Source organism: Rhizobium tumorigenes, from assembly GCF_003240565.2.
In the GTDB taxonomy this organism is placed as follows: Bacteria; Pseudomonadota; Alphaproteobacteria; order Rhizobiales; family Rhizobiaceae; genus Rhizobium; species Rhizobium tumorigenes.
In genome coordinates, this window is the sequence record NZ_CP117255.1 from 111,792 (window position 1) to 167,295 (window position 55,504).

At 58.1% G+C, this 55,504-nt stretch carries 58 protein-coding genes, 2 tRNA genes, 1 pseudogene and 1 riboswitch (1 of these 62 running past the window's edge); of the genes and pseudogenes, 31 read left to right on the forward strand and 30 right to left on the reverse strand.

Going from position 1 to position 55,504, the window contains the following annotated elements:
* The 3 genes from PR017_RS00575 to PR017_RS00585 form a co-directional block, all read right to left on the reverse strand.
* Positions 1–42: the 5' end (the start) of a hypothetical protein gene (locus tag PR017_RS00575; protein ID WP_111216590.1), read on the reverse strand. Its footprint begins 543 nt before the window's first position; the window shows 42 of its 585 coding nt (coding positions 1–42); it begins with the start codon at positions 40–42; its stop codon lies beyond the left edge, outside the window.
* Positions 43–165: 123 nt separating this feature from the next.
* Positions 166–241, reverse strand: a tRNA-Thr gene (locus PR017_RS00580).
* A 109-nt stretch (positions 242–350) separates the two neighbouring features.
* Complete coding sequence (locus PR017_RS00585; protein ID WP_111216592.1) at positions 351–1,307, reverse strand: NAD(P)H-dependent flavin oxidoreductase; 957 nt, start codon at positions 1,305–1,307, stop codon at positions 351–353.
* 290 nt (positions 1,308–1,597) lie between these two features.
* Between PR017_RS00585 and PR017_RS00590 the strand changes: the two genes are divergently transcribed.
* Complete coding sequence (locus tag PR017_RS00590) at positions 1,598–2,938, forward strand: hypothetical protein (protein WP_111216594.1); 1,341 nt, start codon at positions 1,598–1,600, stop codon at positions 2,936–2,938.
* 16 nt (positions 2,939–2,954) lie between these two features.
* On the opposite strand, the gene ppk2 is transcribed toward PR017_RS00590, so the two are convergent.
* On the reverse strand, positions 2,955–3,836 hold the full coding sequence (ppk2, locus tag PR017_RS00595; protein ID WP_111216596.1) for a polyphosphate kinase 2: 882 nt from the start codon (positions 3,834–3,836) through the stop codon (positions 2,955–2,957).
* A 232-nt stretch (positions 3,837–4,068) separates the two neighbouring features.
* Between ppk2 and phoR the strand changes: the two genes are divergently transcribed.
* The 3 genes from phoR to phoB all read left to right on the forward strand — a co-directional run bounded on the left by phoR (position 4,069) and on the right by phoB (position 6,957).
* Positions 4,069–5,325 carry a phosphate regulon sensor histidine kinase PhoR gene (gene phoR, locus PR017_RS00600; protein WP_240538828.1) on the forward strand — a complete coding sequence of 419 codons (1,257 nt, stop codon included), beginning with the start codon at positions 4,069–4,071 and terminating at the stop codon, positions 5,323–5,325.
* 202 nt (positions 5,326–5,527) lie between these two features.
* On the forward strand, positions 5,528–6,241 hold the full coding sequence (gene phoU, locus PR017_RS00605) for a phosphate signaling complex protein PhoU (protein WP_111216598.1): 714 nt from the start codon (positions 5,528–5,530) through the stop codon (positions 6,239–6,241).
* A gap of 32 nt (positions 6,242–6,273) precedes the next feature.
* Entirely contained in the window at positions 6,274–6,957 is a 684-nt protein-coding gene (phoB, locus tag PR017_RS00610) for a phosphate regulon transcriptional regulator PhoB (protein WP_111216600.1), read from the forward strand.
* A gap of 42 nt (positions 6,958–6,999) precedes the next feature.
* Here the strand turns inward: phoB and PR017_RS00615 are convergent, their stop codons facing one another.
* Positions 7,000–7,896 (reverse strand): AraC family transcriptional regulator, encoded by an 897-nt coding sequence (locus PR017_RS00615; RefSeq protein WP_240538829.1) that lies wholly within the window; start codon positions 7,894–7,896, stop codon positions 7,000–7,002.
* Between PR017_RS00615 and PR017_RS00620 the strand changes: the two genes are divergently transcribed.
* On the forward strand, positions 7,895–8,302 hold the full coding sequence (locus PR017_RS00620; RefSeq protein ID WP_111216968.1) for a DUF2000 family protein: 408 nt from the start codon (positions 7,895–7,897) through the stop codon (positions 8,300–8,302). The genes PR017_RS00615 and PR017_RS00620 overlap by 2 nt on opposite strands.
* Before the next feature lie 75 nt (positions 8,303–8,377).
* Here the strand turns inward: PR017_RS00620 and PR017_RS00625 are convergent, their stop codons facing one another.
* Positions 8,378–8,905 (reverse strand): GcrA family cell cycle regulator, encoded by a 528-nt coding sequence (locus PR017_RS00625; protein ID WP_111216604.1) that lies wholly within the window; start codon positions 8,903–8,905, stop codon positions 8,378–8,380.
* Between the two features lie 435 nt (positions 8,906–9,340).
* Here PR017_RS00625 and PR017_RS00630 point away from each other — a divergent pair, with 435 nt between their 5' ends.
* The 3 genes from PR017_RS00630 to PR017_RS00640 all read left to right on the forward strand — a co-directional run bounded on the left by PR017_RS00630 (position 9,341) and on the right by PR017_RS00640 (position 12,591).
* A complete protein-coding gene (locus PR017_RS00630; RefSeq protein ID WP_111216606.1) occupies positions 9,341–10,540 on the forward strand; it encodes an aspartate aminotransferase family protein in 1,200 nt (399 codons plus the stop codon).
* A gap of 69 nt (positions 10,541–10,609) precedes the next feature.
* Entirely contained in the window at positions 10,610–11,527 is a 918-nt protein-coding gene (argF, locus tag PR017_RS00635; RefSeq protein ID WP_111216608.1) for an ornithine carbamoyltransferase, read from the forward strand.
* A gap of 71 nt (positions 11,528–11,598) precedes the next feature.
* Complete coding sequence (locus PR017_RS00640) at positions 11,599–12,591, forward strand: Hsp33 family molecular chaperone (RefSeq protein WP_111216610.1); 993 nt, start codon at positions 11,599–11,601, stop codon at positions 12,589–12,591.
* Between the two features lie 28 nt (positions 12,592–12,619).
* Here PR017_RS00640 and apaG read toward each other — a convergent pair whose 3' ends face one another.
* Together apaG and PR017_RS00650 are read right to left on the reverse strand one after the other, a co-directional pair.
* Positions 12,620–13,012, reverse strand: coding sequence for a Co2+/Mg2+ efflux protein ApaG (gene apaG / locus PR017_RS00645; RefSeq protein WP_111216612.1), 393 nt, complete (start codon positions 13,010–13,012; stop codon positions 12,620–12,622).
* A gap of 189 nt (positions 13,013–13,201) precedes the next feature.
* Positions 13,202–14,386 (reverse strand): O-succinylhomoserine sulfhydrylase, encoded by a 1,185-nt coding sequence (locus PR017_RS00650; protein ID WP_111216970.1) that lies wholly within the window; start codon positions 14,384–14,386, stop codon positions 13,202–13,204.
* 46 nt (positions 14,387–14,432) lie between these two features.
* A riboswitch (SAM riboswitch) is annotated at positions 14,433–14,511 on the reverse strand.
* 108 nt (positions 14,512–14,619) lie between these two features.
* Here PR017_RS00650 and PR017_RS00655 point away from each other — a divergent pair.
* From PR017_RS00655 to PR017_RS00665, 3 genes are all read left to right on the forward strand, one after another.
* Positions 14,620–15,711 carry a 2'-deoxycytidine 5'-triphosphate deaminase gene (locus PR017_RS00655; RefSeq protein WP_111216614.1) on the forward strand — a complete coding sequence of 364 codons (1,092 nt, stop codon included), beginning with the start codon at positions 14,620–14,622 and terminating at the stop codon, positions 15,709–15,711.
* Positions 15,712–15,777: 66 nt separating this feature from the next.
* Positions 15,778–15,851: transfer RNA gene (locus PR017_RS00660), tRNA-Gly, on the forward strand.
* A 174-nt stretch (positions 15,852–16,025) separates the two neighbouring features.
* Positions 16,026–17,216: a tyrosine-type recombinase/integrase gene (locus PR017_RS00665; protein WP_111216616.1), complete on the forward strand. Its 1,191-nt coding sequence runs from the start codon at positions 16,026–16,028 to the stop codon at positions 17,214–17,216.
* 39 nt (positions 17,217–17,255) lie between these two features.
* Here PR017_RS00665 and PR017_RS00670 read toward each other — a convergent pair whose 3' ends face one another.
* A complete protein-coding gene (locus PR017_RS00670) occupies positions 17,256–18,257 on the reverse strand; it encodes a YihY/virulence factor BrkB family protein (RefSeq protein WP_425070009.1) in 1,002 nt (333 codons plus the stop codon).
* Between the two features lie 352 nt (positions 18,258–18,609).
* Here PR017_RS00670 and PR017_RS00675 point away from each other — a divergent pair, with 352 nt between their 5' ends.
* Genes PR017_RS00675 through PR017_RS00695 form a run of 5 tightly spaced genes read left to right on the forward strand, consistent with a single transcriptional unit; the run spans position 18,610 to position 23,463 of the window.
* Positions 18,610–19,743 carry a DNA-methyltransferase gene (locus tag PR017_RS00675; protein WP_111216618.1) on the forward strand — a complete coding sequence of 378 codons (1,134 nt, stop codon included), beginning with the start codon at positions 18,610–18,612 and terminating at the stop codon, positions 19,741–19,743.
* On the forward strand, positions 19,724–20,374 hold the full coding sequence (locus tag PR017_RS00680) for a hypothetical protein (protein ID WP_111216620.1): 651 nt from the start codon (positions 19,724–19,726) through the stop codon (positions 20,372–20,374). Before PR017_RS00675 ends, PR017_RS00680 begins: the two co-directional genes overlap by 20 nt.
* Positions 20,367–21,347: an McrB family protein gene (locus PR017_RS00685; protein WP_111216622.1), complete on the forward strand. Its 981-nt coding sequence runs from the start codon at positions 20,367–20,369 to the stop codon at positions 21,345–21,347. Before PR017_RS00680 ends, PR017_RS00685 begins: the two co-directional genes overlap by 8 nt.
* Positions 21,348–21,352: 5 nt before the next feature.
* Positions 21,353–22,723 (forward strand): 5-methylcytosine restriction system specificity protein McrC, encoded by a 1,371-nt coding sequence (locus tag PR017_RS00690; RefSeq protein WP_240538830.1) that lies wholly within the window; start codon positions 21,353–21,355, stop codon positions 22,721–22,723.
* Positions 22,724–22,776: 53 nt separating this feature from the next.
* Positions 22,777–23,463, forward strand: a complete 687-nt coding sequence (locus PR017_RS00695; protein ID WP_133255538.1) for a YkgJ family cysteine cluster protein — start codon at positions 22,777–22,779, stop codon at positions 23,461–23,463.
* A gap of 316 nt (positions 23,464–23,779) precedes the next feature.
* Here PR017_RS00695 and PR017_RS00700 read toward each other — a convergent pair whose 3' ends face one another.
* The 5 genes and pseudogenes from PR017_RS00700 to PR017_RS00720 form a co-directional block, all read right to left on the reverse strand.
* Positions 23,780–24,625 carry an HNH endonuclease gene (locus tag PR017_RS00700; RefSeq protein WP_111216628.1) on the reverse strand — a complete coding sequence of 282 codons (846 nt, stop codon included), beginning with the start codon at positions 24,623–24,625 and terminating at the stop codon, positions 23,780–23,782.
* Complete coding sequence (locus tag PR017_RS00705; RefSeq protein ID WP_111216630.1) at positions 24,619–26,328, reverse strand: ATP-binding protein; 1,710 nt, start codon at positions 26,326–26,328, stop codon at positions 24,619–24,621. Before PR017_RS00705 ends, PR017_RS00700 begins: the two co-directional genes overlap by 7 nt.
* Positions 26,329–26,524: 196 nt before the next feature.
* Positions 26,525–27,073 (reverse strand): recombinase family protein, encoded by a 549-nt coding sequence (locus PR017_RS00710; protein ID WP_111216632.1) that lies wholly within the window; start codon positions 27,071–27,073, stop codon positions 26,525–26,527.
* Between the two features lie 480 nt (positions 27,074–27,553).
* Positions 27,554–28,963, reverse strand: a complete 1,410-nt coding sequence (locus PR017_RS00715; RefSeq protein WP_161959280.1) for an HNH endonuclease — start codon at positions 28,961–28,963, stop codon at positions 27,554–27,556.
* A gap of 88 nt (positions 28,964–29,051) precedes the next feature.
* Positions 29,052–29,468, reverse strand: a pseudogene (locus PR017_RS00720) (IS1 family transposase); the annotation flags it as partial.
* Between the two features lie 137 nt (positions 29,469–29,605).
* On the opposite strand from PR017_RS00720, the gene PR017_RS00725 reads away from it, so the two are divergent.
* Complete coding sequence (locus PR017_RS00725; protein ID WP_111216636.1) at positions 29,606–30,625, forward strand: P63C domain-containing protein; 1,020 nt, start codon at positions 29,606–29,608, stop codon at positions 30,623–30,625.
* Positions 30,626–30,649: 24 nt separating this feature from the next.
* Here the strand turns inward: PR017_RS00725 and PR017_RS00730 are convergent, their stop codons facing one another.
* From PR017_RS00730 to PR017_RS00745, 4 genes are all read right to left on the reverse strand, one after another.
* Complete coding sequence (locus PR017_RS00730) at positions 30,650–30,823, reverse strand: RNA-binding protein (protein ID WP_240538831.1); 174 nt, start codon at positions 30,821–30,823, stop codon at positions 30,650–30,652.
* Positions 30,804–31,082 (reverse strand): hypothetical protein, encoded by a 279-nt coding sequence (locus PR017_RS00735; RefSeq protein ID WP_111216638.1) that lies wholly within the window; start codon positions 31,080–31,082, stop codon positions 30,804–30,806. The genes PR017_RS00730 and PR017_RS00735 overlap by 20 nt, the downstream gene beginning before the upstream one ends.
* Positions 31,083–31,510: 428 nt before the next feature.
* The gene (locus PR017_RS00740) at positions 31,511–32,272 is read right to left on the reverse strand and encodes a hypothetical protein (RefSeq protein ID WP_111216640.1); all 762 of its coding nucleotides are present in this window, start codon (positions 32,270–32,272) and stop codon (positions 31,511–31,513) included.
* A gap of 29 nt (positions 32,273–32,301) precedes the next feature.
* Positions 32,302–32,829 (reverse strand): DUF805 domain-containing protein, encoded by a 528-nt coding sequence (locus tag PR017_RS00745; protein ID WP_111216974.1) that lies wholly within the window; start codon positions 32,827–32,829, stop codon positions 32,302–32,304.
* Between the two features lie 133 nt (positions 32,830–32,962).
* Here PR017_RS00745 and PR017_RS00750 point away from each other — a divergent pair, with 133 nt between their 5' ends.
* Positions 32,963–33,238: a helix-turn-helix domain-containing protein gene (locus PR017_RS00750; RefSeq protein ID WP_111216642.1), complete on the forward strand. Its 276-nt coding sequence runs from the start codon at positions 32,963–32,965 to the stop codon at positions 33,236–33,238.
* Between the two features lie 70 nt (positions 33,239–33,308).
* On the opposite strand, the gene PR017_RS00755 is transcribed toward PR017_RS00750, so the two are convergent.
* A complete protein-coding gene (locus tag PR017_RS00755) occupies positions 33,309–33,902 on the reverse strand; it encodes a tudor domain-containing protein (protein ID WP_240538832.1) in 594 nt (197 codons plus the stop codon).
* 429 nt (positions 33,903–34,331) lie between these two features.
* Between PR017_RS00755 and PR017_RS00760 the strand changes: the two genes are divergently transcribed.
* The gene (locus PR017_RS00760) at positions 34,332–34,874 is read left to right on the forward strand and encodes a hypothetical protein (protein ID WP_111216644.1); all 543 of its coding nucleotides are present in this window, start codon (positions 34,332–34,334) and stop codon (positions 34,872–34,874) included.
* 40 nt (positions 34,875–34,914) lie between these two features.
* On the opposite strand, the gene PR017_RS00765 is transcribed toward PR017_RS00760, so the two are convergent.
* The 3 genes from PR017_RS00765 to PR017_RS00775 all read right to left on the reverse strand — a co-directional run bounded on the left by PR017_RS00765 (position 34,915) and on the right by PR017_RS00775 (position 37,004).
* On the reverse strand, positions 34,915–35,724 hold the full coding sequence (locus PR017_RS00765; protein ID WP_111216646.1) for a hypothetical protein: 810 nt from the start codon (positions 35,722–35,724) through the stop codon (positions 34,915–34,917).
* Positions 35,717–35,986 (reverse strand): hypothetical protein, encoded by a 270-nt coding sequence (locus PR017_RS00770; protein ID WP_111216649.1) that lies wholly within the window; start codon positions 35,984–35,986, stop codon positions 35,717–35,719. Before PR017_RS00770 ends, PR017_RS00765 begins: the two co-directional genes overlap by 8 nt.
* A gap of 319 nt (positions 35,987–36,305) precedes the next feature.
* Positions 36,306–37,004, reverse strand: a complete 699-nt coding sequence (locus tag PR017_RS00775) for a hypothetical protein (protein WP_133255539.1) — start codon at positions 37,002–37,004, stop codon at positions 36,306–36,308.
* Between the two features lie 484 nt (positions 37,005–37,488).
* Here PR017_RS00775 and PR017_RS00780 point away from each other — a divergent pair, with 484 nt between their 5' ends.
* Entirely contained in the window at positions 37,489–38,154 is a 666-nt protein-coding gene (locus tag PR017_RS00780; protein ID WP_111216658.1) for a S24 family peptidase, read from the forward strand.
* 72 nt (positions 38,155–38,226) lie between these two features.
* Here the strand turns inward: PR017_RS00780 and PR017_RS00785 are convergent, their stop codons facing one another.
* Positions 38,227–38,976 (reverse strand): hypothetical protein, encoded by a 750-nt coding sequence (locus PR017_RS00785; protein WP_111216662.1) that lies wholly within the window; start codon positions 38,974–38,976, stop codon positions 38,227–38,229.
* Here PR017_RS00785 and PR017_RS00790 point away from each other — a divergent pair.
* Both PR017_RS00790 and PR017_RS00795 read left to right on the forward strand, forming a co-directional pair.
* Positions 38,960–39,544 (forward strand): thermonuclease family protein, encoded by a 585-nt coding sequence (locus PR017_RS00790; protein WP_111216664.1) that lies wholly within the window; start codon positions 38,960–38,962, stop codon positions 39,542–39,544. The two genes, PR017_RS00785 and PR017_RS00790, sit on opposite strands and share 17 nt — an antisense overlap.
* A 98-nt stretch (positions 39,545–39,642) precedes the next feature.
* Entirely contained in the window at positions 39,643–40,056 is a 414-nt protein-coding gene (locus tag PR017_RS00795) for a tellurite resistance TerB family protein (protein ID WP_111216666.1), read from the forward strand.
* A 7-nt stretch (positions 40,057–40,063) separates the two neighbouring features.
* Here the strand turns inward: PR017_RS00795 and PR017_RS00800 are convergent, their stop codons facing one another.
* Complete coding sequence (locus PR017_RS00800) at positions 40,064–40,942, reverse strand: transporter substrate-binding domain-containing protein (protein ID WP_425070034.1); 879 nt, start codon at positions 40,940–40,942, stop codon at positions 40,064–40,066.
* A gap of 57 nt (positions 40,943–40,999) precedes the next feature.
* Here PR017_RS00800 and PR017_RS00805 point away from each other — a divergent pair, with 57 nt between their 5' ends.
* The 3 genes from PR017_RS00805 to PR017_RS00815 all read left to right on the forward strand — a co-directional run bounded on the left by PR017_RS00805 (position 41,000) and on the right by PR017_RS00815 (position 44,491).
* On the forward strand, positions 41,000–42,922 hold the full coding sequence (locus PR017_RS00805) for a glycosyltransferase family 2 protein (protein ID WP_111216671.1): 1,923 nt from the start codon (positions 41,000–41,002) through the stop codon (positions 42,920–42,922).
* A 76-nt stretch (positions 42,923–42,998) separates the two neighbouring features.
* Positions 42,999–43,406 carry a DUF952 domain-containing protein gene (locus PR017_RS00810; RefSeq protein WP_111216674.1) on the forward strand — a complete coding sequence of 136 codons (408 nt, stop codon included), beginning with the start codon at positions 42,999–43,001 and terminating at the stop codon, positions 43,404–43,406.
* Positions 43,403–44,491, forward strand: a complete 1,089-nt coding sequence (locus tag PR017_RS00815) for a quinone-dependent dihydroorotate dehydrogenase (protein WP_111216677.1) — start codon at positions 43,403–43,405, stop codon at positions 44,489–44,491. The genes PR017_RS00810 and PR017_RS00815 overlap by 4 nt, the downstream gene beginning before the upstream one ends.
* Here the strand turns inward: PR017_RS00815 and PR017_RS00820 are convergent.
* The 3 genes from PR017_RS00820 to PR017_RS00830 are packed head-to-tail and all read right to left on the reverse strand — an operon-like array spanning position 44,467 to position 46,617.
* Positions 44,467–45,816: an MATE family efflux transporter gene (locus PR017_RS00820; RefSeq protein ID WP_111216680.1), complete on the reverse strand. Its 1,350-nt coding sequence runs from the start codon at positions 45,814–45,816 to the stop codon at positions 44,467–44,469. The genes PR017_RS00815 and PR017_RS00820 overlap by 25 nt on opposite strands.
* A gap of 25 nt (positions 45,817–45,841) precedes the next feature.
* Positions 45,842–46,348 (reverse strand): CAP domain-containing protein, encoded by a 507-nt coding sequence (locus PR017_RS00825; RefSeq protein WP_111216682.1) that lies wholly within the window; start codon positions 46,346–46,348, stop codon positions 45,842–45,844.
* A gap of 2 nt (positions 46,349–46,350) precedes the next feature.
* Positions 46,351–46,617 carry a DUF6460 domain-containing protein gene (locus tag PR017_RS00830; protein WP_111216684.1) on the reverse strand — a complete coding sequence of 89 codons (267 nt, stop codon included), beginning with the start codon at positions 46,615–46,617 and terminating at the stop codon, positions 46,351–46,353.
* 144 nt (positions 46,618–46,761) lie between these two features.
* Between PR017_RS00830 and PR017_RS00835 the strand changes: the two genes are divergently transcribed.
* From PR017_RS00835 to PR017_RS00850, 4 genes are all read left to right on the forward strand, one after another.
* Positions 46,762–47,706 carry a class I SAM-dependent methyltransferase gene (locus tag PR017_RS00835; protein WP_111216686.1) on the forward strand — a complete coding sequence of 315 codons (945 nt, stop codon included), beginning with the start codon at positions 46,762–46,764 and terminating at the stop codon, positions 47,704–47,706.
* Positions 47,707–47,810: 104 nt separating this feature from the next.
* Positions 47,811–48,446: a YitT family protein gene (locus PR017_RS00840; protein ID WP_111216688.1), complete on the forward strand. Its 636-nt coding sequence runs from the start codon at positions 47,811–47,813 to the stop codon at positions 48,444–48,446.
* Between the two features lie 103 nt (positions 48,447–48,549).
* Entirely contained in the window at positions 48,550–48,933 is a 384-nt protein-coding gene (locus PR017_RS00845) for a hypothetical protein (protein WP_111216690.1), read from the forward strand.
* Positions 48,934–49,186: 253 nt separating this feature from the next.
* Positions 49,187–49,645, forward strand: coding sequence for a hypothetical protein (locus tag PR017_RS00850; protein ID WP_111216692.1), 459 nt, complete (start codon positions 49,187–49,189; stop codon positions 49,643–49,645).
* A gap of 28 nt (positions 49,646–49,673) precedes the next feature.
* Here PR017_RS00850 and PR017_RS00855 read toward each other — a convergent pair whose 3' ends face one another.
* Together PR017_RS00855 and PR017_RS00860 are read right to left on the reverse strand one after the other, a co-directional pair.
* Positions 49,674–50,135 (reverse strand): carboxymuconolactone decarboxylase family protein, encoded by a 462-nt coding sequence (locus PR017_RS00855; protein WP_111216694.1) that lies wholly within the window; start codon positions 50,133–50,135, stop codon positions 49,674–49,676.
* 23 nt (positions 50,136–50,158) lie between these two features.
* A complete protein-coding gene (locus PR017_RS00860; protein WP_111216696.1) occupies positions 50,159–50,659 on the reverse strand; it encodes an RrF2 family transcriptional regulator in 501 nt (166 codons plus the stop codon).
* Positions 50,660–50,798: 139 nt separating this feature from the next.
* On the opposite strand from PR017_RS00860, the gene PR017_RS00865 reads away from it, so the two are divergent.
* Positions 50,799–53,309 (forward strand): ligase-associated DNA damage response DEXH box helicase, encoded by a 2,511-nt coding sequence (locus tag PR017_RS00865; RefSeq protein WP_111216698.1) that lies wholly within the window; start codon positions 50,799–50,801, stop codon positions 53,307–53,309.
* An 83-nt stretch (positions 53,310–53,392) separates the two neighbouring features.
* Positions 53,393–54,121 carry a ligase-associated DNA damage response endonuclease PdeM gene (gene pdeM / locus PR017_RS00870; RefSeq protein ID WP_111216699.1) on the forward strand — a complete coding sequence of 243 codons (729 nt, stop codon included), beginning with the start codon at positions 53,393–53,395 and terminating at the stop codon, positions 54,119–54,121.
* 25 nt (positions 54,122–54,146) lie between these two features.
* Here the strand turns inward: pdeM and PR017_RS00875 are convergent, their stop codons facing one another.
* Entirely contained in the window at positions 54,147–55,436 is a 1,290-nt protein-coding gene (locus PR017_RS00875; RefSeq protein ID WP_111216701.1) for a histidine-type phosphatase, read from the reverse strand.
* Positions 55,437–55,504 lie beyond the last annotated feature (68 nt).

The following is a 55,504-nucleotide window of genomic DNA, read 5'->3' on the forward strand; positions in this document are numbered from 1 at the left end:
ATAGGACCATTGAAGATCGGGAACCCGGGAAAATCCGAGCATCACATTCCGATGGCCGCATGCAGGGCAGCATATGTCCGCAAGCCAGCTCCCGACCGGGGCTTGGACGCCTTCAACGAAATGCATGGATGAACGATCTTTGTATAGTTCTGAACACAGGAAAAATGGTGCCGCTTAGAGGACTCGAACCTCTGACCCCATCATTACGAATGATGTGCTCTACCACCTGAGCTAAAGCGGCAATCGCGGCGTCAGGGACGGCCTTCGATGTGCATGGGGCTGATACAGTCTCTCGAACGAGATTTCAAGCGCTCTGTTGGCTGATCGCCAAAAAACCGTCTTAGGCTTTGTCACCGGAGCAGTCGTACGCGCGCCTGCCGGTATTCCCGCTCCAGACGGTCGACGAGATCCCGCACGGGAACGATGGCATCGATTGCGCCGATGCCCTGTCCCGAACCCCAGATGTCCTTCCAGGCCTTGGCGCCCGAGCCTGCCTGTTCGAAGTCCATTGTCGCGGCATCCCCGGGCAGGTTGTCGGGATCAAGTCCTGCGGCGAGGATCGAGGCTTTTAGATAGTTGCCGCTGACCCCGGTAAAGTAGCTGGAGGTGACGATGTCGGCGGCCTTGCCATCGACGATTGCCTGCTTGTAGGCGCTGCTCGCTTGGGCCTCCTCGGTCGCGATGAAAGGCGAGCCGATATAGGCCATGTCGGCGCCCATCGCCTCGGCCGCCAGAATGCCGCCGCCTGTCGAGATGGCGCCGGCGAGAAGCAGCGGGCCGTTAAACCATTGCCGGATTTCCTGGACGAGCGCAAAGGGCGACAGCGACCCCGCGTGGCCGCCGGCACCCGCTGCCACCGCGATCAGGCCATCCGCACCCTTGGCGATCGCCGAGCGGGCGTGGCGCAGGGTCGTGACATCGTGCAGCACGATGCCGCCATAGGAGTGGACGGCCGCATTGACCTCCGGCACCGCCCCCAGCGATGAGATGACGATGGGTGTCTTGTATTTCACGCAGAGCGAGAGGTCGTGCTCCAGCCGCCGGTTGGACTTGTGGACGATCTGGTTGACGGCGTAGGGCGCGGCTGGCTGGTCGGGATGGGCAGCGTCGTGTGCAGCCAGCGTCTCGGTGATTTCTGCCAGCCATTCGTCCAGAAGACTTTCCGGGCGGGCATTGAGGGCCGGAAAGCTGCCGACGACGCCTGCCTTGCACTGCGCGAGTGTCATCGTCGGATGGGAAATGATGAAAAGCGGCGATGCCACGACCGGCAGGCGCAGGCCGCGCGTCAGGATCGGTGGAAGCGCCATTGGCAAGCTCCTGTGCTTTTCGGCGCCGATAGCTGCGCCACGTTTTGCTATCAGGTTCGGATCGGCGGGAAAAGTCGGTTTCCGATCATGCCGGCGATGGTGCTTGCACCCTTGATGGTGGCGGAAGCGCCGCTATCTTTGGACAAAAGCCGTGGTAACCTGTCTTATCCCCGGTCTAATGGCATCTGCATGGTACCGACCCTTGCGTATCGCCGGACAGAGCATTACCGATTCCTGCCAGTCAATTGTCAGGATTGCATGGCGTCGCCAGTCAGAGTGAAGGACCGGATGTGAGCGGATTAGAAACGGCCATCAGAAGCGCCTTGGAGCGATCCGAGCGCGACAACCCCGAGGTCCGGGCTCGCGTCTACCAGTCGGCCCGCCAGGCGCTGGAAGCCGGCCTGCGCAAGCAGGACATCACCGACGTCGAAACCGTTGCCGCCCAGCGCCAGCGTCTGGAACTAACGATCCGCGCGATCGAGGGCGAGGAGCGCGCGAGGCTTCGCGAGGCTGCCGTTGTCCAGCCGGCTGGCGAGCCCGCACCGTCGGCCCCACCCGCCGAGCCAGTGCCGCAGCCTGCAAGGCCGGTGGTGCAGCCGGCTTCACGGCCTGCCGCCGCCCAGGCCATTCCCACATCTACGGCCGCTCCCAGGCTCGCCCCGATTTCACCCGCAGCGCCACCGCTCGGCGCCGCAGTGCGGCCCGAGGCGACACAGCAGCCGGGACGCATGGAGCCCGGAATGGAGTTGCGCGGCGAGACGCGCGATGCCGATACGTCGTCTTCCGGCTATACCGACGAAGGTGACCTTGGCGGCATCCATGCAGGTCCCGGTGATCACCTTGCAGCCGAACCGGGCGCCTACGAGGAGCCGTCGATGGCGGCGCCGTCGCGCAGCATGGATTTCAAGCCGGAGCGGGCGGCCAGCCGTCGAAAGCCGCGCAAGTTCTTTTCCCGCCTGCTGGTGTTTTGCATCGTCGTCGCCTTTCTCGGCATTGGTGCCTGGTGGGTAAAAACCTCGGGCGTGCTGCTGACAGCAGCGCAGCGTGACACCAGCGTCCGCAACCAGCCGGCACAGATCACTCCCGAAGGCGAAGACGCCAACGACAACAACGCCGATCTCGACTCCGGCAGCAATGCCGGGTTGGCGACGATCGATCCGCAGGACCGGTTCTCGGCCGACTGGATACAGATCTTCGGGCCGACCGATGCCGCAAAGGCTGTCAGCGGCACACAGGCGAAGATCGAAAACGCCTCGGAAAATGAAGGTCCGACAGTCCGTCTGACCTCGCAATCGCCTGACACCACCGGCAATGTCGCGATCCCCGTTCCAGCGGCTACCCTGCAGAAGCTCTCAGGCAAGCCGGTAACGGTTGCCATGACGCTGCAGGCGATCTCGGATGCCCCGACGCAGATCACGGTCGAATGCAGTTTCGGTACCTATGGCGGTTGCGGCCGTCACCGGTTCGATGTGACGCGCCAGAAGTCCGATGCGCTGTTCCAGCTGCGTTTCAACAAACCCCTGCCGGCTGATGCTTCCGGCAACCTCGTGTTCAATACGGATGTCGACGGCAAGTCGACCGGCGTCAATATCTACGCCATTCGCGTGCTGCCCGGAAACGAGGCGCCCTGAGGCGCCCCGTTCCCAATCATTTGAGGAAGCCTGGTCCCGAGCCCAGGATCTTCCTGTCGATCTCGCCGATGGCGCCTTTATCCTTCCCGGGATAGTCCAGCGTCGAAAGTATGTGCCGGATCAGGTTGAGGCGGGCGCGCCGCTTGTCGTTGGCGTGGAGAACGGTCCATGGCGAATAGTCCGTGTGGGTTTCCTTCAGCATCCGGTCGCGCTTCTCGCTGTAGTCGTCCCACTTGCCGAGGGCGGCGATATCCATGGATGACAGCTTCCAGACCTTGCGCGGATCGTGGCGCCGGTCGTGAAAGCGTTTCAGCTGCATTTCCCGGCCGATGTCGAGGTAGAACTTGAAGAACATGATGCCCTCATGCTCGACGATTTTCTCCATCTGCGGCGCCTGGTGAAGGAACTGCTCGTATTGTTCCGGCGTGCAAAACCCCATCACCGGCTCGACGCCGGCGCGGTTGTACCAGGAGCGGTCGAAAAGGACGAATTCGCCTGATGTCGGGAATTGGTCGACGTAGCGCTGGAAATACCATTGTCCGGCTTCGCGGTCGTTCGGCTTGCTGAGCGCCACGACCCGCGCAAGGCGTGGGTTCATGTGGGCGGACGTCGCAAAGATCGCACCGCCCTTGCCGGCAGCATCCCGGCCTTCGAAAATGGCCATGATCCGCTTGCCCGTCGCCTGCAACCAGAACTGTACCTTCACGAGTTCGATCTGAAGCGCTTTCAGATCGTCCATGTATTCGCTGCTTTTCAGCTTTTTCTTATAAGGAAAGTGGCCGGACGACAGCGCCTTGTCTGCGACCCAGTCGGGCAGAACGGGGTCGTCGACGTCGAAGATACGCCGTTTGCCGTGCAGCTCCAGCTCGACCACGCGGCTTTCGACTTCGTCTCCCATAGATCCTCCTCGGGCCCTTGGCCTGTATTTGCCTTCTGGGCTCAGTTCGTAAAAATTATAAACCGGCTCAGAAGACACATATTTACCGTGTCATTTCAAGCCTTCCGCCGACTACGGTCGTCGCGGAAGCACAACGGTTGCGGGACTGTGGATAGTGCTGAAAACTTCTGTCATGAATTTGCTATATCAGTCCGAGTCTTAGACGTGTGGACGTAGAATCGGACCGGCGGCGTTGGAAGAGAATACATCAATTTTAAATCGGCTCGGGCAGCGCTTGAAGCAGGAAAGAGCGATCCTGATTCTGGCCGTGCTGGTTGCCTTGCTGGCCATGGCGGAGGGTACCGACGTGGTCGCCATCCTCGCCGTGCTGCTGGTCGTGGTTGCCGTTGCCCTGTTGCGCGCACCCCTGGTGGCGCGCAGAGCGCAGCCGGCGAAAGTCGAGCCGGCGCCGGTGGATCTGGCGGCAGTCCTGAGGCCGATGACGGCAGGCCTCGCTGGTCTCGACATGCCCGTGCTGGTGCTGGATCGCGAGGCGTCGGTGTTCTATCAGAATCCTGCCGCAGAGCGGGCGCTCGACCTGTTCCCGATTGGCGCCCACCTGTCGGCAAAGCTGCGCTCGCCCGGCATTCTCGACATGGTGCGGGAAACGATTGCCACCGGCGTGCCCAACCAGATCGAGCATTCCGAGCGCCTGCCGTCGGAGCGTGTCTTCATCGTGCGGATTGCGCCTATCGAGCTGGCGCTTGCCGATCTCGGCAACCAGACTTTCTTCCTGCTGTCGTTCCGCGATGTCTCGGAGTTGCGTCATATCGACCGCATGCGGTCGGATTTCGTCGCCAACGCCAGCCATGAGTTGCGCACCCCCCTGGCCTCGCTGCGCGGCTTCATCGAGACCATCCAGGGGCCAGCGCGCAACGATCCCAAGGCGCAGGAGCGCTTTCTCGCGATCATGTTCGATCAGGCGACCCGCATGAGCCGGCTGGTCGATGATCTGCTGTCGCTGTCGCGGCTCGAGTTGAAGTCGCATCTGGCACCGGACCAGAAGGTCGATCTCGTGCCGCTGCTTGGCCATGTGCGCGATGCGCTTGTTCCGCTGGCGATGGATCTCGATGTCACCATCAATCTGCATATGCCATCAGGCAAGGCCGAAGTGACTGGTGACCGCGACGAACTGGTGCAGGTTTTCGAAAACCTGATCGAGAATGCCTGCAAGTATGGGCAGGAGGGCAAGCGCGTCGACGTGACATTGCGCAACAAGCCCGGCGAGCCGGTGGAGGTCACCGTGTCCGATAGCGGCGGCGGCATTCCGGCCGAACACGTGCCGCGCCTGACCGAGCGGTTTTATCGCGTCAGCGTCGAAAACAGTCGGTCCAAGAAGGGCACTGGCCTCGGGCTCGCCATCGTCAAGCACATCCTGACCCGTCACCGAGCCCGGCTGATCGTCAAATCCGAAGTCGGCCGCGGCACGGATTTCACCGTGCGCTTCTGAATAACCTGGTGGCGCTTTATTGGGCGCCGCGAAAACTGAATTAATTCAATGATTTCGATTGTCATAATTGTTTCATTGGCCTGACATAAAAGGGCGAGCATTAGGCCGATATCAAAAAGGGCCTCGAAAAGGCGAAACGCGTTGCCGTCGCCGCGCCGAGCAGACCTACGTTCCGTGACGCCTTTCAATTTGAGGATAGAAAATGGTTTCGACACACATTCATTCCGCCTACGACGAAGATTTGAAATTCCTGACGCGGCGCATCTCCGAGATGGGTGGCCTTGCCGAGCAGATGGTCGGTGAATCCGTCCGCGCTCTGGTCAATGGCGATGTCGGACTGGCCCAGAAGGTCATCTCTGACGATACGATCCTCGATCATGCCGAGCGCGAAGTCGGCGACAAGGCGATCCTGACAATCGCACGCCGCCAGCCGATGGCTGCCGACCTGCGCGAGATCATGGGCTCGATCCGGATTGCCGCCGATCTGGAACGCGTCGGAGATCTTGGCAAGAACACTGCCAAGCGTGTTATCGCTGTGCAGGGCACCGGCGTACCGCGCAGCTTGGCGCGCGGCATCGAGCATTTGTCAGAACTGGCGCTCGTCCAGTTGAAGGAAGTCCTCGACGTCTATACGACCCGCTCGCCCGACAAGGCTGTCTCCATCCGCGAGCGCGACGAGGAAATCGACGCGATGTACACCTCGCTGTTCCGCGAGATGCTGACCTACATGATGGAAGATCCGCGCAACATCACCACCTGCACGCATCTGCTGTTCTGCGCCAAGAACATCGAGCGCATCGGCGACCACGCCACCAACATCGCCGAGACGATTTTCTACATGGCGACCGGTGCATTGCCCGAGGGCGACCGCCCGAAGGACGATACTGCCAACACCGTCGGCGCCATGACGGAATAGGCCCGAAGGGTTTTTGAAGGAGAGCGGGCCCCATGGTTCCGAGAGTTGCCGTCGTAGAAGATGAAGAAGCGCTGAGCGTGTTGCTGCGCTATAACCTTGAAGCAGAAGGTTTCGAAGTCGATACGATCCTCAGAGGCGATGAAGCCGAGATGCGCTTGCAGGAGCGCATTCCGGATCTCCTGATCCTCGACTGGATGCTGCCGGGTGTTTCCGGCATCGAACTGTGCCGCCGCCTGCGCATGAAGCCGGAGACCGAGCGTCTGCCGATCATCATGCTGACGGCGCGTGGCGAAGAGAGCGAACGCGTCCGGGGCCTTTCCACGGGCGCAGACGACTATGTCGTCAAGCCGTTCTCTACGCCAGAACTGATGGCCCGCGTCCGCGCCATGCTGCGCCGCGCCCGCCCTGAAGTGCTCTCCAGCGTCCTTCGTTGCGGCGATATCGAACTCGACCGCGAGACGCACCGGGTTCATCGCAAGAGCCGCGAGGTTCGTCTCGGCCCGACAGAATTCCGCCTGCTGGAATTCCTGATGGCATCGCCAAGCCGTGTGTTTTCCCGCTCGCAACTGCTCGACGGCGTCTGGGGCCATGACATCTACGTCGACGAACGCACCGTCGACGTGCATGTCGGCCGGCTGCGCAAGGCTCTGAACTTTTCCAACATGCAGGACGTCATCCGCACAGTACGCGGCGCAGGCTACTCCATGGAAGTCTGAAGCTGTGCAGGTGACTAAAGTCCGCCGTTTCGCGGGTTGAAGCTATAAGGGTTGGCAATCGTGCATTGCCAGCCATCTGCCCGGGGTCATGCCGAAGGCCGCCCGGAAATGGCGGGTAAAATGTGCCTGATCGGCAAACCCCGCTTCTGCAGCTGCTCCGGCAAGGCTATAGCCGGCACCTAGCAGCCGCTTGGCTCGGTCAAGGCGGCGCATCACGAGATAGCGGTGCGGACTGGTGCCGAACGCACGCCGGAACTGCCGCGCCAGCTCGTATCGGTCCAAGCCGCTGATCGCCTCCAACGTTTCGGAACTGACACCCTCTTCGCAATGCTCGGTCAAAAAATCACGCGCCAGCATGACAGCTGGGCGATCGATTCTCGTGGGTGCTTTCCTCGGGTCGTCGGCCTGTCGGAAGAGTCCTGCCGTCAGCCGCGCAACCGCGTCGTCCATTGCCAGATCGTTCGGCGCATGGTCGAGATCCGACAGGATGTCCGCCAGCGCTGACAATAGGCCAGCGTCAGTCACGACGGGATCGCGGACGAAGGGCAGCGCCCGATTGCCCGCCTCGAGGAGGTCGACCAGCGCGGGCGGCAAATAGAGCATCCGGTAGATCAGTCCGTCGTCGGTGCCGGCCGCGCCATCGTGGACTTCATCGGGATGCAGCACGATCACGTTGCCGGGACGGCTGAAGCGCTCCGCGCCGCGATAGCGGAACGTCTGGACACCTCGAAGAGTGAGGCCCAGCGCATATGTGTCGTGTCTGTGCGGTGAAAAGCCTCTGCCATGAAAGCGCGCTTCCATGCGCTCGACGCCATGGCTGGAAGCAGCGATGCTCAGTCCGTCGCGAAAACCGCTCTTGCACGAACGTTCAAGACCGAGGGCATCGGCAGGCGCTATTCGATCGTCTCTTTCGATGCCTTCCATGGAGTTCTTGGACATGTTCGATACCAAAATCGCGATTGTCATCCGCCATGACCTTGCCACCTGGCAGAAGCTCAACGTCACTGCCTTTCTGGTGAGCGGGATCATTGCCCAGTCGCCGGAAATCATCGGCGAAGCATACCGGGATGCTCTGGGCCATGTCTACAATCCTATGAGCGTTCAGCCGATGGTCGTGCTTGTGGCGGATCAGGACGTATTGAGGACCATCCACAAGCGCGCGCTGGAGCGCCAGGCGAAAGTGTCTGCCTACATCGAAGAGATGTTCGCGACAGGTCACGATAAAGCCAACCGTGCCGTATTCCTCGAGTTCAGTCCCGACACCGCCAAGCTGGTCGGCATCGCGGTGCGGGGCGAAAAGAAGATCGTGGACAAGATCGTCAAAGGTGCGAGTTTGCATCCCTGACACGTTTCTGGGCCATAAAAACCTGAAACGCAAAACGGGCCTCGCGGCCCGTTCTTTGTTGTCGTCTTACCCGGCTTAGCGGGCGGCGCGGCGGCGCTCGTGAACTGGCTGATACGCCAACTTCTGGTGGTATGTGCAGTAAGGCGACTGGTCCGGCGATTCATGGCCGCAGAAGTGGAAGTCGTCCTTCAGCGGGTCGCCTACCGGCCACTTGCAGGTGCGTTCCGTCAGGTCCGTCAGGCCAATGCGGCGGGCAACCGGCGCGATGGCATTCGAGGATGGGCGAAATTGCACGGGCGCCGTAGCGTCGAGCTCGGCATCTTCCTTGACCGTGGCTACGCCTTCGGCACGGACCGTCGTGCGCGGAGCGGCAGGGCGGGCGCCAAAGGTTGTTGGCCGGGCCGGAGCGACGCTACGCTTGGTAGAGCGCGCCGTGGACGATGTGCCACCGGCCTTGGCTCGGCCTGGCAGGCAAAGTCGATGGACCTTGCCGATGACAGCGTTGCGGCTGACGCCGCCGAGCTGCGCCGCGATCTGGCTAGCGCTCAATCCTTCGGCCCATAATTTCGTGAGCCTTTCGACGCGCTCGTCCGTCCAATTCATGCTTGTCTCCGACTGCGTTCATGATGGCGGAATCCTTCGCCATTGCCTCGAATGCTATCGAGGCACAAAACGCTCTTAAATTGTGGTGACTAGGTCCGCCGCATTGCAGTCTAGTAATCAAGATTTAACCTAGTGTGAGGCTGACTCCGTGACAAGAGTCGCGGGAATCGAGGGGAATCGATTTCCAAGTTTTCCCCAACTTGCTGCCTACTGTGGTATTTCTGCAATAGCTTTAGCGCCTTCTCCAGACCCTCACGATATGGCTTTTGCCGCAAGGTTAAAATCAACTATTCGTTGACTAATCCACTGTTTGTTGACATGGTTCCGCGGAACGACAATAGTGCCCAGGCCGCCGCAAGGCGGCATTTTTCATTGCCGACGGCGGCGTTGCAGGACAACGGCCGTCACGTCCTGATCGATCGAAGGAATTGCGCCATGGCCGAAGCCGCGCCACTCTACGACACCTATATGCGCGCGCCACTGCGGTTCGAGCGAGGCGAGGGCGTATGGCTGATCACGGAAACGGGCGAGCGCTATCTGGATTTCGGCGCGGGCGTCGCCGTATCGTCGCTCGGTCATGGACACCCGCACCTCGTCGAAGCGCTGAAGACGCAGGCTGAAAAAGTCTGGCACCTGTCGAACCTCTATGAGGTCCCGGGCCAGGAAATGCTTGCCAGGCGGCTGACCGATGCGACTTTCGCCGACAAGGTGTTCTTCACCAATTCCGGCGCCGAAGCGCTCGAATGCGCCATCAAGACGGCCCGCCGCTATCAGTACTCGAAGGGTCATCCGGAAAAATTCCACATCATCACCTTTGAGGGCGCCTTCCACGGACGAACCCTGGCGACGATCGCTGCCGGCGGCCAGGAAAAATACCTCGAAGGCTTCGGCCCGAAGGCCCCTGGCTTCGACCAGGTCCCGTTCGGCGACCTCGAGGCTGTCAAGGCCGCGATCTCTGATGCGACCGCAGCGATCCTCATCGAGCCGGTGCAGGGCGAGGGCGGCGTTCGCCCGGTTGCCAAGGAGTTCATGCGTTCGCTTCGCGAACTCTGCGACGAGCACGGCCTGCTGCTGATCCTCGACGAGGTCCAGTCCGGCGTCGGTCGCTCGGGAAAATTCTTTTCCCATGAATGGTCTGGCATCACGCCTGACATCATGGCCGTGGCCAAGGGCATCGGTGGCGGCTTTCCGCTCGGTGCTTGTCTCGCGACTGCAGAAGCTGCCTCCGGTATGAAGGCCGGCACCCACGGCTCGACCTACGGCGGCAATCCGCTTGCCATGGCCGTCGGCGGCGCAGTGCTGGACGTCATCCTGGCTGAAGGCTTTCTGCAGCATGTCAACGACGTATCCCTGGTTTTCCGCCAGGGACTGGCATCGCTGAAGGACCGTTATCCCGACATCATCGAAGAGGTGCGCGGCCAGGGACTGCTGCTCGGTATCAAGGCGGCGATCCCGGCTGGCGAACTGCTGCAGGCCATCCGTGCCGAGCATCTGCTGGGCGTTCCCGCCGGCGATAACGTTATCCGGTTGCTGCCGCCCCTTATCGCCACTGCCGAAGACGCCCGCGAAGGTCTCGCCCGCGTAGAGCGTGCCGCAGAAGCATTGCGCGCCCAGAAATCCCGCAAATCGGCTTGAATTCTACGTCCGTGGGTTCGGGGCTTCGTGCCCGCCACGGGCGTTTTCATTTTTGGAGCACAGGTAGACATGGCCTCCCCGAAACATTTCCTCGATCTCTCGACTGTCGCGTCAGGCGACCTGCGCAAGATCCTCGACGACGCAATCCTCCGCAAGAAGGCGACCAAGGCGGGCACTGCCGGCCGGCCGCTGGAAGGCAAGATGCTGGCGATGATCTTCGAAAAGCCCTCGACCCGCACCCGCGTCTCGTTCGATGTCGGCATGCGCCAGCTCGGCGGCGAAACGCTGTTCCTCTCCGGTACCGAGATGCAGCTTGGCCGCGCCGAGACGATCGGCGATACCGCCAAGGTCCTGTCGCGCTACGTCGATGCCATCATGATCCGTACCACCCAGCATTCGCGCATGTTGGAAATGGCGGAGCACGCAACGGTGCCGGTCATCAACGCGCTCACCGACGATACCCATCCCTGCCAGGTGATGGCCGACATCATGACCTTCGAGGAGCACCGCGGTCCGATCAAGGGCAAGACGGTTGCCTGGTCCGGCGATGGCAACAATGTGCTGCATTCGCTGATCGAGGGATCGGCGCGTTTCGGCTATCGCATGAATATGGCGGTCCCCCTTGGCTCCGAGCCGAAGGATCACTATTTGAACTGGGCCCGCAATCAGGGCGCCGAGATCATGCTCAGCCATGATGCCGACCGTGCGGTCGCCGGGGCCGATTGCGTGGTGACCGATACCTGGGTTTCCATGAATCAGGAGCATCGGGCCCGTGGTCACAATGTCTTTCAGCCCTACCAGGTCAATGCGGCTCTGATGGCAGAGGCAGGAAAAGACGCTCTGTTCATGCATTGCCTGCCCGCCCACCGCGGCGAAGAGGTGACGGACGAGGTGATCGACGGCCCGCAATCCGTTGTATTCGACGAGGCGGAAAACCGCCTCCATGCGCAGAAGTCTATTCTCGCGTGGTGCCTGGGCGCGATCTGAGATCAACCAAGCCGCCGTTGCAGACGAGTGGCTGCCGTGGCGTGACCCGTCCGGCATCAAGGAGTAGACCCATGGCAGACAGTGCAGCAGCGCTGGGAGAGTTCGGCTACGCCGGCGACGATCACGTCGTTCCATTCCAGGTGGAGAGCCTGGATGTGCGCGGCCGTGCCGTCCAGCTCGGTCCGATGCTCGACACCATCCTCGAGCGCCACCATTATCCGGCGCCGGTGGCGAGGCTGCTGGCCGAAACCATCGTGCTCACGGTTCTGCTCGGCACATCGCTGAAGTTCGAAGGCAAGTTCACGGTCCAGACCAAGGGCGACGGACCGGTCGACCTGCTGGTGGCCGATTTCTCGACGCCGGAAAATGTCCGCGCCTATGCCCGTTTCGATGAGGAAGCACTGGCAGCCGCTATCAAGGCCGGAGAAACCGAGCCGGAGCAATTGCTCGGCAAGGGCATCCTCGCCTTCACCATCGACCAGGGCCAGTATTCTCAGCCCTACCAGGGTATCGTGCCGCTCGACGGATCGTCGCTGGAAGATATCGCTGGCGTCTACTTCCGCCAGTCGGAGCAGATCCCGACCCGGGTTCGCCTCGGTGCGGCAGAGCTGTTCGATCGCGACGAAGCCGGCAAGCCGCGTCATCGCTGGCGGGCAGGCGGCGTCATAGCGCAGTTTCTGCCGGACGCGCCGGAGCGCATGCGCCTGCCGGATCTCCACGGCGGCGACGGCGATGAGAACGCGATCGACCACAAGGACGATGATGCCTGGGCCGAGGCCCGCTCGCTGTTGGAAACGGTTGATGCCGATGAATTGACCGATCCACTGGTCGGTACCGAGCGCCTGCTCTACCGGCTGTTCCACGAGCGTGGCGCCCGCGTTTACGCCCCGCAGCCGGTCTTCGACCGTTGCAGCTGTTCGCGCGACAAGATCAAGGGCGTGCTGCAGGGATTTTCGGCGGAGGAGATGGCTGAAAGCGAGGAAGACGGGCTGATTTCGGTCACGTGTGAATTCTGTTCGACAACTTATCGCTATGAAGCAGCCGAGATACTGGTCAAGAGCTGACGACAACAGTCGCCGTTTTCGGGCGACGTCAGTTCAGCGTCCGCATCAGGCCGGGAGAATCCAGGGAGAAAGCCGGGATTTCGACCTCGAACGTTTCGCCGATGTCGTTTTCCATGGAGTAATGGCCGAACATCATGCCTGACGGCGTGTCCAGCGGGCAGCCTGACGAATATTCATACGTGTCCCCGGGGTTCAACTGCGGCTGTTCGCCGACGACGCCGGGACCGGTGACTTCGTCGACCTGGCCGTTCTGGTCGGTGATGTTCCAGTAGCGCGTGACCAGCCGGACTGCCGATGTCGAGTGGTTGGAGATGACGATCCGGTAGCCCCAGACATAGCGGCTGTCTTCCGGATCGGATTGCTCCTCCAGATAGAACGGCTCGACGATGACTTCGATATCTCGTGTAAGGGCGCGGTACATCCCAGCCACCTTCAATGAATTTGGTTACGATATCCTCCAGCCTTCAACCTTCGTCAAGGAAGGGAGGGCTAATTAAGGCCAAATGCGATGGCTGACGCGGCCTTTTGAATATTAAGGATAATGTGCGGGGTTAACACGGACCCGGCGGGTAGCCGCCCGGCAAGGCCGGGCAGCCTGTTTGACGTCCGATCAGGCCGAGACCTTTTCCAGTGCCCGGGCGAAATCCTCGATGAGATCGTCCGTGTCTTCAATGCCGGCCGAAAACCGTACCGTGCCGGGAGAAATTCCGAGCTCAGCGCGGTCCTCGTCGGTCAGGTTTTTGTGTGTAGTGGTGGCCGGATGGGTGATCAGGCTCTTGGCGTCGCCGAGATTGTTGGAGATCTTGACGATCTCCAGTGCATTCTGCAGCGCGAATGCCGCTTCCTTGCCGCCCTTGAGTTCCATGCAGACCAGTGTCGAGCCGCCGGTCATCTGCTTGGCGATGATATCGGCCTGCGGATGATCCTTGCGGCCGGGATAGATCACCTTGGCGACCTTGCTGTTGTCGGCCAGGAAGTCGGCGATGCGACCGGCGTTCTCCGTCTGCTGCTTGACGCGCAGCGGCAGGGTCTCGATCCCCTTCAGCAGCGTCCAGGCTGTGAACGGCGACATTGAGGGGCCGGTGTGCCGGTAATAGTCCTGCAGGTGCTCGTCGACCCATTCCTTGTCCGATAGTACGACGCCGCCGAGCGAACGACCTTGTCCATCGATATGCTTGGTGGCCGAATAGACGACGATGTGGGCGCCGAGTTCGAGCGGCTTCTGGAACAGCGGTGTCGCAAACACATTGTCGACGACAAGCTTGGCACCGATCTGGTTGGCGAGTTTCGCGACGCCGGCAATGTCCACCACCTCGAGCGTCGGATTGGTGGGGCTCTCCAGGAACAGCACCTTGGTGTTCGGGCGGATGGCCTTTTCCCAGTTGGCGAGATCGCGGCCGTCGACCAGCGTGCATTCGATGCCGTAACGCGGCGCCAATGTCTCGACGACCCAGCGGCACGAGCCGAACAGGGCGCGGGCGGCGACGATATGGTCGCCTGCCTTCACCTGGCAGAGAATAGCCGCGCTGACCGCGGCCATGCCCGATGCTGTCGAGCGGGCTTCCTCGGCGCCTTCCAGCATGCACATGCGCTTTTCGAACATGTCGTTGGTCGGGCTGCCGTAGCGCGCGTAGATAAAGCCTTCCGTCTCACCCTTGAAGCGGGCCTCTGCCGCCTCCGAGCTGTCGTAGACAAAACCCTGTGTCAGATAGATTGCTTCGGATGTCTCGCCGAATTGCGAGCGCAACGTGCCGCCATGGACAAGTTGTGTTGCGGGGCGCCAAGTCTTGGTCATGCCATCACCACCTTCGTGATACAAAAAAACCGGTCGCAAAAGCAGACCGGTTTTCAACCCGGTCTTTTTAGCCATTTATTTAACGTGGCTGCAAGCCGACCGGCCAAATCACCACGGGATAAGACTGTAATACTGCCGTTGGCCGCTTGCGTCAATTCCCCGTATTTGGTTTTGTCTGCGGCAAAACAAGGCCCCCATATGGTTTTGTCCGCGACAAAACAAGGATTGAGCACATGGCTCGCGACACTGGAATTTTGGCGGATCGCGCCATTGCCGCTCTTTTCGACGCCGGTCGGCTGACAACGGAAAGGGAGCTCGATTTCGATCAGATCCAGCCGGCGAGCCTCGACCTCAGGTTGGGAGCGAAAGCCTTTCGCGTCCGGGCCAGCTTCATGCCGGGCCCGAACAATCTCGTCTCCGATAAACTCGACCGGCTCAGCCTGCATGTTATCGACCTCAACGAGAGCGCCGTGCTCGAGACCGGCTGCGTCTACATCGTGCCGCTGATGGAGCGTCTCGACCTGCCCTCCGACATGTCCGCCTCGGCCAACCCGAAAAGCTCGACCGGCCGCCTCGATATCTTCACCCGCGTCATCACCGATTATGCGCAGGAGTTCGACAAGATCCCGGCCGGCTATTCCGGCCCGCTCTACCTGGAAATCTCGCCACGTACCTTCCCGATCGTCGTGCGCCGTGGTTCGCGCCTGTCGCAGATCCGCTTTCGGATCGGCCATGCCATGCTGTCCGAGCCGGAATTGCTGACGCTGCACGAGACCGAAACTCTCGTCGCCAGCAAGAAGCCAAACGTGACCGGCGGCGGCATCGCGCTGTCGATCGACCTCGTCGGCGACGGCAATGGGCTGATCGGCTATCGCGGCAAGCATCACACGGCGGTGGTCGATGTCGACAAGAAGGCCCAGCATGACATTTTCGATTTCTGGGAGCCGCTCTACAGCCGCGGCCGGACCGAGCTTATTCTCGATCCCGACGAATTCTACATCCTGGTCTCGCGCGAGGCGGTGCACGTGCCGCCGGACTACGCCGCCGAAATGACCCCTTACGATCCGCTGGTCGGTGAATTCCGCGTCCACTATGCCGGCTTCTTCGATCCCGGCTTCGGCCATGCGCCGGCCGGAGGCCGTGGCAGCCGCGCGGTGCTCGAAGTGCGCAGCCACGAAGTCCCGTTCATCCTCGAGGATGGCCAGGTCGTCGGCCGCCTCGTCTACGAGCACATGCTGGAACTCCCGGCCAGCCTCTACGGCACCGGCGCCGGCTCCAACTATCAGGCGCAGGGCCTGAAACTCTCCAAGCATTTCCGCTTGTAGCCGGCCATCCCGGCCGGCCATTCCATCTTGACAGCCCGGCCGAACTGTTGGAAGGCTTCGCGCCGTGCGGGTGTAGCTCAATGGTAGAGCAGCAGCTTCCCAAGCTGAATACGAGGGTTCGATTCCCTTCACCCGCTCCAGCGACCTGTTTAGACTCATCCAATGACGCCCAATAAGAATGGGCAATAGCTTGACAATTAAAGGCTTTTGCCTCGCGTGCGCGTGAGGACGTCCAACGAGATACAGTGACAGCCAGCATTTTTTGCGGTAAAAACTACGGTACCGAGCGACAACGCCAGAGAGCGATACCGTAAATGCCGTTAACTGATATTCAGGTTCGTAATGCCAAGACCGATGGTAAGCCACGCAAGCTTGCTGATGGCAACGGGCTGTACGTCTACGTTTCCACCTCGGGAGGGAAGTCGTGGCGACTAGATTATAGTTATTTCGGCAAACGGAAAACGCTGACCTTGGGTGTCTATCCGACGTTGGGGTTAGCTGATGCACGCGTTCAAAGGGAAGAAGCGAAGCGTAAGCTGGCCGAGGGCTTGGACCCTTCGATTGCGAAAAAACGTCAACAGCTCGAAGCGAAAGCTGCCGCTGGCAATACATTTGGCCTGATTGCCGATGAATTCATTGACAAGTTGCGGCGCGATAAACGTGCTGAGCCGACCATCGCCAAAAATAAGTGGATGCTGGAAGTGGTCGCCGCAAAGCTCAGACCTTTTCCGATCACGCAGATCGCACCGAAGGATATTCTGCAGGTGCTAACGGCTATAGAGAAAAGCGGGAGGATTGAAACCGCACTCGCCACCCGGTCGACCATTGGGCGTGTCTTTAGATTTGCTATTGCAACCGCGAGAGCTGAAAACGATCCCACTTCAGCATTGAGAGGGGCTCTTCAACGTCATTTGCCGAAAAGCCATCCTGCATTGACGACGCTCAAGGAGTTGGGCGGAGTAATGAGAGCAATCCATGGCTATGAGGGCTGGCCATCCCTTGTCGCGGCGCTTAAGATACAGGCTTTATGTTTTGCTCGTCCTGGTGAAACGCGATCCATGGAATGGGCCGAGCTAGATCTTGATAAATGTGTCTGGACAATACCGGCCACGAAAGCGAAAATGAGGCGTGAGCATCACGTGCCGCTATCGCGACAAGCAATGGTTATCATTGCAGAAATGAAAGAATTGTTCAACAATACTCAGTTTGTATTTCCATCTATGATGTCGGGCAAGAAGGTGCTCTCGGAAAATTCGATGAACTCAGCACTGCGGCGAATGGGTATTAGCGGGACAGAGCACACGGCTCACGGGTTTCGGTCATCAGCTAGCAGTATTCTCAACGAATCCGGTTTGTTCGCATCAGATGCTATTGAAGCTCAACTCGCGCACGTCGATGGTTCTATCGTGCGAAGAATTTATAATCGCGCTACCTATTGGGATGAACGTGTGACCATAATGCAATGGTGGGGCGACATGCTTGACGAAGTGCGTATGCGTACGTGAAATGCCTATCGCGTCCGGAATAGGCGCGGACGACAGGTCTCAGTCAGCTGTCTTGCCCAACGTATCTGCGACATAGGCGCCACGCTCGCCCATCGGCCTCGGCGGGCCCGTGGTCGAATCCTCGCGCGTCTGGTGTTCCAGTTCTGCATTCAGTTCCGCGCCGACGATGACGATGATCACCGAAATCCAGATCCACACCATGAAGCCGATCAGCGCCCCAAGCGTGCCGTAGGTGGCGTTGTAGTTGGCAAAATGATCGAGATAATAGGAAAAGCCGAAGGACGACAGCAGCCAGAGCAACGTGCTGAAGACGGCGCCCCAGCTCAGCCAGACCAGCTTTGCCCGCTCACGGCTCGGACCGTAATGATAGAGAAGCACGATGCCGGTCATCACCAGCGCCAGGATGATCGGCCAGCGGGCTAGTCGCGTCAAAAGGTCGGTCCAAGGGCCGAGCCAGACGAAAGCCAGCACGGCCGGCATGACGCCGATGGCAAAGATCAGCACCACCGCGATGATTAGCAGGCCAAAGGTAAAGGTCAGCGAAAGTAGATTGAATTCGATGATGCCGCGCTTTTCTTCTTCGCCATAGGCAACGTTCATCGCATCGCAGAGCGCCTTGACGCCGTTGTTGGCGCTCCACAGCGCAATGACCAGACCCGTGACGAAGCCGAGGCTGAGGGCGCCCGGTTTTTGCTGGGTCAACGCCGTAAGTTGCGACAGGATGAGATCGAAGGAACCAGAGGGAAAGATTTCCGACAGGAAGCCGATATGGGCGGCGATCGTCGTCGGGTCGGCGACGAAGCCGTAGAGCGACACTAGCGCACCAAGCGCCGGAAACAGCGCCAGCAGCAGGTAATAGGTAACGCCGGCGGCAATCAGCGACACCCGATCTTCGATGACCTCTGACACCACCCGCCAGAGGACGTCTTTCAGTCCCTTGACAGGAATCTGGTTGGGGGTCGCTGCATCGCGTCCCCGGTCCGCTTCGTAAGCGGCGGGACCACCCGTCAAAGCCTTTGCGGCATCCGTATCGTTCACCACCGTCAATCTCCCTATTACCAAGGCGATCTAGGGTGTTTGCGGCATTCGTCTAGGGACGGCCATTGAAGCCTTCCGAAATCCCGGAAAGCGGATTTCTCGATTCTTGCAGGCAATAGGCCAAGGCGGCCAGCCGTCGCGGGTTCGTCAGGTTGCAATAACACAAAATAAATGTATGTTCCCTATTTGTTCTAAAGAAGAATTAGCGATATAATGCCGAATAGACTAGACGCCACAAAACACTGTCATTCCTCTCGACGAGCGTCGATGTATGAACTATGGTTGGGTCAGGCTCTAACCGAGCCATGGCTAGCAGCAGTCCCTTCCGTGAATGGGTCTGAATGGAGTGTAACGCATGAATTTACAGGTCAACGTTTCCGATGAACGGCAAGAGGAACCTGTTCCAACTGAAGTATCTCTCCATGGCACGCCCTGCAAATTAGAGAAACCGTTCATCAAACAACTTTTTGGTGATGCGCGGCAAATTCCTTTGGATCAGTGCGGCGCCGACATGGTCGTCACCTCGCCACCATACTGGCTAAAGCGCGATTACGGCGTCGAAGGCCAAATAGGTCAAGAACCCACGGCTGCGGGCTTCGTCAGTAGCCTTTTGAGTTGCATGGAAAACTGGAAAACGGTCCTCCCATCGTGGGGTTCGGTATTTATCAATATTGGAGATACGTACCATCGTGGCTCTCTGGCGAATACACCCGGTCGGTTGGAAATAGCGGCACAGGATGCTGGCTGGACAATAAGAAATCGCATTATTTGGGTAAAAGATGCAGGAATGCCTGACCCTGCGAAGGACAGACTCAAAAGCCGTCACGAGTATATTATCCATTTCACACAGAAGCGACGAGATTACTTTTACGATCAATTCGCCTACGCAGCGAAATATGGCAATGGGAGTGGGCCGAGTGATGTATGGCAAATTGCCCTTCGCAGGGATACTAGTAACCATCTGGCGCCTTATCCGACGGAGCTAGTCGATCGAATCTTGACGCTTGCGTGCCCCGAACAGGTCTGCACTAGTTGTGGAATGCCTCGCAGGCGTTTGATTAGCCGTACTGCAGAGCTAGATTCTACAAGGCCGCAGGCAAAACGGGCTATGGAGCTCGCTAAGGAGCACGGCCTAACTCCTGCCCATATCTCGGCTATTCAAGCCACAGGTATATCGGACGCTGGAAAGGCTATGAAAGTTCAAACCGGGACGGGACGCAATTCCGCTGCCGTTAAAATTTTGGCTGCTGAAGCCAAAGCCGTTTTAGGTGGTTATTTCCGTGAATTCACCTTTGCGAAGCGGGAGTCAATTGGTTGGACAGATTGCGGATGCGGGGTTTCATTTCGTCCCGGCATCGTGCTCGATCCTTTCATGGGCACTGGTACAACCTTACGTGCAGCGAGGGATATTGGAAGAAGCGCAATTGGTATAGATCTGGCTCAGAAGACTGAGTCGAAGGAGCCAATTCGTGGTGGTGGACGAAACTGAAGTTATTTACGTCTTTTCGAAAGAAGCTGTTTTAGGATCGATCGCTAGGTTGGTTAGTCAGCCCATCCATGAGCACTTTGCAGGGTATCTAGCAATCTTGCGGTCCCGTAGCAGCGATCCAGGGCTAGCGGTCGGCCCAACTGACATTAAAGAGTTCCATGAACGTTATCTCCATGTCATGGGTGCTCCCAATAAGTCTCCATTCGTACGACCATTCAAATCAAGGGGACATGGGCTTGAGCTCTTCAACAGCAATGTTGCCGGGTCTTACGGCGCCAGTTCGATAAGAGCAGGGGGCGCCCTAGCAGATATATTCGAAATATCTGGGTCTAACCGAAACGTAAATTACGAATTAAAGAAAGACCACATAAGTGTGGCGCTCAAAGTCCTTTTGAAGGGAAGAAGGGTACCTGCGGCGTCGTTAGCCGCCTTTCTGTATCGCGATTACGGCTTTTACATAGGTACCCCAGATGTTGCGCAGGTACTGCAGATTTTTCGTAAAGAATTTGGTTTAGCAGAGAGCATCAAAGCTCAGCGAGTGCTCTTCGACGCCCTGTTCGAGGATGATACCTCAGCGTTCCCGCCGGATTCCCTAGTCGCTCTTGCGCCGGAGACAACTGCTAATGCCTAGTATGACGAACACCCGGGTTCGCCCACTTTCTCTGGAAGATCTCAAGCTGACACTGCCGGTGGCAGGAACTGAAGGCAAAGTTATCGCTCCCGAATTTGAGTTACTTCCAGACGATAATCCTGTTCTCGTGGAAGTAAGGGCGGCCATCGATTTAGGATTTGCTGGCGTTATTCTCTCAGGTCCACCAGGAACTGGAAAAAGCTGGTATGCAAAGCGAATTGCGCAAACCGTCGCGAGTGGACCGGACGAGATCCGGATAGTCCAATTCCATACGTCATACCAATACGAAGACTTTATGGAAGGGTTTGTCCCACGGGACGGCGGAGGCTTCGAGCTTCAAAAAAAGGTCTTTCCACTGCTGTGCGTAGATGCGTCAGAGCAGCCGAATCAAAAATTTGTGCTCGTTATAGATGAAATTAGCAGATGCGATGTAGCCCGAGTGTTCGGAGAAGCTCTAACTTACATGGAGCTGGATAAGCGCGGACTTGAATTCACGATGTCGTCCGGAAGTGCGCTCACTGTACCCAGCAATCTCATTATAATTGCTACGATGAATCCTTGGGACAAAGGTGTTGATGAGATGGACGTTGCCTTGGAACGGCGCTTCGCCCAAATCGACATGCCGCCGAGCGTCGACGCGCTTCGAAAAATATTGTTAGCAAATGCCGCAGATCCCGCCTTTGTTGAGCGTGTCGCGGAGTTTTTTATAAGTATACAGAATTTGGAGGATGAGACGGTTCGTCTGGGGCATGCTTATTTCAATAACTGCATAGACGAAAACAGCTCTCGTAGAGTTTGGAGCTTCAGACTTCTTCCTTTCTTCAAAAAAGCCTGCCGTCTCGATCCAACTATGCTAGCGAGTATACAGAAAAGTTGGCTTAGAGTGGTCCCGTCCTCCAACGATGAGGTTGCTTCTCCAGCGACAGGACCATCAATCGATCCTATAGAAGAACCAAGCGCCGCGCAGGTTTGAGTGCCTTGAAAAAAATCGAAAATCTTGCCCCCCTCGCGCAAATGATGGCGGACCGCGGCTTCGTTTCATCGAAACACGCCACACGAACGGTTATTCGTGCTTCAGAGCAGGAGATGATTGCCTTGCCGTTGGGGTTAGTAAGGGCAAACGGCAGCCTTGATGTTTACGAAGATGTGTTGAAGTTATTCCGACCGACCTACCAAAATAATATGCCCACAATTCAATGTGGCGGGTGGGTGGGATACATTCCCCTAAACGATAAGCTGGCGTTAGACGTCTCGCCTCGGGTTCCCATTGGCAACCTTGAGCGTTTGATCGGCATGAGCATCGGCTACACGCCAAAGATTTTGAGCAGCTATGACCGACTTTTCGCCGATGGGGTAGAGCAACCGGGCTCTCTGGTAGATGTACTCGCGGATCAACTACTCAGCAGTTTCGACCTTATATTAGCAAATGGATTATTGAAGGAATACCATCGTGAACAGCGGGTAAGCTCATCGCCAGTCGGTCGGATCGTACCTTTCACTTCCGAATTGCGATCTGCCCAAGCAGGTCGTCCATTAGCGGTGTCCTCATCTTTCCAAAGGTCCATAAATACGGCGCCTAATAGGATTATAAGCTATGCGGTGGAAAAACTGTTGGCCAGATATGTGGGGAATAGCGAGCCAAATCAAAAGAAAAGGGTTCATCGCCTCCGTCGTAGTCTCCAGCGGCTTAGGGGCATCCCTCACGCTACCACAACGGATATCTCGCCTACATCGATTGCAAACTTAGTCCGGCGGTTGTCATTGCAACATGGACATTATGCAAACGCTCTTATGATCTCACAGCTGATCATCTTTGATGCTAGCCTTGAGATTAGAGGTAGTGGTGGGACTGCAGTCCTTCCATCGATTCTAATAAATATGGCTACGGTTTTCGAAGATTACATGCGGAATGTTCTCAACTCCGGGTTTAAAAGTGAAGTCCGTGTGGAGGTGAAAGACGGCAATCGTGGAGATAGGAGCGGGGCGAAGGTAGCGCTGTTCGACCCGATCAGGGCAGGACTGAAAAACCCGACGGTAACCCCTGATATCGTGGTCTTTGTGGATGGAAGACCAAAGCTTGTGATTGATGCAAAATACAAGGACGGGCCAATAATTCCCGACCGCAATGATATTAATCAAGCGATTTTGTATGGTGCGAGATATGATGCCGATCACGTCATGCTTTTACACGCTAGTCGACCTCTTGGGCGCGATTCGATTGAATTCTGTGGGAAAATAGGCCGTTTTAGTGTGTACAACGGAATGGTCGACTTAGGCTCCGATCCAATCGTAGAAGAAGAAGCGAGATTTGCTGAGGCGACCCGATCGTTGCTCCAATCACACTTATGAAGCACTTAAAGAAGTGCACTATGCTCTAGTATTTTGTCATTGCAGGATGAAAAGTGAAGCAAGAAGAAGCTAATTCCAGACTTGTATCGGAAATTACGAGTGTCGGCGAGCTTACACGCATGGTGGCGCAACGCTATGACGGGATGTTTTCCGACTTCTACTCTCTGCTGTTGGAGACGTTAAAGCATTCCGCTGATATGGCTGAGGCCGCCCGTGTAGCAATGGAGCTTGCCGACGCAGCCGTCGACGCCGTGCGCAGCAATTTTGCCGGTCAGCCTAAGTATGCTTGTGGTAAAGGTTGTAGCGCGTGCTGTCACCTATTCGTCGCTGTACCACCGGGCGTGGCAGAGGTAATTGCATGGCACGTCAATCGTAATTTTACAGACGCGGAACGAGAAAACCTTGTTGAGCGGCTTAAAATGGCCGAGACCGCTGCTATCGCCTCGGGTGGACCGCAAGCGTTGCGCACACCCTGCGCATTGTTGAACGAAGAGGGCGCTTGTACAATCTACGACGTCCGCCCGCTTTCCTGCCGCAGCTTTACCTCGACGTCGCTACCGCGCTGCGAGCAGGTGGTGTTCGGAGTAAATCCGCAGGGCGGTGGTGTCGACCAAAATCCGGCTCGCTATCGCCTCTACGAGTCTGCAACCCGAGCACTTGAGGTGACCGCTCGCGAACGTGGATTACCATCGCAGCAGCGAGGCCTATCCGCGGCACTGCTGGCAGAATTGGGCTGCTGAGGCATCGGCTGCCGACATTTGCGACATCGGGGTATAAGCCCGTGTTACGGCTTGTTTACCATGTGCAAGCCGTAACGTCAGGGTCGCCATTGTCCCAATGTAACGCCTCGAGAAGAAGCTTAAACCCTGGCGTGACAAGGCGGAACGGCACCACTGAACAGCGAGCTAGTTTAGTTCGCCAAATCGGACAGCCCCTTTAGATTTGCGCCCGGACGGCGTTTGCGCAATTATACGAATAACATTGTGAAGAAAAAATTAGTCGCTTGATCACTGCACAGGTATGGGGGCGATGTGACTCACGCCGAAGGGCGCAAAGCTACGGCAGTACTGGCAATGGCCCGCCGGCGATATGGGCGAGATAACCCACATTTCTTGTAACGGCGTCGTAGAACAGATGCTGCCAACTATTGGGCGTCGGATCGGCATAGCCGTCCTGCCAAGCCTCAATGTTGTCCGCGACATTCAATCCTTTAACGCGCATCTTCGTCACATTGCGGAGCAGGCGGCGATGTTCGTTTCGGAAAAAGCGGATGAAGCGACGGGCAATCTGGAGTTCCCGCAGGTGCGTCGAGACCAATTGCGTTTCCGGCGCCTGCAAGCCGGGATGGGGCGCAAGCGTGAAGGTCGGCGTCGCAAACGGCGCATTAATGGTGAGCTGGACGATCTGGGCGAGCGAGAAAGTATCAAAATAGGGATGTATGAAGAAGCGCGGTGTCGTCGCATCGCCGGTGCTTTCTCCTTTACGGCGCTGGCAAGGATCGCACATCGGCGTTAGGTTGGCAGGCGTTACCGCGAAGTGAGGATATTTGCCCTTCGGTAAATAGTGGTCAAGGGTTTCCGTCACTGCAGGGCTGCCGCAGGACGGACAAATGTCCAGTTCGTGTTCTCGTAGAGCTTGCAGCATTACGCCCTGCGCTGATCCATCGGCGGGATGGCTGTAGAGAGTCTTAAACGATGTCGCTTTCGTCATGATTGCGGGCCATTCGGGAATGTGCGCTGGCGATCCGCCGTGGGCCAGATAGTCGCCGACGCGCTGCCTCCACTCCTCAGCGATGGAATTAAAGAAGGTCTTGTTCGGTTGCTGGGTACGTTCCGCCACAATGTTGTCTATGAGATCAAGTTGCTCGGCGGCGGTCATAGGTAGTGCCAGGGACATCACCATCCTTCGCGCTCCATGCCCTGTATCTGGATCGCGAGTTCCTCGTTGATGTCGTCTCCGAGCGCCGCGATGAGCGCTTCGGCCGAGCCAAGTTCCTGAAGCTTGTTTTCGATCCAGCGCTCGAACGGTTTGGACGCCTCGCTGTCCCCGAAGACATAGGAGCTGATGCGCTGCATGTCCCCGCCAAAGGTCTGGAACGGCGGCGTCCGGATCGAGAGCCCATCCTTTGTTCGCGCTAGGACGTGAACACAATCGGTCGGCACCTCCCGCACCGTTACAAGCGAATGCGTCGCGAGCAGAGCCTTCGAGTTGAAGCGATCGAGGATTGTCTTCAGCATATCAATGAATTGAATCTCCAAAGTCGGGTGGAGAAACAGCTCAGGCTCGTCGATCAAGATCAAGCTGTCGCGACGGATCGCACCTAGTATATTGATGACGATGAACGAGAACAGCTTTTGCCCCGAGCTTAGCTGAACAATTTCGCCGTTGTTGAAAAAGGTCACGCCGTCCGCAGCGTTGAGGGCACCGCGGATTTTACCGACGTCGAGTTCGTCAATGCGGTCGGAGCTGATCGGGATATACCGCGAGTCCTCGATGTCAAAGGACAGATCATCGATCAGAGCAGAATCTGAATAGAAGCGCTTGGCGGAGTCAGACGCATCGCCGACGTTGATCGTTGCATAGTCGAAGTCAAAGGCAGTTCGGAGCACGCGCTCGACCGTCGCCAGCTTGTTCGCCCAACTGCGAAGCCCCTTGTAGCGGATATCATCCACTAGGCAGTCGAGCAGCGACGCTGCCGCGTTTTTTTTGGGTGCCTGATGGGTCAAGGAAATTCCGGCCAGTCGCCCAGGCGTTCGACTGGCGGACCGGCCGCGGAAGCCAAAATATCGATATACGTCCTTGTCTTGCAGGTCATGGGCTTCGAGGTCGACGGGAAACCGCTCGAACGGGCTGTAGGAAACGACTACGATTTGGCTGAGGTTTGGTTTCTCAACAAAACCGATCTTGCGAGAACGCTTTTCATACGTTGCGTCAAGCCACTCTCGCACTATTTGGTGCAGGATCTGGGATTTCCCAACGCCATTGGGACCGATCAAGACATTGACGTTGTGAGGGAGAATGCTGCTCTGTTTAAATTTCATCCTCAGGGTAGACGTTTCGCCGAATACATCATCAAACTGAAAACCGAGGTCCAGGACGGACATGGCTTCGGCAGAAAACAGTTTCCAACCGTCAAGATAGGATTTGGTTTCGCTTCGTTCGCGCAGGAGAGATCCCTGGAATGGCTGGGTGTCAATCAGCCTGTTAGCTACGGGGTCTTGCTGAACGTGCACGAGGTAGCTGGCGTCATGCAGAACGATGGCGGCATCCCGCGCGGCGTCTAAGTTCAGCCGATCGCGCAATTGTTCATAGAACGCAATTTCGCTTGGAAGCGACAGGTAGTTCGAATTCGGAATCGGAAAAACACCGTCCCAACCCTCATTCCGGAGACGATCGAGGTGGATTTCGCTGATCGGGGCGCCCTCGATCATCAGCTTTAGATGGCCGAGATCGACTCTCTCCCCCCCTATACGACATGTAGTCGCAAAAGTGGTCCTGTTGCCGTAATCATCCCAATTGTTAGCAAGTAGTTCGAGCACGTCGCCTTCACGCTCTGGCTCGGGCGTGTTGCGCTTACTTTGCCGACCTAGATAGACTATTTCCATGAATACCCAGTTCCCTTAGCGACCAATCCGCTTCAGTCACTACCATATTCAATCGTTCGAGTTGCAGCGATTGAGCCTACTAGCGCAAATTTTGAACGACTAAACGCTTTTCGTACTTTAAGCGCGGGAAGTGCGAGACTGCTATCAGAAACTTAAACGCGTGGGTGAGCGGCCGAGAGGGCATGAAAAGTTATCATCATGTTGCCACCGAGAGAACCCGGTAGACCTGCATTCGTGAGCAACCGACCTCTTTGGCAATTTCCGCCGCGCCAATGCCGGCAGCTGCCAGCTCTCGAATTTTTTTGTGATCTATACGGACCTTGCCACCAGCATACTGTCCCGCAGCTTTGGCGCGTTGGATACCTTCACGCTGGCGCTCTTTGATGAACCGACGTTCCATTTGCGCAACCATACCCAACACCGTCAGAATCACGTGCCCCATTTCGCCTCGGGTTGACACATGAGGGTCGAGGATGGTGACAAAGGCGCCGCGCTGTTCGCAATCGTGCACGATGTTGAGGACATCGCGCGTGTCACGACCAAGGCGATCTAGCCGTGTGACGATCAGCTCATCACCTTCACGCAAAAATTCAATGATCGTCGCCAGTTCAGTTCGGCCCTCGCGGCTTGCTCCCGAAACCTTTTCTGCACGCACAATTACGCAGCCTTCGGCCTTCAAGCGCTGTTGTTGGATTTCAAAGTCCTGGTCGATCGTACTGACTCGCGCATAGCCGATTTTTGTCATATGTCACCTCAGGTTTTAAGCCTGAAGCTAGCCTGTCACAAATAGTCGCCGTCAAGACCGATGTTACGGGCGACCACGTCACATGCGGTCGTCACACAAGCCTATACCCTGACGTTGTCCACTCGTGCCAGTCGAGTGGCAGCAAAACGGGCTTGTTGCATTGAAATCATAGCAACTCGTGAGCCCAGTTGCAGCGCGTAGTGGTCGATATCGATGGCTAACCCGATGCCCGTCCGTGCTGCCGCAACGACCCGCATCGGATCGACGCAGAAGTAATCTAAAAACTGAACATTGTGCCTGCCAAATTAATGCCCGCGTTCTGGTAGTGTGCGGCTGAATACGCCTAACAAGATGTGATGATGTAGCTGTCTAGTCTAGACCAAGGTCCCGGCAACCCTCTATCGAAGGCAGCGTTCTGATCGAGACAACCAGTGTCCGGGTGAGTTGGGGGCAAAAGGGAGGCCGCTTCGTTAACTGTTGTCAGGGCCGCACAGTTTTGAATTCAGCTACGGCTAGTTGCCATTCAGGAGCCGACGCGCGGCTGAGATGCGCAATGGGGATGGCGCAGGCGTGGCCTGATGGGGTCTTGTAGTCGCGACGCTCGAACAAATCGCCACCCAATACGAGCGGTGCCGTGTCTCGATCCGACTTCGGCATATTCCACCATAGGAAGCCCGAACCAGCCACGAGGAGATGGGTCGGATCGTGCTCGGCCAGTACCTCCCGAAAAGCCTCATACGAGTCTCGCGCCTGCTCGGAAGTTGGCCGGACGTCAATCGTTGGCATTGTAAATTGTATGAAGTTATAGAATCCAATGTCATCGAGAGCGGTCTCACGATCTATCTCCCACGCTTTCTTGCCCATGAGTACGCGTGCCGCAACGGTCAGGAATCGAATCGCCCATGTTCGATCACGCCATTTTCTCACGACAGTTCGCGTAGCCTCGACTGGGTCTTCATCAGGGTCGGCATAATGACTTTCTCCGATGAGTATTAGCCGTATGTCGCTGTTATTGTATCGTGGACCGATGTACGGTGCGAACGCAATCGAACTGGAGTTGGGCGGCGGGTTGGATAATCTTCCGCTTTGTGTCGCGGCTGTTCCTGGAAGGGACGGTGCGACGTTCTTGAGCCGAAATGCGACCTTCTCGGCCAGTTGGTCGTTCAAGCTTTTGCCGTCGTAGCCGAAATGTATATTGCGGTGGCAGGTGGGGCAAATGGCGGCCATGTTGGCTAATTCGTCGTGCCCCCAATTGCTCAACGCCTTCACATGATGCACCTCGAGGTATGGCGCGCCGCTACGAGTTACGAAGCTTGCCTCCTCTTTGCAAAGCTCGCACGAACCGTTGGCAATTTGCAGCACCCGCGCGCGCAGGAGCATGTTGCGGCGGTACCGCGTCGTCTCTGACTTAATGCCCTCCGGCGGCCCGAACGCCGCGATTTCCCGATCAATTTCGGCAGCCTCCCGCTCGGTTTCATCTAGAGCATGCTGAAGGACTTCAGCCTCATTTTTGTCGAGGTCATCATCGGCAACGGCTTCCTCAGCGACAAAATCCTCAGGGTTAACCCGCCTGCCAGTTGTGCGATCCAGGATTGCAAACCCCCAGCGACCCACCACCCTCGTCACACCGTTGTGGCTCTTGAAGCCACCTTGCAGATGACGGTCCACAAGGACGGCCCCATGATCGCTCTCATATAGTTTGACCGTCTCGCGGAAGATGGATTTCGGAGTAAATTCCTCGCCGTTGTGAACCATTGGATAGCGTGTTGGCGCATACTTGCCGTATGAGGCGTCGAACGCCGCGCGCCCTTGAGTGCGGCAGTTCTCTATCGCGCGGAGCACATACTCATGCGGTATCGCCTCTAGTGGAACGTCTTGTGGTGAGGGCACCGTTAGTCTCCCAAATCGGTAAAAGCTGGATCCCAATGTCAGAGTTGATTCTTGAAGATGCCATGGCCTCGGTGCCTTAGGTAGTGTCTCAGTTTGAATTTTCGGCATTGTTCTTTCTATAAGGGCCGCGAGGACCAGACTTCGGAGCACGCACGTCGATCAGTTCACCAATCCAAGCAAAGTCGCGAACAGTTGCCGAAAGACCGGCTTCCATCGCTGGTGTGACGCGAAGCGTCTTATGGATTTTGCAGAAGTTATAAAACACCGTGTAGGGCGCTACCATCTGAAGGTGGTTTTCAAACTTCTTTGAGAAGCCATTTGTCAGGCGAGTAAAGCGGCGCATGTGCACACGCATCGTGAGGTTCTGACGCTCGACGTAGGACGTGGAAACATGGGCCATGTCTGGATTGCCCTCAACGCGTTCCTTCTTCGCTCCGGTGCATTCTGCAGGCGAATAGCGGCCCTTTGCGCTTTCCGGTGCAGCGCCGTAAATCTGTGTGGGCATCTTGTTCATGCCCGTATTATCTGAACCTTTATGCTTAGCTCCAATTGTTTTCATGCAAGCATACAAAAAAACATCGTGCTTGCATTAATAATTGAACTAGGTGACGATGCAAGCATCGAATTGGAAAGGATGCTTGCATGTCTGAAAGCGACAAAGATCAGAGTAAAGTAGCCGGCGGCAGGGCTAGAGCCGAGTCGCTGCCCGCAACGAGACGCAGCGAAATTGCGTCACGGGCGGCGGCCGCGAGGTGGGGCAAGACTTACAAGGCGTTAAGTTCCGGCAATTTCCTCGCTGACTTCGGCATAGATGTCGAATGCCATGTGCTAGACGACCCCAGTAAGACGGCTGTGATAAGTCAACGTGGAATGGGCCAAGCAATCGGCTTCAGTAAGCGTGGATCGCGCCTGGGAGTGTTCGTAGGTTCCAAGACGATGGATGGTTATATCGGCCGCGAGCTAAGAGAAAAAATCGAAAATCCTATTATTTTTCAACATAGCACTGCGGCCGCAGAATCCCCAGTATCGACGGCTCACGGTTACGACGCCACAATCCTAATTGATCTCTGTAATTCCATTCTGGCAGCTAAAGCTGACGGAAAGCTCGCCGGCGATCGATATGCCAGAATGAGTGAGCAGGCGCAGACTATTGTAAGTGCTTCCGCCAAATCGGGGATTAGGGGACTTGTATATGCTCTGGCTGGATACAGCCCATCGACAGATGAAGTCGTCGCGGCATTCAAACATTATGTTCGAGAAGAAGCAAAAAAATATGAGAAGGAGTTTCCGAGCGAGCTATACGAACAATGGCATCGTCTCTACGGAATTTCTGTCCCGGAACGTGGGAAGCCATGGCAATTTAAACATCTGACGATCAAACACATCTACTACCCGTTGGCCAAGAGTAACGGGAAACTCTTGGAGCTTCTGCGGGCCTTAAAAACTAACGATGGCGGAAGAAAAACGAAACTTTTCCAGTTTCTCAATGACATAGGCGCAAGGGCATTAAGAATGCACTTAGGCCGCGTTCTGGAAATGTCGGAATCATCAAAAACAAAGTTTGAATATGAGAACAAACTCGTTCAACGCTTTGGCGGACAGCAAGAGCTTGATCTATTTATTCCGATTTCCGGCCCCAGCGCTTCGCAGCCGCTTGCTTAGCAATCTCCGCGCGCCGTTCAGGCGTCATATCTCGGCGCGCTTCTTCCCGCCCTTCGCGCCGAGCGCTTTTGCCGCAGGGTCTTTGCCGTCGTCAATAACCGTATCGTCCTCATCACCCGTAGCGATGCGCATGATCTTAACAGCGTTGCCGATCACATCGGCAGGGCGCTTCTGTCCTTTAGGTCCGGTTGGCATCATCGACCCCATCGGTAGCGACCTCAAAGCCTGCCAGTTCGGAAATATTTTCGAGAGTTCTCTTCAAATTTGTTTGCCCATGCTGCTTGGATTCTAAAAAGGCGGGTATAGTGAAGGCTATTGTCTCCTTGAGATCGCCGCGCCAGAAATATCTACAAATTATTTTGAAATCCCAACTGTCGGTACTAAACTGCAAGGTGTTGACCTCGCGCTGGCCGCCTCGAAACTTTCTGTCCCAAAACTGTTTTTGATACGTCGCCATTCGGCAAAGACCTCCGACCGTCGCTTTCCGCTAAGCATATAGGAAAATGCAGCCTCGCGCGACAGGTGAGCGATCAAAATTCAAACTGAGACACTACCGTGCCTTGGCGCATAGCTCTTATTAGGTTGGTTGGCGTCCGGAATATGGTGGAAGCAATTAGGTAATGACGTCGCGTCAACGAATAACCGAAGCGACGCGACCCGCCCCAACCACATCTGTGGCTAGTTTATTCGGTCAGCCTGGATCGTAGTCGCCTTGTCGGGCAGGGCCCGATGGCCCGTTAGCGGCGTGGATGAAGTCGATGGGATCACAGAACCCGAATGCGGGCTGGATCTCGTTGAGGCTGGCCTTCTTCTTCCAAAGGATATTGACACGGCGGCACGGCCGGAGCCACTTCAGTAGGCGGTGCATTTCATGGTGTGAACAAATCAGTTTTCACTTCCAAGTGGCGATGTTTTCGAGGGGGTGTTTTCACTTGAGTTGAGACGGGTCATGTCGGCAATACAAGTTTTCACGGCAAAGTTTATTTGAGCAGCTTCATAGCGTGACAACGGGGGTATACTCCATACCGGTTCGTTACCACCGAACGATATTGCGATTCCTGCCGGATCACCTTCCGCGTTGAAAACACTTTCAAAGGCTTCGGTAAAATTTACAAGCGACACGGCATTGGCCAGTTCCGGCTTTTTCTCAAGCTCTTCCGCTTGTTGTGTTTTTGGCATTGTCCTAAAAAACATAGCATTGAGCAGTGATGCTCCATCCATAGGACCAAATGTGGCGTTGGTTTGGAAAAAACTTGATAAGGCCTCCTCAGAGGCTACCGTCATATCCATTTTGCTACTGAAGAACTTTACTTCGCGTGAATTGTTGCTACTGGAGATAGTGATAGATGCTACCTTAGGCGGTGTCGTTAAAGGTAGATTCCAATCCTTTTTAGCGATAAACAGTCCGTAGAAGCTCGTGATGTCATCTTTGTTGATAAGGCCAAACACGACTTCCTTGTTCGTCCACAGCGTACTCTGGATAGCGCAGCTATTCGGCTTGACGTTCTTGAATCCGTCTTCATGCATCGTGACGGCCCATGAGTCTGCGCTATAATATGTCTGTTTCACATCTGCGTCTTCCGCTTGGGCAGCGGTAGCCATCAGTGTAAACAGGCCGAAAATACTTCTGGAAACTGCAATTTTCATAGCTATGCTTTCATAAGTTGCGAGGGGTGTCAGTTCAGAACGCTGCTTTTCAGTTTTTGATATTCTGGCTCATCGGTCGCGCCTGATGCTCGCAGCGTGGCAAGCCTTTCCAGCTGTTCAATCGTGTTGAGTTGGTTAAATGCCGGGCCGTCGCTACGGGTTAGGGCCATCAGCGGGCTAGGGGGCAGTTTGGCTTGTTGTGGGGCATGTGGCGGGCCAAAGCGGTTGGTGCCTGCCGTTGACCTAATGCAGGCGAATACAAGCAGCAGCAAGCCCGCCAGCGGCACCGGGCCGATGAGCACCCACCATCCCGTACGGTCGATGTCGTGTAGCCGACGGACAGATACTGCAAGCAGCGGCATAAAATGCACGAGATAAACGACCACAACAAGAAGCCCGCCACTTCCCGGGGAAAACGCCAACCCAAGAACCTTGTCCAAGGCAAGGGCGACAACCAACAGACCTAAAACGAATAGCGCGCACAGCCAATATTGTGACCGGGTGGCCCTGCCTGTGAAGGTCGAGTAGCTCCGCATTGCATCAATATAAGCTTCCATTTTCGCTCCTATGGCCGAGCGCGACTCGTGGTCTGCCAAGGCCAATCTTTGATTGAACATTCCGTCGCATGAATTAAATATGGGATCAACAGTCCGTCGATTATTGATTGCCGATTGTGGCCCATGTCGCCACATGGATGTGCGAACAACAATCGGCTCGAACTTACGGCGGCTTCGAGTGGCTAAAGGGTTGTCACAGGAGCGCTTGGCGCTCGAAGCTGCGATTGACAGAGCGTATGTCGGGCGCGTTGAACGGGCTAAAGAAAACGTCACTGTCGCAACCTTAGAGTCTTTGGCCGCCGTCCTGGCTGTGCCGGTGGCTGCCCTGTTTGCGGAAATCGATGAAACGGTCCCGCGGTCGCCACCGCTGAAGGCGGGAAGAAAGCCAAAAGTCGAAAAACAAGGCTGACTGCTTATGGGCAGGGGGCGGCGCCAAGCTACTGGCGCCGATGGTCGTTGAGCGGCCTGCACTGCTGATCTCACTTCTCTATGTAACTGGGATGGATGAGTGCGAGTTGCTCGACGCGCCGCCCGAATGGCGGAATATCGAGGTAATCTCTCCACCGAACCCGCACGGTTTGATCTGGTTTGATTTCAAGAACGAGCGCTTCGTACCATCCGTCCATCGGCCCGTCGGTGGCGAGCACAAGGTTGCCAACTTTGAGCTTGGTGAAGTCCTCGGGGAGCGCTGTCGGCCTCACAGGCTGACCTTGTGGCCCTGCCGCCGCCGTGTCGTCGCTCGCTACGACGCGAATACGGTTCGCTTGCTGTTGCTCAGCCACCGGCAGATGTAAGGCAATCTCTCGATAGAGGTCTTGCTTCACGAATGGCACAAAAGCCTTGCCGCTGTCGAACAGCTTTCCTTTTGGCAACCTAGGAAGGAATGCTCGTACGCCGTCGTTGTCGACCCGCAACGCCAACATACCCATCAAGGCGGCCGCCTTTTTTGCGAGATGCCCGTCAGGCGCGGCAAAGTAGGACGCGTGCGCTTTGCCATGGTCATCGCGCCCAAGCACGATGATTGGATGCGGCAACGAAATGTTGGTTTGGGCAGGCATATTTGCGTTATTCATCTGTATCTCCAAACGGTTAGCGACGCTACGCCGCGACTATATTATAGCAGAACAAATCATGAACGTCAATTGTATGGATTTTACGATGCAATTTTTAGGTGCGGCGTATCGAGAGGTGTCGGGTGCAAAGTTTGAGCCGGCAGACAGTGTATCGCGGCCGCTTAAGCTTGCTGAAGCGGGGACGCTGCTACCCCGAACAGGTGGTCGCATGGCGCCAAGATGGTCATCTTCAGCGGCGGTAAAGGGGTTAGTGCAATGCCAATTTAAAACGTAGCCATCGAAGGTGAGGGGAATCGCCACTCACTTACGACCTACCTCATAGCTGCTTAAATGACTGATGAACTCAGGCATATGACCCTGCACGCCTATACAAGTACGCAGAGGTGAACAGTCACATCGCAAGTCAAGCAGCCCAGCAAGGGCAGCCCAATGCTAAACAACAACCCGAAGCTTGATGCTTACCTCGAGTGGATCGAAACCCGCATTCAAGAAGACTTCGAACCCTACCTGCTAACGTTTATGTTCAATCCATTGAATGGATCTGAGGCTGCCGTGCGTGCTCAAATGGAGCACGAAGTGAAGCGCATCTACAGCCGCCTTCTAACGCGCATAGTGAAAAAGCCAAACAAGACGCCCGTTGATCAAATGCCTCTCCTAATCGGCTGCGTGGATTGGCCCGTTCCCAAATTGCTTAAGGCTTCGCTAAAGGATGTCTCGCTCAATGGCGGAATGCATATGCATGCCCTTATGCTGGTGCCGCCCACATCAAGATCGCCATTGTTGATGTCTCAGTTGATCGAATTGAAGTATTCGACGTTCGTCACCCCCGGGGGGGTGCTGATGAGGCTGCACGCGGTTTTAATCAAGGACAATCAAGCTCAAACGGCAGCATATGCGTTAAAATCTGTGCAGAGGGGGCGGTTGGGCGACGATGACATACTGATACTGCCGCGATCCCATTCGGAGATGTGACGACGGTGAAAAGGCAGGAGCGGTAACGCTCCTGCCTTTTTTATTTCGTTTTTTTGAAGTTGACCTTTTCAAGGATCATACGGGCTTCAGCACCGATACCATCAATTTTGCCTTTTAGCGTAACGCGACAAGGGTATTGAGCGGATAGCAGATTGTTTTTGTCATCCATCACCAGCTCGAGTTGAAGACTAAAGGGTCCGCTGTGGGGTTTTTGTTTCGTGCGGGGTTTCTCATACACATCCCGAAGCCCTGACGCAGGCGGTTTCTTCTTTTCCAGTGTCGTTACAGATTGTATTTTAGTCGCCGCAGCGACCGCTGGTTTGTGATCAGGTACCTGGTCAGTATTTGAGGCTTCCGGCAGTGTGCTTCCTTTAGAGTGCTGCCGCTGAAGCCCTTTCAGGCTGTCCGTTTTCATCTTTTGCTTCAGAGCTTTACCGATCACCCCCACCTCGACCAATGGGCCGAGCGCGTTAAAGTAAAAGCTGGCTTTCTTCATGCCGGATTTCTTCGGGCCAAAAGCATATTTCAACACCCACCTGAAGGCGTCTTTTTGTTCACCGATTTTCGGACGACGATTGTTCGCCCAGTTTACGGAAACAAACGTCAGCCATGCCTCTTGATCGTTCAGCAACGACGTCGCAACATCGGCAAGCGCTACTAAGTTATCACGAAGGCCCTTGCGATGGGCCTTAGCGGCTGTTGCGATAGCAGCTCGGATTTTTTCTAGGGTGGAGATCAAAATCGGATTATCCGATTTTTTGCTACCGGCAGACCGGCGTTGACCAGCCTCATTTTTCGGTTGAGTGTCGCCAGCGCCCCCCTTCGGGGGCGCCTTAGTTTCCTTACTCATCACTTTTCTCCACGCTGCGAGCGTCTTCCTCGCCATGGAAGACGCTTACTACCATGCTGTTGGACTCGCCGACCTCACAAATTGTCTCCAGAAGGATTTGCGCGAAACGAGTACGCCATGTGGCGCCAAGATGCTCTGATGTTTCCGAAACGGAAGCCCTATCGGTGTGCTTGCCTTTCTTCTTTTTTGATTTGCTGCACGAGACTGAGCCGCGATTTTCTAGCATCCCGGCCGGGTCAAGTTGATTTTTGCGGGTGCTCACGATGCCTCACCCTTCTCAATGCGATCGATAAGGTCAAGGATGTCTCTTGCTTTCCAGCAGGTTATACGTGCTGAAGCCTTCACAGGAGCAGGCCAGCTGCCCTTACGAACTTTTTCAAGAAACGTTGAGCGGCTTACAGGGATAGGGCCGCTGGGAGCAATAATTTGGGAAAGTCGGACTAAGCCGATTCCAGTTTCTAATGCGGTTTTCAAAGTGGCGTTCCTTTTCTGTGTGTCCAACAGAGTGTTTTGGGACGCCGCCCATAATTTACATATTAGGCTTGAATGCCACAAATTCTGGCACCTAAAATGAAGAGAGATTATTGGAACAATTCCTGGTCATTCTTCGATGGCAACTTTGAAAATGCTGTCTTAATCATTGATTTCGTTATAGAGTTGTCAATAGCAAGCATTATGACTTCGATGAATAGAGCGTCGGAATTGATGTAGCTTGCTGTGCTAGATCTCATGCTCCCCTCAATTTTGAAGTTTCTACGAAAGTTGGTGCGGGTCAAAGCCTCGAATGTTTCAATCAGGCGTTCAACCGCAATTTCCACCGCCAAATTTTCCTTAGGACCACGCTTTTTTCTTCGTTGAAAATACGTGATGGCATCGTCCAATGACTGCAAGACCACTTCAGAAAAAATGTGTTTGCGCTTGGACTTCCGCGTTCCCAGCCAAAATGAGACTGCTTCAGGGGGAACATCAGCTAGAAGATGTTTTACCTTTAAAAGGTTGCGTTCGGCCTTCTTGAATTGCAAATCAAGCTCTGCTTGCCTGGATTTCCGCTCCTCTCTAGTGTCATAGATATATTCCGTCAGTACGTCTTCGAGCTCTTCGCGTAAGAACCGAATCGTTACCGGGTTTGACAGTACGTCTAAGAGTGATGAGTCCCATTTTGCATGCTCGCTGCGCAAGCAAGCAAGGCCTTCGTATTCCATTTTCATAAGTGTTTCGCCAAAGCTTTTCCCGGTCGCTGTCTCCCATTTTTCAACAGCAAGTTTTTTTGGGTAAGGCATCGTTGTCCCAAGTTCCAAAGTTAGAGTTGACCTGCTTCCAACCCATCCTTCCCACGCGCCATCCCATCGCGCCCAGCCTTTTTTTGCGGTAATTGAATGTATGCTTTGATTTCGTAAAAACCTGACCTCGACTGGGAGATATCTTTCACTGCTGATGAAACCTATAAAACCGGTATTATTGACGGTATTTTCAAAAAAAATATATGAAAGTACTTATTCATCAGTCTCTTATCAGCTTATTTTGGTTCCCTTCACCCGCTCCAGTCATGTCTTTGTCCGACCCGTTGAGCGGACAGGCAGAGATCTACACCTCTCGCGGTAGATGTGACATCGCAACAAAACTTCCCGAACTTGACACAGCTGCTGTAATAAACTGTAGGTTCCGAGGATTTTATTCCTCTTGGTGTCTTTACGAATGTTAACACTTCGATTAACCTCGCGCGTGGATGGGGATGGGACGCCTCGATCTCAAGGCCAGACGACGATGCTGTCACACGATCAGATATGGAGTGCAATCGACGGGCTTGCCGAGCGGCATGACCTGACGCCCTCCGGTCTTGCCCGTCGCGCAGGTCTGGACCCCACCTCTTTCAATAAATCCAAACGACTGAGTGCCGATGGCCGCCAGCGCTGGCCGTCGACGGAATCCATTGCCAAGGTGCTCGATGCGACAGGTGCCAGCGTCGAGCAATTCATGGGGTTGCTGCGTCCCGGGTCCATACCGTCAGGCATGCCGGACGGTGCCTTTCCGCCGCAGGCCGGTTCTATTCCGCTTCTGGGCTTTGCACAGGCCGGAGCAGGCGGCTTTTTCGACGATGGCGGCTTTCCGGCCGGGCAGGGCTGGGATGTTGTCGAGTTCCCGGCGACCCCGGCGCAGAAAGCTGGCGTCTACGCGCTGGAAGTGCAGGGCGACAGCATGATGCCGCTTTATCGCGATGGCGACGTGCTGATCGTCGAGCCCGGTGCGCAGGTCCGGCGCAACGACCGCGTGGTTGTTAAAACGCGTGAGGGCGAGGTCATGGCCAAGGTTTTGCTGCGCCAGAGCCCGAAGTCGATCGAGCTGCTGTCGCTCAATCCGGCCCATCCCAACAGAAGCATCGAGCTTGTCGATGTGGAGTGGATGGCGCGGATTATCTGGGCGAGCCAATAGGAAAGTTGTCTTGATGCGTTCCCCCACTCTGCTGACCGGTGTCACCGGCGCCGTGGCCGTCATGGTCCTGGTCTACGTCGGGCTGACGGCGATGAACCTGCAGCCGCACATCACCTTCGGCGATCCGCCAATGCGTGTGGCCAACATGGACAAGCCTCCGGAGAGGCCGTCAGCACCGCAGGCGGCGACATCGGCGCCTGAACCTTCAGTGTCATCAACAGTCGCACAGCCACCTGATACTCCCCCTGCGTCGGCGCCGACAGCGCAAGGTTCTGACAATTCCGCTGCTAGCCAGACGCCGGCCGCTTCGCCGTCGGCAACTCCCGCCGAGCCGCCCGCTGCGCCGGCACCAGTGCCACCATCGACCCCGGTTCCACCATCTGAAACACCGCCGCCGTCCGCCGCTTCGGTTGTGCCGGCTGCTCCGCCTGTCGTGGCGGCCACATCTCCGCAGCCGACAAATCCTGAGCAGGGCGCGACTAACCAAGTGCCTCCTTCGCCAGAGCCCGCGTCGCCCAGCGCTCCCGCTGTCGCGTCATTGCCGCCCGCTGCTCCGATGACGCCTTCGCAGAGCGAGGCGACGAGCCCTCCGACGGCATTGCCGGACGGGACGGCGCCAGTTGCCGGGGCCGAACCGCCGTCTGCAGCCTTGGAAGACAGCGCCATTGCCGACAGAATGGCGCCGCTGCCGATGCCTTCGTCCTCTGCGACCCCGCCGACGCCCCCTGTGCCGCTTGCAGCCTCGGTTCCGACGCCGCTGATGAGACCACCGCCGCCGGCAGAAAAACTCGCAAGCGCCGAGCCTGTGCCTTCGGATGACAAGGGTGGGGACGCTTCGAGGGACGCCGCCGTCTCATCGGGCAAACAGGCTCAGCCGACGCAATCTGCAGCGCTGACGCCGCAGCCGGATGGCGACGCCATCGTTGCTCCGCAATCGAATGCGGACCTGAAGCCGATTGATCTCTCCCGTCCCTTTGCAGAGCGCGCCGGCATCCTCACCATCGGCGGCAGGAGCGTGCAGCTTGCCGGCATTGTCCCAACGGATCCAGCACGTAGCTGTACGGGTCCGAACGGCAAGGAATGGCCGTGCGGCACGCTCGCCCGCACCGCGCTCCGCTCCTTCCTGCTTGGCAGGACCATCACCTGCGACGTGCCCGACCCTGAGTGGAAAGGCTCGATCACGGCAGATTGCCGGTTTTCGAGGGTTAATCTCGGCGACTGGCTGGCGCGCAATGGCTGGGCCGAAGTGGCCGCAGGCTCGCCGTTTGCGGGTGCAGCAGACGAAGCCCGCAAGGCAGGCCGTGGCGTCTATGGCAACGATCCGCGCAAAAAGCATCAGTCGACGCTGGCGCCCGAGCCGCCGAAGGAAGATCCGCTCAATCCGATCTGACGCCGGAAGTTACTGTCGGCCATCAGGGATTTTATCCCGACCCTTGTTATCGCTGGCGTGACTTCCTACTCTCGGGGAAGCTTAGAGGGACACACATTATGAATGCACAGCTTTCCGCCCAGGACGCCCTGATCTACGTCATGGTCATGGCTTCAGCCGTCGACCGTACCATGAACGACCGGGAGCTGGGCCGGATCGGCGAGCTGATCGAGGCGTTACCGGTTTTCAAGGGCTTTGACGAGGATCGCCTGATCGCCGTATCGCGCGATTGTGCCACTCTGCTCTCGGGCACCGAGGGGCTGGACATCGTGCTGGAGACGATCCGTGACGCGGTGTCGCCCCGCCTCTACGACACCGCTTACGCGCTCGCAGTCGAGGTTGCCGCTGCCGATCTTTCGGTGACAGCCGAAGAGCTGCGGCTATTGGCGATGCTGCGCGACCGGTTGCAACTCGACAAGCTCACCTGCGCTGCAATCGAGCGCAGTGCCATTGCCCGCTACCGCAAGGCCTGATCCAAGCCTAATAGAGGCTGGTCGGGAAATAGCGTCGATAGATTTCCTGAAGCCGACCGTTGCGCGACAACGTCGCCAGCGCGTGGTTGATGGCTGCCGTCAGATCGGTATCCTGCTGACGCAGCATGACCGTCATCCCCTCTCCGAGAAACTGTTGCGAGAGATACGGCCCGTCGAACAGGGCGCAGCATTTCTCTGCCGCAGGCGAGGTAGTCCAGAACGACAGTTGCAGCCCGTCTGCAAAGGCTGCATCAACCGAGCCGCTTTTCACGGCTGACAAAAGCTGCGCGCTGTCCTCGAATTCAACAGCCGTGATGGCCGGAAAGAAGGCCTTGAGCATCGCGGCATGCGCAGTGGCCTTGATCACACCGACGCGCTTGCCCGAAAGCGCTGCCGCCGTCGTGCCGGGGAGATCGGCTTTGAGATTGCGGACGAAGCGCGCCGGCAACATCAGATAGGGCCTCGAGAAAGCAAACTGGTTTCGCAGATCCGCTGTCACGGCGGTGCCGGCAAGCACGGCGTCGCCCTGCGATGCGGCAAGCGCCGGGCGAAGTTCGCCGAACGGCAATGCCTGGATCTGGCATCTGTCGGCGATTGCGAGTTCCGCACAGATTTCGCGAGCTAGATCGACATGGAAGCCGGCAAGCTTTCCGGACTGGTCCAGAAAATTGAAAGGCGGGAAGTCGGTCGCGGTCAGAAAACGCAGGCGAACCAGCGACGAAAGATCGGGTTTTGGCAATCGCTCACGGGAATCGAACAGGATTGGCAGGTTGCCAACAGGCTTCTCGTCGGCAAAGGTTGACTGCGGCATGAGAAAAGATGAAAATATCGCGCATACCGTGTAAAAACCCCTTAAATTGAGGGGTGATTTAAACCTGCGCATGATTATCATCCAAGGCTAAGCGGCGTGGGGCGTTGCATTGCGTAAGGATGTATCACCTTGATGCGCTTCGGGGAATATCCACCACAAGCGGCAAGCACGGCGGCTGTCGCGCTATCAGACATCATTGGCGAAGTCCTGCCGGCAGATGCAGCACTTCCCGTATTCTTCGGTCGATTGCAGGCAGAGGCCGGCGCACTGCAACGGATCGGCATCGGCCGGCCCTATGTCGAGACGGCAGCCACAGCGGCGCTTCTCAACGGTACCCGTATCGAACAGGAACTGCTGGCGGGGACGCTCGTCAAGGAGGATGCCTACTACGGTGCCATGGCCCGGGTTCTTCGATTGCCGTTCACGGAAACGATCCCCGGTGGCAGCGTCATCGATATCGCCGGGCTCGACAGCCAGCTGTTGCGACCGACCACCCTGCGGGTCAATCACCCTCTGCACCCACCTCTCACCTTGATTGCACCGCAAATCGACCGGTTGGAGGAGGTGGCCGTCCTGTTGAGACGCTACCCGGACCTGAAGCATAGCCTGGTGGTCACGACGCCTGGTGCCATCCGCGCCGCCGTCTGGCAGGCGGGTGCGGATCGTCGCGTCCGCAAGACCGTCGGCGACCTGTTCGAAAGCCAGCCGGGCTTCAGCGCTCGCGTTGTCTTCCACGGCTATCAGGGCTTTTATGCGGGCGTCGGGCTAAGCCTGCTGATGGTCGGGCTGGTTGCGGATCCCAACACCCAGACTATTCTGCATGTGCTGCTGTCCTGTTCCTATCTCGCCACGCTGATGCTGCGGGGGCGCGCAGTCTTCCAGCGCCGTCGGCGGCGGCCAAGACTGGCTGTCGATCCCTGTGGCCCGTGTCCGGTGTATACGGTGATGATCGCGGTCTATGGCGAGGCCGAAATCGTACCGCAACTGGTGACGACGCTGAAACGGCTGGATTGGCCAGTCTCCAGGCTCGACATCAAATTCGTCTGCGAGGCGGACGACGGCGAGACGATTGCTGCCCTGCGGGCCCAGACTCTGGGACCGCAATTCGAGATCGTCGAGGTGCCGCCGATGCATCCGCGCACGAAGCCGAAGGCGTTGACTTATGCGCTCCACGGCGCGCGCGGCGCCTATGTTGCCGTATACGACGCGGAGGACCGCCCGCATCCCCAGCAATTGCGGGAGGCGCACGCCAAGTTCCGGAGTGCGCCAGCCGATGTCGCCTGCCTACAGGCGCCGCTTATCATCGGCAATGGCGGAGAGAGCTGGATCAGCGCCATGTTCGCGCTCGAATATTCGGCGCTGTTCCGGGCACTTCTGCCGATGCTGGCAATGTATCGCATGCCGCTGCCGCTCGGGGGGACATCAAATCATTTTCGCACCGATATCCTGCGGTCATCCGGCGCTTGGGATCCGTTCAACGTCACGGAAGATGCTGATCTCGGCATGCGGCTCTATCGCCTCGGTTATCGCTCGGATGTCATCGATCGCCAGACCATCGAGGATGCACCGACCGGCATAGCCATCTGGTCCCGGCAGCGCACGCGCTGGTTCAAGGGATGGCTTCAAACCTGGCTGGTGTTGATGCGAGACCCGTGCGGCCTGCAGCGGCAGATGGGCTTCAAGGCATTCGCCATCTTCCAGTTGCTGATCGGCGGGATGCTGCTCTCGTCGCTCGGTCATCCGTTGATCATGCTTTTTCTCGTGCGGTCGATGGCGGCTATGCTGCATATGCCGACGGAAGCGATTTCGATGTTCGACATGACGATGTTCGTCATCGATTTTTCCAACATCTTCGGGAGCTACGCCATCTTCCTGTTGCTCGGCACTGCGGCGATGATCGAGCCTGAAAAAAAGCGTATCCGCTGGCGATGGATGACGGTGCCGTTCTACTGGATGCTGGTCTCGATCGCCGCTTGGCGAGCGGTGATAGAGCTCCGGACCAACCCGTTCCATTGGCACAAGACTCCGCACCGGCCATCGACACTGGTTCCGTGACGGGTGTTGCCGGGGCAGGCAGCCGGTGTGTGTGCCCGAATAGCAGGTATTTTCGCGATAATTTAACGCCTGAACGATGGACATGCGGCCGCCTTTTCGGCAAATCCCTAGGCGACTGCTTTTTGCTGGGAGCGCCGCCATGACCGTGATTTACAAGATCGTACCCGAACTCGCCTGGCAGGACGCCCGGGAGGAGGGCATCTTCCACGGTGCATCGATCGACCTTGCCGATGGCTACATCCATTTTTCGACCGCAGCCCAGGCGAAGGAAACGGCGGCACGCTATTTCGCTGGCCAGGCTGACCTGCTGCTGGTTGCCGTCGATAGCGATGTGCTTGGAGACGGCCTTAAATTCGAGCCGTCACGCGGCGGAGATCTGTTTCCCCATCTCTACGGCCTTCTGTCGACCACCTCCGTCCTCTGGGCCAAGCCGCTGCCTTTGGGCAAGGATGGCGCCCACCAGTTTCCGGAGATGCTGCCATGATCGATCTCTTCAAGGCTGTCGCCCGTCGCGGCTTGTTCCTTATTGACCCAGAAACGGCCCACGGTCTGTCGATTTCGGCGCTGAAGTCGGGACTTGTGCCTGCCTGCCTGCTGTCCGCCGATCCGCGCCTGCGGCAGACGGTTGCTGGTCTCGACTTCGTCAATCCGCTCGGCATGGCCGCCGGCTTCGACAAGAATGCCGAGGTGCCCGAGGCGCTGCTGAAGCTAGGCTTCGGCTTCACCGAGATCGGGACGGTCACCCCGAAACCGCAGCCAGGCAATCCCAAGCCACGCATCTTCCGCCTGGTCGACGATGAGGCCGTGATCAACCGGCTCGGTTTTAACAACGAAGGCCATGATGCCGCCTATGCCCGGTTGGCGACCATCCGCAATGCCGGCATGATCGGCGTCAACATCGGCGCCAACAAGGACAGCGTCGATCGGACAGCCGACTACGTCGCCGGCATCAGCCGGTTCTATTCGTTAGCCGGCTATTTCACCGTCAATATCTCGTCGCCGAACACGCCGGGCCTGCGCGATCTGCAGGCGCGCGAAAGCCTGGCCACGCTGCTGTCCGCCGTGCTGGCCGCGCGCGACGCAGAGGCCACAGTCACCACCAGGAAAATCCCGGTGTTCCTCAAGATCGCCCCTGATCTCACGGAAGAGGGCATGGACGACATCGCGGCAGAGGCGCTCGCCCATGACCTCGACGGGCTGATCGTTTCCAACACGACGCTTTCCCGCGAGGGGCTGAAGGACAAGAGCCAGGCGGGGCAGGCGGGCGGTCTGTCCGGCAAGCCGCTGTTCGACGCCTCGACGGCAGTGCTCGCGCGCATGCGCCAGCGGGTCGGCCCATCGATGGCCATCATCGGCGTCGGCGGGATTTCCTCGGCGGAGATGGCGCTCGAAAAGATCCGCGCCGGCGCCGACCTGGTGCAGCTCTATTCCAGCATGGTCTATGGAGGCCCGGGTCTCGCCGGAAGTATCCTTGCCGGCGTGTCGAAGCTTCTGGATCGCGAACAGGCGAAATCGATCCGCGAACTTCGCGACAGCCGGCTCGACTATTGGGCCAATTGGAAGGTCTGATCGGCCTTCGGTTTCAGGCAGGTGGCGAGAAAGAAGCCTCGAAAAAGCAGGAAGCCGTTCAGCGACAGCCAGAGGCCGGCATTGCCGAACGATGGCACGAGGACGGCCAGCGCCGCGAGATAGCAGAGGAACGACAGCAGCATCCGATTGCGCATCTCGCCCGACCAGGTGGCGCCGATGAACACGCCATCCATGAGATAGGCAAGCACACCGGTCAGTCCTGAAATCGCGGCGTAGGGCAGGTATTGCAGGGCCATCGTCCGCACATCGGGCGATGTGGTGAGCACGCCGATGATGGATGCGCCGAAGGCAAGGAAGACCACGGCAGCAAGGCCGGCAAGCCCAAAGGACCAGAGGATGGTCAGTTTCAGGCCGCGATCGAAGGCCGTCCTGTCGCCGGCGCCGATGGCCCGGCCTGTAATCTGCTCGGCTGCGTTAGCAAGGCCGTCAAGATAGAATGCGGAAATCAGCACGAAATTCATCAAAACCGCATTGGCGGCCAGTGTCACCGCGCCAAAATGACCGCCGATACGGGTCATTAGCGTGAAAGCGCCGAGGAGCACGAAGGTACGGATGAGGATATCGCGGTTGAGCCCGAACAGCTGGCCGAATTTCTCCCGCGAGAGAATATCGGATCGCGATGGCCGGGGGACGCCGACAAACCCGCGCATGACGATCACCAGCCCGGCAACAGCGCCGATGGTCTCGCCGATCATCGTTCCCCAGGCAACGCCCGCAACACCCCAGCCGAGCCAGAGCCCAAGCACCAGTGCCAGCACGATGTTGATGCCGTTGATCAGCGTCTGCAGGAAAAGGCCGATGCTGCCCTGGCCGCGACCGAGCACGAAGCCGAGAATGGCGTAGTTGGCAAGTGCGGCCGGTCCGGACAGCATGCGGATCGAGAAATAGCTTCGCGTGGCGACAGCGACGCCACCCTCCGGCCCCATCAGCGTCAGGCCGGCAAAGAGCAGAACCGGCGACAGCAGCAGGAGCACCGCTCCGCAGACGAGCGCCGACAAAAGTGCCCGCCAGAAGATCGCCTGCTGCTCGGTCAGGTCGCCGCGCCCGAAAGCCTGGGCAGTCAGGCCCGTTGTCGAGGCCCGCAGGAAATTGAAGCTGGCAAAGATGAGGTCGAAGAGCACCGCACCGATCGCCAGACCTGCCAGCGCCTCTGGCTGCCCCAGTTGGCCCACCACGGCGGTGTCGGTCAGCCCCAGCAGCGGCGTCGTCATGAAGGCGAGCGTCATCGGCAGGGCGATGGAGAGAACGAGCCGGTGTGTCACCGCAAAGGCCGGGCCGCGCTTGCCGTTCACCGTGTGATCCATTGTTCTGCCTTGCGAGTCGAGCGGCCTAGAGGCGAGACAGTACCATAGACCAGTAGGGCATCTGACCGGGAGCGAAACCTGGCGATACCGCAACGCCGAGACCGGTATAGGGGCCCAGCATGTTTTCGAGGTGATGCGGCGAATGTATCCAGGCATTGACCACCGCATTGACGCTGCCCTGGCCCTCGGCAATGTTTTCCGCAGCTGGGAGCTTGACGCCGCTGGCCTTTACCCGTCGGCCAAAATCGTCGCCGAAGCCGATCAGATGCGCCATCTTCCTGAGGTTTGCCATGCGCTTGGCCTGGTAGAGCGCTGCATCGGTGGCTGCCGGGTCGATGGCGAGCGGCGGCAGGCCATGTTGCGCACGAAGGGCATTCACCAGCGGCAAGGCTGCGGCCGTCTGGTCAGCACCGGGAAGGTTTCTGGCGACCGGCAGGGGCCTGGTGGCGCAGCTGGCAACACCGGCGACAAGCGCAACACCGCCGAGGCGCAATGCGTTGCGCCGGGTCAGGAGAGAATATTCCAGGGTCATGATCAGTTTCGATAGTTGAAGATGCGGAAGAGGATGAAAAGCGGAATAACGATCGTCGCACCAAGCAGCAGGTAGTCGCCGACGCTGCCCAAGGCCGCAAAGCCTGTGTGCCAGAGTTCGAGGATGAAATGGCGGACATTTTCGATCAGATCCATCGGTCTCCAGCCGAAGATCTTCATCACGAATCCGACGATCAGCGACACGACAATGAGCTTGACGATCGTCCGCCCCAGCGAGTCTCCGAGAAACCTGTTCACCTGATCTGACATTGATCTCTCCTGTTCGCCCTGAAATAGGCCGGGCAATTCCGCGCTGCAAGCAGTTTTGATCCCTCGCAGCGGTCTTGCCTGAAATAGGACTTGAGTTTTTTTGTGGCCGCGCCCACAGCCTGTCGTGAACAGGGGTTGCCCAATATGCTGCCGAGCCAGCTTTCTTCCGGAGATGTCACGGCCGACCGGCGCGCCGACTACGCAAAAATGCTTGACGAGAACGGCGAGCCCGGGAGCGCAGCCGAGTTGATGGAGCAAGCGCTGGAGAGGGCGCCGGGATGGGCCGCCGGCTGGTTCAACCTCGGCATATACCGAGAGAAGGCCGGCAATTTCGCAGGCGCCACCACCGCCTTCGAACGGGTCGTGCCGCTCGACCGGGGCGACCTATTTGGCGCGCCGCTCATGCTGGCCTCGCTCGGCACCGGCGCGATGCCCGATCACCCCTCGAGCCTCTATGTCGAGCGGCTCTTCGACGACTACGCAGAACGTTTCGACCATGCGCTGATCAAGAAGCTCGCCTACAGCGTTCCCCGCAAGCTTGCGGCACTGATCGCCGAGACGGAAGGCTTGCCGCAGCACTTCCACCTTGCCGTCGATCTCGGTTGCGGCACAGGCCTGCTGGGCCCGGAAATCCGCAGTCGCACCGATCGGCTCGAGGGTTTCGATCTCTCGGGCAATATGCTGGCCAAGGCTGCGGAAAAGCATGTCTATGACCTGCTTGGCATCGCCGACCTCTCCTTGCCGGCGACCGGCTCAGGACTGTTCGGGACTGACCTCGCCGACCATCGCGCTGATCTGATCACCGCCTCCGACGTGTTCATCTATCTCGGCGCCCTCGAAAATCTGTTTGCCTTGCTGGGTCTGCTTTCGGCGCCGCAAGCGGTGTTTGCCTTTTCCGTCGAGGATGCTGGCGAGGGCACGGGGTTCCGCCTCGGCCGCTCGCTGCGCTATGCCCATACCAGACATTATGTGCAGGATATCTGCAGGCAACACGGATTTGCGATTCGTGCGGAGAACCGCACCTTCATTCGCCTGGACGCCGGGCAACCCGTCTCAGGCCTGTTGTTTGTTGCGCAAATGGTCGCCTGAAATCCGGTTTGTTGCAAAGACGAGATAGGTCAGCACTCCTTACGCTTTGATGCTTGATTGTCACGGCCTCTTTCCGCAACCTCCGGAAAAAAAGGGGATGCAGCATGTCGAAACTCAAAAGTGCTTTGGGCGTCTGGAACACCAGTGCCACCCGTCATTCGCTGGTCGAGGATATTCAGGGCGTGCTGACCGGCAGCATCGTCTCCTCGCTCGGGCTCTTCATCCTTTCGGCTGCGGGGCTGTTGACCGGAAGCACGGCCGGTATCGCCTTCCTGCTGCACTACGCCACCGGCGTGAATTTCGGACTGGCCTTCTTCGTCGTCAATCTGCCGTTCTTCTATCTTTCCTTGAAGCAACTGGGCCGCGCCTTCACCATCAAGACCTTCATCGCCATCGCGCTGACCTCGCTCCTCACCAATCTGCAGCCGCGCCTGTTCGAGATCGCCCATATCCATCCGCTGTGGTCGGCGATCCTCGGTGGCGTCCTCCTCGGTTTCGGTTTGCTGGCGCTCTATAGACACCGCGCCAGCCTCGGCGGGGTCGGCATCCTCGGTATCTATCTTCAGGAGCGTTTCGGTATCCGCGCAGGGCTGGTTCAACTCGTCGTCGACATGGGCGTTCTCGCCGTCGCCTTTGCCGTTACCACGCCCTACATCGTACTTTGCTCGGTGGCGGGGGCTGTCGTCCTCAATCTTTTCGTTGCCATCAACCATCGCTCCGACCGCTACATCGCCCTTTAATTCGGCAGCCCGACGAAAATCCGTGCAGTGGCGACACCCTGTCGGCATCGCCATCGTGACAATCCCCACAAAGGCGGATCAAAGGGTTGACAGGCCGCCTGTCATGGCGGAATTTTCCGGCAAGGTTTACGAGAAGGTAAAAACCACAGGCTTTGTCATCCGCCTGTCGCAGAATTTACCCTACACGGGCAACGTCCCGGTGTCTGCCGAAGCTGTTCCTCCAGTCTTCGGGCAACCGAGCGAAGTCAGGCCGCACCGAAAGGTGAAGGCGTGGTTCACGACAGCGGAAATGAGGGAAACGATGCCTAAAACCGAAGAACGTCTGCTCGACGCAATCAAGAGCGCCACGGGATTTCACGGACAGGTCTATCCGATGCGGCTCGCCGACCGCCAGATGGCTCGCAAGCTCGTCTCCGATGGCCGCATCGTCGAGGCTGCAGGGTCCTGGGGCACCACCATGTGCATCGGCTACCGCATCAACAAATAGCATCCGGCACGTCCTAGACCGCATGCCTGAGCGGATCCTGCTCCCATAAGGGCACAAAAGGCGCCGCCAGTTGCTCGCACGTCCTCGGTTCGAAAGGCGCGCAGATCGGTTTCGACGGTGGCCATTTCACGCTGCTTTGCTGCAAAATGTCGAAATAGATAGTGGAAAGTCTGGCGTCCCGGGCGGCGGGAGGTTATCGCTTGGCCAAATGACTGGCGCGTACAGTCGCAAGCCAATTGGAAAAGACACAGGCATGAGCAGTTTCATCCCGTCACCCCTGATACAGGAAAATATCAATTCGGCCGTGGATTGGATGACTGCGGATGACGACTTCCTGGCGGAGGTGCATCTCAGCACGCCGACGGGGAGGACGGTGCTCAGTTTCGGCGACACGCAGATGCATGGCGGTGTCGCTAGGCTGAAGGCCCTCTTCAAGGCAATCTCAACGGGCAAGGACCATATCAAGTCGGTCCCTCTGAAACAGAGGTTCCTCTTCAAGCTCGACCATGCCGGTCGCGGCAACCACGCACTGGCAAAGGATCTACGGGAGACATTGGCATGGGCCGATGCCAACGGGCTGATCACCAGCGGCATGATCTTCAATCAACTGCTCAGCAAAAACATCGCCGAAGGTTTTGTCTGGTTCGGTTTCCCCGACCCGCAAAAGGCAGTTCTGTTCAAGCAATCCGGCTACGAGCCCGCCTCTGTCTAGGTGGGCTCGTCTTTTCGGGGGGCTCTCTTCAAGCAGCCGCAGCGACCTTGTCGATCGGATGCTGGCCACGAAATCCGACAGCGAGACGGTTCCAGACGTTGATCGCGCCGATGGCCACGGTGATCTTGACCATTTCCTCATCTGAAAAGTGCTGGTGCAGATTTTCATAGGCATCGTCCGGGATGCCGGTCTGGGCAATGTTGGTAACCGCATCCGTCCAGCCAAGAAGTGCCCGTTCACGCGCATCGTAGACCGGTGATTCACGCCAGACGCTCAAAAGGTTGATCCATTGTTCTCCGAGACCGTCATGGCGCGCTTCCTTCACATGCATGTCCACACAGAAAGCGCAGCCGTTGATCATTGAGGCTCGCAGCTTGATCAGGTGGATGAGACGCTTTTCCAGGCCCGAGTTCTGCACATGCACTTCCAGGGCCGACACGGCCTTATAGGACGACGGGGAGGCTTCAAAGTAATTGAGGCGTGGTTGCATGATAGTCTCCTGGGGTTGGAGCCTCAGCGGCTCGTCTTGCGTTCATGGATCGCGAGAAAAGCACAGCCTCTGGCCGCAATGCTTCCGTCGTCGATGTCTGTCAGTTCCACGATAAGGTCGGCAATCGTAGTCTTGGCCAGCTCTGCCCGGTACACGCGCTCTGCCCGCAACATCGCCGAAGAGATGTTGCACGGCTGCGCGAAGAAGCGCGACGATACCGGGTTCGGTCCGCGCTGGCGTATTTCGTTGCAGCGAAAGGCCGGCGCGGGACCTTCGACTGCCAGAACGACATCGAGCAGGGTAATCTCGGACTTTACTCTCGCCAGCCGGTAACCGCCCTTCGGACCCGGCAGCGTACTGACGATGCCGGCGTTCGAAAGCGCCTGGAGATGCTTCAATAGATAGCTGGTCGATACGCCATGAAACTCGGCAAGCGCGGCCGCAGACAGCACGCCGCCCTCTGAAAGGCCAGCCAGCATCGCCACGCAATGGAGTGCCTGCTCGACCCCGTCACCCAGTTTCATGATATCCTCCCTCAATCGCGGATAAATTATATCCACGAATGGGCGATGTCAAGCGCGATGATTGGCTTTCTGCCTGAAGGTGATGCGCTGAAGCCTCTTCTCGCTAGGATTTGGCGTTATCTGAACTACATATGGTCACGTGGATCGCATCGAGACTGAGACGCTACTGGCCCTACCCATTCCCTTCACACGCTGGTTTGCGGAGAAGGGCTGGCAGCCCCGTGCCCACCAGCTCGAACTTCTGGCCCGCGCTGAAGCTGGCCAAAGCACGCTGCTGATCGCCCCAACAGGCGCCGGCAAGACGCTGGCCGGTTTTCTGCCCTCGCTGACCGACCTGACGCGGCGCGGAAAGATACCGCCCGGATCGGCCTTCACGGGTATCCACACGCTCTATATTTCGCCGCTCAAGGCGCTGGCCGTCGATATCGAGCGCAACCTGATGAAGCCTGTCGAGGAGATGGGCCTGCCGGTGACCGTCGAGAACCGCACCGGCGATACGCCGAGCGCCAAACGCCAGCGCCAGAAGCTGTCGCCGCCGGACATCCTGCTCACCACACCTGAACAGGTGGCGCTATTGCTCGCCAATGGTCAGGCCCAGCGCTTCTTCGGCGATCTGAAATATATCGTCCTTGACGAGTTGCACTCGCTGGTCTCCTCGAAGCGCGGCCACATGCTGTCGCTGGGGCTGGCGCGGTTGCGGAGGCTGGCGCCTGGGCTGCAGACAATCGGCCTGTCCGCCACCGTTTCCGACCCCATGGAACTGCAGAAATGGCTGGTCGGCCAGCGCGAGGGCGAGGATCGCCATGCTGGCCTTGTCACTGTCGCCGGCGGCGCCAAGCCTGATATCTCCATCCTTGCCAGCGAAGAGCGCATCCCCTGGGCCGGCCATTCGGCGAAATACGCCATCCCCGACGTCTACAGCCAGTTGCTCGACCACAAGACGACGCTGCTCTTTGTCAACACCCGTAGCCAGGCGGAAATGCTGTTTCAGGAACTCTGGACGGTCAACGACGACAATCTGCCGATCGCTCTGCATCATGGTTCGCTCGATGTCGGCCAGCGCCGCAAGGTCGAGGCGGCGATGGCGGCCAACAAGCTGCGCGCCGTTGTCGCCACATCGACCCTCGACCTCGGGATCGACTGGGGCGATGTCGATCTCGTCATTCACGTCGGTGCGCCCAAGGGGGCCTCGCGGCTGGCGCAGCGCATCGGCCGCTCAAACCACCGCATGGACGAGCCGTCGAAGGCGATCCTCGTGCCGGCCAATCGCTTTGAGGTGATGGAGTGCCAGGCCGCTCTCGATGCCAATTATATCGGCGCACAGGACACCCCGCCGGTAGGCCAGGGCACGCTCGACGTGCTGGCCCAGCACGTGCTCGGCATGGCCTGCGCCGAGCCCTTCGATCCGCTCGAACTGTTCGACGAAATCACCAGCGCCTCTCCCTATGCCTATCTGTCCTGGGAGACCTTCGAGCAGATTGTCGATTTCGTCGCGACCGGCGGTTACGCGCTGCGCGCCTATGAGCGCTATGCCCGCATCCGCAAGATGGAGGACGGTCGCTGGCGCATCTCCAATCCGGCTGTTGCGCAGCAATACCGCCTGAACTCGGGCACCATCGTCGAATCGCCGATGTTGAACCTGAAGATGGTCAAGCGCGGCGCTGGCGGGCGTATCGGACGAGGCGGAGCAACGCTCGGCAAGATGGAGGAGTATTTTTTCGAGCAACTTTCCCCGGGCGACACGTTCATCTTCTCGGGCAAGGTGCTGCGCTTCGAGGGTATCCGTGAAAACGAGGCGCTGGCCAGCCAGGCCTATTCCAACGACCCGAAGATCCCCTCTTACAATGGCGGCAAGTTCCCGCTGTCGACCTATCTCGCTGACCAGGTCCGCTCGATGCTGGCCGATCCCGACCGCTGGCACGAGCTGCCGGACCAAGTGCGCGACTGGCTGGCCCTGCAGCGGGAAAAGTCGATGGTGCCGAAACGCGACGAGCTCCTGATCGAAACATTTCCGCGCGGCAGCCGCGCTTACATGGTGGCCTATCCCTTCGAGGGGCGGCTGGCCCACCAGACGCTCGGCATGCTGCTGACCCGGCGGCTGGAGCGTGCCGGCGCCAAGCCGCTCGGCTTCGTCGCCACAGATTATTCGCTCGGCATCTGGGGGTTGGAGGACATGGGCCAGATGATCGCCACCGGCCGCCTCAGCCTTTCCGCGCTGTTCGACGAGGACATGCTGGGTGACGATCTCGAGGAATGGCTGGATGAGTCCTTCCTCCTGAAGCGCACCTTCCGCAATTGCGCTGTCATCTCCGGCCTGATCGAACGTCGCCATCCCGGCAAGGAAAAGTCCGGCCGCCAGGTGACTGTGTCGGCTGATCTGATCTATGACGTGTTGCGCAGCCACGAGCCCGATCACATCCTGCTTCAGGCGACGCGGCAGGATGCGGCAACGGGGCTTTTGGATATTGCCCGGCTTGGCGATATGCTGAGGCGAATCAAGGGCCACATTACCCACCGGGCGCTCGACCACATTTCGCCGCTGGCCGTACCGGTCATGCTCGAAATTGGCCGGGAATCCGTTCCGGGAGAGGCCCATGACGCCCTGCTGGCCGAAGCTGCCGACGATCTGATCGCCGAGGCGCTTAGCTGACGGGGGTTGGAATGGCGGCGCGAGAGTTTACCCTCCCGCGTCCCGACAGGCACCGGCATGAATGAAACTTGGAAAGCGGACTATTGATAACCCGACTGGCGCTCGCGCGCGACATGACCGGCCTTGCCACATCAGCCGGCGCGGAAACCAGCGTCCATGGCGTTGCGGCTGTCTGCGATCCCCTGGGTGGCCTCTACCTGCCGGATGCGGGTATCCTCGTCGTCTCGGACCTGCATCTCGAGAAGGGTGCAGCATTCGCCCGGCGCGGCATGATGCTGCCACCTTACGACACACTGGCGACGCTGACGGTGTTGTCCGCCGTCATTGCCCGCTACGATCCGAAACTGGTGATCTCGCTTGGCGACAATTTCCATGATCGCAAGGGATCGGCCCTGATGCCGGAGGCTTTCCGGACGCTGATCTCGGGCATGGCCCGCGGTCGCGAATGGATATGGATCAACGGTAACCACGACCCTGATGGCACAACCGGTCTTCCAGGCCATTCGCTCGACGAACTTGTCCACAGCGGCCTGACATTCCGGCACGAACCGAAGGCTGGCCGACAGGCCGGAGAGATCGCCGGCCACCTGCATCCCTCGGCCACTGTGCGCAGACGGGAGAAATCGATCCGCCGCCCTTGCTTTGCAACGGACGGAGGTCGCATGCTGATGCCGGCTTTCGGCCTGATGAGTGGCGGCCTCGATCTCGGGCACAAGGCGATGGCCGGCTTGTTCGACCACCCGTCGCTGGTTGCCCACCTGCTTGGGCGGGACCGTATCTATTCAGTCCGGTATGCGAGCCTCATCGGCTAATCGAGATCCTGCGGAATTCCCGTTGTCAGTGGTAAGTTTGGCTGGCCACAGCCGTCATATCGAGCTTCGGTCGTGCCAGGGCCAGGAAGCGATCGAGCGGGCAGGCACCCTCGACGCTCTCGCTTTCGCAGCCGGGCATCGCTATCTCTGCCTGGAGCGGCGGCGAGGCTGCATCGATCGTGGAGGCATCACGAATCTGATCCAGGGTCGGTGCAATGAAGCCGAGACGGACATAGGCCTTGCCCGCGCCATCGCGCAACCGCTCGAAGGTCAGCGCCCCGGTCGGCGGCGTTTCGTCGTCCAGATAGGGCGGAATGTGCCAGTGCAGACCAAGAAGCGCCGCGATTTCGGCCTGTTGGGTATCGCTGCCCATGAAGAGCAGGAAGTTGGCGTTCGGTGGTCCTTCCGCTGATTTCGCGTCCTTCGGGTCGGCAGCGATGGCGAGCAGCACCTGGTTGAGGAAATTCGAAACGTCGCGCGCCGCGAGGTAGGGTACGCGGTTGCCGATATCGTATTTGACCTGGCGCAGCAGCGACAGGCGGATGATGTCGGCAGCGCTCGATGCCTTGCCGAAGGCCACCTGGTCTGCAGGAAAACCATTAACATATTGCAGCAGGAAAACCTGCACGATCGTGCCGGCTTCGACGATGGGTCCCTTCATGGAAACGCTTGCCGGCTTTCCGTCCTTTGCCGCCTTGGTCTCGATCGTCCAGGGCCGCTGTTCCATCGAGCAGGCAGGCGTCGCGCATCCGAGGATGGTGTCGAGCTCCTTCATCAAGGGCGCCGCCTTTGCCTTCATCGCATCGAAACTGCCGCCGGCCGTGCCTCGGATGGCAGCTTCCGCCTTGGCCGGATCGACGGCCCCAAGGGAGGTTTCCGAGGCCGCGTAAAGCGCGTCGACATCCTTGGTCCTGTTGAACCCGACGGAAAGGCCGCAGCCGGGGAACATCGCCGATAGCAGCCCATTCCCGGTATCGATGGTGCGCTGGATGGCACCATTGGCCCAACCGAAGACGGAACCAGGGACAGGGCAACCGCTCTCGGGAACGAGGTTCTTGGCGCGCAGCATGGAAACCTCCCAGGCGGCGAGTTGCTCGGCCGCCACTTTTCCGTGCCCTGTCAGCATGCCGTCGGCGACGTCCCATGTCGGCCACTGCCGGGACGCGTAATGCAACAGCTCCTTGCTGCTGGTCTGCGGCCGGACGCCGTGGCGCATGACTGCGATGTACTTGTCTGGGGAAAGCGCGCCCGCGCCAGCGGGGCTCCCCGCAGCAGCAAACATCATGCTGGCGATAACGATGGATTTCAACAACATGGTTGCTCCGTGGGAAAAGAGCGACCGGCCGCGTTACTGCAACGAAAAATGCCGCTCCGGCCAGAAGG

Excerpts from the sequence above, each read along its gene's own strand:
- PR017_RS00585 (WP_111216592.1), bottom strand. The coding sequence starts at position 1,307 with ATGGCGCTTCCACCGATCCTGACGCGCGGCCTGCGCCTGCCGGTCGTG.
- ppk2 (WP_111216596.1), bottom strand. The coding sequence starts at position 3,836 with ATGGGAGACGAAGTCGAAAGCCGCGTGGTCGAGCTGGAGCTGCACGGC.
- phoU (WP_111216598.1), top strand. The coding sequence starts at position 5,528 with ATGGTTTCGACACACATTCATTCCGCCTACGACGAAGATTTGAAATTC.
- phoB (WP_111216600.1), top strand. The coding sequence starts at position 6,274 with ATGGTTCCGAGAGTTGCCGTCGTAGAAGATGAAGAAGCGCTGAGCGTG.
- PR017_RS00620 (WP_111216968.1), top strand. The coding sequence starts at position 7,895 with ATGTTCGATACCAAAATCGCGATTGTCATCCGCCATGACCTTGCCACC.
- PR017_RS00615 (WP_240538829.1), bottom strand. The coding sequence starts at position 7,896 with ATGTCCAAGAACTCCATGGAAGGCATCGAAAGAGACGATCGAATAGCG.
- PR017_RS00625 (WP_111216604.1), bottom strand. The coding sequence starts at position 8,905 with ATGAATTGGACGGACGAGCGCGTCGAAAGGCTCACGAAATTATGGGCC.
- PR017_RS00630 (WP_111216606.1), top strand. The coding sequence starts at position 9,341 with ATGGCCGAAGCCGCGCCACTCTACGACACCTATATGCGCGCGCCACTG.
- argF (WP_111216608.1), top strand. The coding sequence starts at position 10,610 with ATGGCCTCCCCGAAACATTTCCTCGATCTCTCGACTGTCGCGTCAGGC.
- PR017_RS00640 (WP_111216610.1), top strand. The coding sequence starts at position 11,599 with ATGGCAGACAGTGCAGCAGCGCTGGGAGAGTTCGGCTACGCCGGCGAC.
- apaG (WP_111216612.1), bottom strand. The coding sequence starts at position 13,012 with ATGTACCGCGCCCTTACACGAGATATCGAAGTCATCGTCGAGCCGTTC.
- PR017_RS00650 (WP_111216970.1), bottom strand. The coding sequence starts at position 14,386 with ATGACCAAGACTTGGCGCCCCGCAACACAACTTGTCCATGGCGGCACG.
- PR017_RS00655 (WP_111216614.1), top strand. The coding sequence starts at position 14,620 with ATGGCTCGCGACACTGGAATTTTGGCGGATCGCGCCATTGCCGCTCTT.
- PR017_RS00665 (WP_111216616.1), top strand. The coding sequence starts at position 16,026 with ATGCCGTTAACTGATATTCAGGTTCGTAATGCCAAGACCGATGGTAAG.
- PR017_RS00675 (WP_111216618.1), top strand. The coding sequence starts at position 18,610 with ATGAATTTACAGGTCAACGTTTCCGATGAACGGCAAGAGGAACCTGTT.
- PR017_RS00685 (WP_111216622.1), top strand. The coding sequence starts at position 20,367 with ATGCCTAGTATGACGAACACCCGGGTTCGCCCACTTTCTCTGGAAGAT.
- PR017_RS00700 (WP_111216628.1), bottom strand. The coding sequence starts at position 24,625 with ATGGTGATGTCCCTGGCACTACCTATGACCGCCGCCGAGCAACTTGAT.
- PR017_RS00705 (WP_111216630.1), bottom strand. The coding sequence starts at position 26,328 with ATGGAAATAGTCTATCTAGGTCGGCAAAGTAAGCGCAACACGCCCGAG.
- PR017_RS00710 (WP_111216632.1), bottom strand. The coding sequence starts at position 27,073 with ATGACAAAAATCGGCTATGCGCGAGTCAGTACGATCGACCAGGACTTT.
- PR017_RS00725 (WP_111216636.1), top strand. The coding sequence starts at position 29,606 with ATGTCTGAAAGCGACAAAGATCAGAGTAAAGTAGCCGGCGGCAGGGCT.
- PR017_RS00730 (WP_240538831.1), bottom strand. The coding sequence starts at position 30,823 with ATGATGCCAACCGGACCTAAAGGACAGAAGCGCCCTGCCGATGTGATC.
- PR017_RS00735 (WP_111216638.1), bottom strand. The coding sequence starts at position 31,082 with ATGGCGACGTATCAAAAACAGTTTTGGGACAGAAAGTTTCGAGGCGGC.
- PR017_RS00740 (WP_111216640.1), bottom strand. The coding sequence starts at position 32,272 with ATGAAAATTGCAGTTTCCAGAAGTATTTTCGGCCTGTTTACACTGATG.
- PR017_RS00745 (WP_111216974.1), bottom strand. The coding sequence starts at position 32,829 with ATGGAAGCTTATATTGATGCAATGCGGAGCTACTCGACCTTCACAGGC.
- PR017_RS00750 (WP_111216642.1), top strand. The coding sequence starts at position 32,963 with ATGGATGTGCGAACAACAATCGGCTCGAACTTACGGCGGCTTCGAGTG.
- PR017_RS00755 (WP_240538832.1), bottom strand. The coding sequence starts at position 33,902 with ATGAATAACGCAAATATGCCTGCCCAAACCAACATTTCGTTGCCGCAT.
- PR017_RS00760 (WP_111216644.1), top strand. The coding sequence starts at position 34,332 with ATGCTAAACAACAACCCGAAGCTTGATGCTTACCTCGAGTGGATCGAA.
- PR017_RS00765 (WP_111216646.1), bottom strand. The coding sequence starts at position 35,724 with ATGAGTAAGGAAACTAAGGCGCCCCCGAAGGGGGGCGCTGGCGACACT.
- PR017_RS00775 (WP_133255539.1), bottom strand. The coding sequence starts at position 37,004 with ATGCCTTACCCAAAAAAACTTGCTGTTGAAAAATGGGAGACAGCGACC.
- PR017_RS00780 (WP_111216658.1), top strand. The coding sequence starts at position 37,489 with ATGCTGTCACACGATCAGATATGGAGTGCAATCGACGGGCTTGCCGAG.
- PR017_RS00795 (WP_111216666.1), top strand. The coding sequence starts at position 39,643 with ATGAATGCACAGCTTTCCGCCCAGGACGCCCTGATCTACGTCATGGTC.
- PR017_RS00805 (WP_111216671.1), top strand. The coding sequence starts at position 41,000 with ATGCGCTTCGGGGAATATCCACCACAAGCGGCAAGCACGGCGGCTGTC.
- PR017_RS00810 (WP_111216674.1), top strand. The coding sequence starts at position 42,999 with ATGGACATGCGGCCGCCTTTTCGGCAAATCCCTAGGCGACTGCTTTTT.
- PR017_RS00815 (WP_111216677.1), top strand. The coding sequence starts at position 43,403 with ATGATCGATCTCTTCAAGGCTGTCGCCCGTCGCGGCTTGTTCCTTATT.
- PR017_RS00820 (WP_111216680.1), bottom strand. The coding sequence starts at position 45,816 with ATGGATCACACGGTGAACGGCAAGCGCGGCCCGGCCTTTGCGGTGACA.
- PR017_RS00825 (WP_111216682.1), bottom strand. The coding sequence starts at position 46,348 with ATGACCCTGGAATATTCTCTCCTGACCCGGCGCAACGCATTGCGCCTC.
- PR017_RS00830 (WP_111216684.1), bottom strand. The coding sequence starts at position 46,617 with ATGTCAGATCAGGTGAACAGGTTTCTCGGAGACTCGCTGGGGCGGACG.
- PR017_RS00835 (WP_111216686.1), top strand. The coding sequence starts at position 46,762 with ATGCTGCCGAGCCAGCTTTCTTCCGGAGATGTCACGGCCGACCGGCGC.
- PR017_RS00840 (WP_111216688.1), top strand. The coding sequence starts at position 47,811 with ATGTCGAAACTCAAAAGTGCTTTGGGCGTCTGGAACACCAGTGCCACC.
- PR017_RS00845 (WP_111216690.1), top strand. The coding sequence starts at position 48,550 with ATGGCGGAATTTTCCGGCAAGGTTTACGAGAAGGTAAAAACCACAGGC.
- PR017_RS00850 (WP_111216692.1), top strand. The coding sequence starts at position 49,187 with ATGAGCAGTTTCATCCCGTCACCCCTGATACAGGAAAATATCAATTCG.
- PR017_RS00855 (WP_111216694.1), bottom strand. The coding sequence starts at position 50,135 with ATGCAACCACGCCTCAATTACTTTGAAGCCTCCCCGTCGTCCTATAAG.
- PR017_RS00860 (WP_111216696.1), bottom strand. The coding sequence starts at position 50,659 with ATGAAACTGGGTGACGGGGTCGAGCAGGCACTCCATTGCGTGGCGATG.
- PR017_RS00875 (WP_111216701.1), bottom strand. The coding sequence starts at position 55,436 with ATGTTGTTGAAATCCATCGTTATCGCCAGCATGATGTTTGCTGCTGCG.